Here is a 56231-nt window from a genome sequence, read left to right on the forward strand (position 1 = left end):
GGGCCGGAGCACCCCCCGCCAAGACCCCCTGTACCAGTTCGGGTGGACTGCAAAAGGTGGGAGGACATTCAGCGGCATCCAACACGCCAAGGCGGCCCGAGGTTCCTGCTCCGAGGTAAAACAGCCGTCCGCCTTTGCTTAAGCGCATGGCCACAGCATCGACGGCAGCACTGAGAGCTTCAGACGCGCCTTCAACCGCCAATTGAGGTTTGCGATCTTCGTCGATGAACAGCTTGACCAGCGCATTGGTGGACAACACGTCCAAATCAGTGCTGCGGGGGTTCGACTGCTCTGTTGTGAGATAACCCCGATTTTCAGAAGGATTCACAACAAACCCTCCAGACGACGGCGGACATCATCCAGTCCATCATTCGCGCTGGATGACGGAACGCTGTCGCTGGATGGATCGACAGATGAATCGACAGATGGATCTTCAGATTGCCAATTACTTACGTCTCGATTGGAGCTCGGAGGAGCCAGCATCAAGCGCTCATCGTCCGATGTGGGTACGAAGCCAGTTTCGACCAGTCGCGCCTCATACCCAGCCTCTGTGCAGAAGAGTTCCACCTCGTGTTGATCGAGGGCTTCGACCGTGGGAGTTGGGAAGTCCTGGGCTTCTAGCAGGCCTGCATAGCGTTCGGCATCGTCGCAGTTTTCAAACATCAAAACCACGGTCTGGCCAGACAACTCAAGGGAATGAATGCCCTCACTGTCCTGACCGGCGTCGTAAAGAAGGACGTGAACGAGCATGAGCTGATTGAGGTCGCCTTCAGTCTCTCATCGAAAGTCCTGGATCAGATCCGCCCTTGATCCAAGCTCAGTTCCTGAAGCCTCTGGTAGAGGGCTTGTTCGTCATCGTTCAGATGGGCAGGAATCACGATGACCACCTCCACCAGCTGATCTCCTTGGCGGTCGTTCCAGACGAGGCCACGTTCGCGAAGTCGCAGCAGGCGACCGCTCGATGAACCTGGAGGGACTTGAAGGGTCACGGATCCGGACAGCGTTGGAACATCCACCGCGCATCCAAGGGCTGCATCCGGTGGAAACAGTTCCAAGCGGTACAGCACGCGCAATCCATCAATGCGTAGGCCCTCCTCGGTGACCACTTGCAACTGCAAAAAATGATCCCGTCCACCCGGTGCCACTCCCTCTAAGCGGAGGCGCCAGCCATCCCCCGCAAAGGGAGGTGTATCCACCTCGATCACCGTTCCGTCGGAGAGCTCCAGGTTCACAGCAGTGCCGTGAAGGGCCTGGTCAGGGGTCAGCACAACCGTTGTTTCGAGATTGTCCTGCGAGCGAACAGGTGGGGGAGGTTGGGGAGATGGGGCTGGTCTGTGCTCCGTTTGCTGTTGATCAGCGTTGTGTGCGGATTCGACACGATCAGGCGCTGGAGGATCACCGATGCCCAAAACAACGGCGAGATACTCCTCGAAATCAGGAAACCCTGAAGCAAATGGGTCTTGGCTGGGACTTCGACCGTTGCGTTGACGCTCCCAGGCGACGCGCCTGTCGTGATCACTGAGGACGGCATAGGCCTCATTGACGAGTTTGAAGCGCTCTTCCGCCTGGCGATCGTTCCCGTTGAGATCCGGGTGCCATCGCCTTGCTTCGCGCCTGAAGGCTCTCTTCAGCGAGTCTCCGTCACTGCCTGGATCAAGACCAAGGAGGGCCCAATAATCGGGCTCAGCGATAGAAGTCATCATCCCAGGGGTCGATTCCGCGACGTCCACTTCTCATGCGTTCATCGGAACGGGTGTTGCCCGTGGACCAAGGGTCATCATCCCAATCATCGTCTGCGAAGAGTTCGTCTTTGAGCGTTCCGAGAGTGCTGCGAATGCCCTGCAAAGGCCCCGCCTCGCTGCTTCGTTCTGCAGAGAGACGGCGGTTTAACCCGAAGAGGGCTTCTTGCAGGCCACTCACGCCCATTTCCAACTGTTGCGGATCATCCTGCTCGAGCAGATCCTGAACATCACGCATCGCCATTTCTACGCTCCTCTGCTGCCGTTCGGCGCCATAGGGACCAAGCTCAAGGGCTGCATCACGCAAACGTCGCTCTGCTTGCGCCACCAACGTCAGGGCTGAATTGCGCCGCTCAATCGCAGCACGCTTGCGGCGATCTTCATCGGAGCGAGCTTCCGCCTCGGCGAGGAGTGCTTGCAATTCGTCTTCATTGAGATTCGAGCCCCCTTGAATCGTGACGGATTGCTTTCGACCCGTGGTGCGATCTGTTGCACTCACTTGAAGAATTCCGTTGGCATCGATGTCAAACGCAACTTGGATCTGAGGGACACCACGGGGGGCAGGTGGAATCCCTGATAAGCGGAAACGGCCTAAGGACTTGTTGTCTTGCGCCATTTGACGCTCACCTTGCCAAACATGAATTTCCACAGACGATTGATTGGCACCAGAGGTGCTGAACACGTCGGATTGACGCACTGGAATTGGCGTATTTCGAGGAATCAGGACCTTCATGAGTCCCCCCACGGTTTCCAATCCAAGGGACAGAGGTGTGACGTCGTTGAGAAGCAGATCTCTCAGCTCACCGGTGATGATTCCGGCTTGAACGGCGGCACCCACAGCAACCACCTCATCAGGGTTGACGGACTGACAGGGGTCATGGGGGATCAACGTTCTCACGAGCTGCATCACCATGGGCATCCGTGTGCTGCCACCCACAAGCACCACGTCATCAATGTCTTCTGCGAGCCAGCCTGAGTCTCGAAGCGCTGCCTGAACGGGGGTTAGCAGTCGATCAAGCAGATCAGGACAGAGTCCTTCAAACGTTTTGCGATCGAGAGTGGTCTCGATATGAAGGGGGCCTTCCTGACCGGTGGCAATAAAGGGCAGGGAGATCGGTGTGGTCGAAACGCCTGAGAGTTCCTGCTTGGCTTTTTCGGCCGCTTCAGTGAGACGTTGAAGCGCTTGGCGATCCCTGCGCAGATCAATTTGATGTTGTTGGAGGAAGGCATCAGCAAGCCAATCAACGATGAGTTGATCAAAGTCATTGCCACCCAATTGGGTGTCGCCGTTGGTGGCCTTTACATCGAAAACACCATTGGCGATCCGAAGCAGCGACACATCAAAGGTCCCTCCACCCAGGTCGAAGACAAGAACACGACGAACAGCACTGCGATCAAAGCCATAGGCCAGGGCTGCAGCCGTGGGCTCATTGAGAATCCGTTCCACCGATAAGCCGGCGAGGCGTCCCGCATCCCGCGTCGCCTGACGCTGGGCATCATTGAAATAGGCCGGAACGGTGAGAACGGCGGCGTCAACCGTTTCGCCTAGGTACGTGCTGGCATCGTCAACAAGCTTGCGCAAGATGCTCGAGACAAGCTCTTCCGGTGCATATTCCCGTTCGGTCTGAGGACAGGCCACACGAACGTTGCCCTGGTTGTTGGCACGAACGGTGTAAGGAACGGTGAGTGTGTTGTCGTCGAGTTCATCCCAGGCGCGTCCAACAAAACGCTTGAGATTGGAAAAAGTGTTGCGAGGATTGAGAACGAGTTGACGCCTAGCGGGCTGCCCTACCAGCAGCTCATCCTCTTTTGTGTAGCCAACAACCGATGGCGTGGTCCTCGTGCCTTCCGCGTTGGCAATCACCACCGGTCGACCGGCCTCAAGCACGGCGACGACGGAATTCGTGGTTCCCAGGTCGATTCCGACGATCCGGCCCATAACCGCGTATTTGGTGTCTCCAAGCTAACGGTCCAAACTCCAATCACCAAGCTCTTATGCGGAGGAATTCTGTGGTGTTCTTTCGCTTACCTGCAAAACAGCCGGCGCGCGGGTACGGTTCCGCAATCTGTCTGCCAGCAGAGTGAACCAATTCAAGGCTCAATATCTGCTTCGAAGCAGACCACCGGCTGAAAAGTTGGTGGATGGCAGTTTCAAGAAGCTCGTCGTCGTCATGGCCTCCATGGTTGCGCTGATCCTTATCTCCATCCTTGTGGTGGTGTTCTGGGGATCGTTGGAGTCGATGGGTCGCTACGGACTGTCGTTTTTGGTCACGTCCAACTGGAATCCAGTTGATGACGAATACGGTGCTTTCACGGCAATTTATGGAACGCTCGTTACTTCTCTTTTGGCACTAGTGATTGCTGTTCCTTTGGGTGTAGGTACGGCAATATTCATTACTGAAAATATTATTCCGCTTAAAATCAGAAATATTATTGGCTTGATGGTTGAGCTCCTGGCGGCCATCCCTTCAGTGGTCTTGGGGTTATGGGCAATCTTTATCTTAGAGCCATTTATTCACCCATTTCTCATGTTTCTCTATGAGGATTTCGGTTGGATTCCCTTCTTTAGTACGGAGCCATTGGGACCAGGGATTGCACCGGCAATTTTGATTCTTGTTGTGATGATTTTACCGATTATTACTGCTATTGCCCGCGATTCATTAAATCAAGTACCGATGAGACTGCGCCAAGCTGCCTATGGCGTTGGTGCGACGCGATGGGGAGCCATTTTGAACGTGATACTCCCTGCGGCCGTATCAGGAATCGTTGGTGGAGTGATGCTCGCTCTCGGCAGAGCCATGGGAGAAACCATGGCCGTCACAATGATTATTGGAAACTCCAATGTTTTTAGTTGGTCATTGTTGGCTCCCGGAAATACCATTTCAGCCATGCTTGCGAACCAGTTTGGGGAGGCAGACGTAGGACAGCTCTCTTCCCTTATGTACGCAGCATTCGTCTTGATGGTTATGACTTTAATTGTCAACATCATGGCTCAATGGCTTGTGAAACGTCTGAGTCTTAAGTATTAAAATATGAAATATTCCTCCATCGAAAGGTCTGCTGAAGGCATTCCCGATCTGAGCTACAAAAGCTGGAGAAAGCGCAATATCAGTAGCCGACTGTTGTCGTTCTTGGCGGGAGTTTTTGCTTGTTTGGCTGTCTTACCCCTGATTGCCGTTCTTATTTATATTCTGATCAAGGGAGTGGCAAGTTTAAACATTGATCTTTTTACCCAACTTCCTCCGCCTCCAGGGGGATCAGGTGGCGGTGTTGGCAATGCAATTCTTGGCAGTATTGTTGTGACAGCTATTGCCACATGGCTCGCCATTCCCATTGGCGTTGGAGGTGGGATTTACTTGGCTGAGTACTCCACTGGCAAGGGATTTTCTCAATTTATTCGATTTGGCACCAATGTTCTTGCTGGCGTGCCATCAATCATTGCCGGTGTTTTCATTTATGGAGTGATTGTTTCTACACGAATCCTTTTTGGCCATACCTTCAGCGCAATTGCAGGAGGAGCAGCCCTTTCTGTCCTGATGCTTCCCACCGTGGTCAAAACAACGGATGAAGGCTTGAAACTTGTCTCTAACGACCTCAGGCGTGCTGCTTTTGGCGTCGGGGCATCTCACTTCGTGACCGTGAGCCAAATCACTCTCCCCAAGGCTTTTACCCCCATTGCAACAGGAGTGGTGTTGTCGATTGCTAGAGCGGCTGGTGAAACAGCACCGTTGATTTTTACAGCGCTGTTTTCACCTTTTTGGCCCAATGGGATCTTCGAACCAATTGCAACTCTATCTGTCTTAATTTATAATTTTTCAGCCCAGCCTTACGATGTTCAAAATCAACTCGCTTGGGCTGCTTCCTTTATCCTTGTGGTGTTCATACTTGCATTGAACCTGCTGGCTCGTTGGCTCGGGAGGATAGCCAATCAATGAAACGCACGCTCAACGGCGTTTTAGCAACTCACTTGCAGACTCAACGTTCTTTCCATTCATGACCGCTTCATCTTCTCCAGAGTTACCCAATCCGAATTCTGACGTTTGCATATCAATTCAGAATGCAACCATTAGCTATGGTGATTTTGAAGCTTTAAAGAATGTATTTTGTGATATCCCGAGAGGGAAAGTAACGGCCTTTATTGGACCTTCAGGTTGCGGTAAGTCGACATTATTACGTGCCCTTAATCGTATGAATGATTTGATTGAGGGATGCTCTCTTCATGGAAGAATTCTTTTTGATGGAGCGGATTTGTACGCTCCCGATGTTGACCCTGTTGAAGTGCGGCGACGAATCGGAATGGTTTTTCAGCAACCTAATCCTTTTCCGAAAAGCATTTATGAAAATATAGCCTTTGGAGCACGTATCAACGGATATAACGGCAATATGGATGAATTAGTAGAAAAATCATTACGCCAAGCAGCCATATGGGATGAATGCAAAGACAAGCTCAAAGAGAGTGGAAATTCACTTTCAGGTGGTCAACAGCAGCGTCTTTGTATTGCACGCACCATCGCGATAGAGCCTGAAGTTATTTTGATGGATGAGCCCTGTTCTGCACTTGATCCCATCTCAACCTTGAAGATTGAGGAAACCATCCATGAGCTCAAGAAGAGTTTCACGATTGTGATTGTGACTCACAACATGCAGCAGGCTGTTCGTGTGAGTGATATGACAGCTTTCTTTAATGCTGAGGCTCTTGAAGGGGGCTCAGGAAAAGTAGGCTATCTCGTTGAATTCAATGACACAGACAAAATTTTTAATGCTCCAGCGCAGCAGGCCACCCAAGATTATGTTTCTGGACGCTTTGGTTGATGATGCGTCTGATGATGGTTTGGTGGCCCTTCGGATAATCTCCAGATTTAACTTTTGAAAGACAGCGAAGGGCCCTTGATTAACGACTATTTACCAGTACACTCTTTTGCTGGTTGTTGGCACTTCCCAGAATCTTGTGGTCTTTGATATCGATGAATTCGATCCTTTGAATAGGGAGATATTGCTTCTTTTTAGCAAAATTGGCTGAGTGAGGGCTCTTGTTCCTAAGGCGCTATCACTTGATGCCTCTCGGTTATGCATTTCTAAGGAGGATTTAAAGACAATCGTTCTCATACCAGCTTCTGACTTGAAGGCTCTTTTATGAGGAACAATCGAATCTCCAAAGACTTCTATATATTCTGCGGAATCGACAAAGCTGTCCACGAGTGACTCATAGCCGAAGTCATGCAGATGTTTTGTTTTTGTAGCAACTTCTTCTCTGCAGATCGGTGATCTCCCTAGGAGGTGCTTAAAAAGCAGTTCAATAGATCGCCATGGTGAGACTTGATAAAAATAAACTTGTTTGTAGACTTCTGTTTTGGCTAAGGCCTTCACCATCGTCCTTACAGTGATGCGACCATCCAATAGCTGCGCATCCAGTTCTGGCATCCTTTGTGATTGTGTAAGTCCTAAATTCCCGAATATTTGCTTATAAATAGCAGCAATAGCAATTTCATGTGCTTCAGAATTAGATGGATGGAATTCCTGAAATGTTACTCCAAATGGACAATTTTCGTGGGATCTAGGACCGATGCTGATCTTCATGTTTAGGCAATGTTTTTTTCTATACTCTGCGTTCGTTAATGCTGTCCCATTCTTGGTGCCAGAATTGCTTGCAAAGGAAATTTGAGTTTTCCGATTTGATGCTTCGTTTACAAGTAGCCCAGAGGAGTGATTTGGCATGAGTGATTTAGGCGAGAAAAAGAGTACTTACCCAGTGCACGTTGAACTAGAATGCAAAACTAGAACTTGTCTTTTGCAAGTCTGTAGATGTGCGTGGGTAAGCGATCTTACGGTGTTAAATTGTTGTAATTGATTTGCTTAGGAAAAATAAATACCTTGTGAGTTGACGCCTGTATTTCTATGTTTTTTGCATTTGTGTTTCTTGCGTAAAGTTGTGAGTACTTTTTATACATTTTTCAATAAATATTTTCTCGTTCTTGAAATGTTGGATTTTCGACTGTATTTTGCTTTTATTTTTGCCTGAAAGTAATTCCTAGTCCTTTGATGTGTTGACGACAATGAATGGTTCGATTTTGTTGTTTTAGCTTTCTCGGTCTTAAGCCGGTTTTGGTGGCACGTCCTTCATGGTCATTCCTTGATGGAACGTCCTTCATGACCATTTCTTGGTGGAACGTCCCCCTTTGTAGAAGGGAGTTCCCATAAAAAAACCCTTGCGAAGCAAGGGAGTGAGGAGCTTGAACGGAGAGGGAGGGATTCGAACCCTCGATAGAGTTGCCCCTATACAGCATTTCCAGTGCTGCGCCTTCGACCACTCGGCCACCTCTCCAGTGGCTGAGTTGAGAATGTAGCAGGGCGTTTCCTGAGGGCCTGATATGAGACCAAATCACACAGTCACAATTCACTGGCCCCAGGCTGGACGGACGATTACCCATCAGGTTCCTGAGGGGGAGTACATCCTCCAAAGCTTCGAGCAGCAGGGTGATCCGCTTCCTTTCTCGTGCAGGAATGGCTGCTGTACGTCCTGCGCGGTGAAGGTTCAAAAGGGATCTCTGGATCAAACAGAGGCCATGGGACTCTCAAAAGAGCTCAGGCAACAGGGATATGGCTTGCTTTGCGTGGCAAGAGCCATGGGTCCCCTTGAAGCGATCACGCAAGATGAGGATGAGGTGTATGAGCTTCAGTTTGGACGTCATTTCGGACGTGGTCAGGTTCGCCCTGGCCTTCCTTTGGAGGATGAGTGATGGCTCCCATGCTTGATTGCCGACAGGTTGCCCTCGATGCAGAACTCGATGATTCCACGCAGCAAACGCTTGCTGAGGTAGCCCGAGCTGCATCCAACCTGGGAGCAGCGGTGCTGATGCAGCATTACGGACGCCTCAGCAGCATCGAAAGCAAGGGTCGTGTGGGTGATTTGGTCACCAACGCCGATGTGGCTGCTGAAAAAGTAGTTCTCGACTACTTAAGAGAACACACTCCAACCATTTCGATCCTTGCGGAAGAATCGGGATCCAGTGGCACGCCGGGATCGTTGTGTTGGTGCGTGGATCCTCTCGATGGAACGACAAACTTTGCCCACGGTTATCCATTCTTCGCCACTTCTGTGGGCTTGATCTGGAAGGGGAAGCCCCTGCTGGGTTCCGTGGCCGTTCCATTCCTCAACGAAACCTATTGGTGTTCTCCCAATCAAGGGAGCTTTGTCAACGATGCTCCGATTCAGGTCAGTGACTGCAGCTCTTTGCAAGACAGTCTTCTTGTCACGGGATTCGCTTACGACAGGCATGAGCGAATTGACAACAATTACGCCGAGTTTTGTTGGCTAACCCATCGTTGTCGCGGTGTTCGTCGTGGTGGTGCCGCTGCTGTTGACCTGGCTTTTGTGGCAACTGGACGCCTGGACGGCTATTGGGAGCGGGGTTTGGCTCCCTGGGATCTTGCGGCAGGTGCCGCATTGGTGGCCTGTGCTGGTGGTTGTGTTGGTGATTACAAAGATTCAGCCTTTGCTGTGCAGGAAGGCAGGATTCTTGCGACATCACCAGGGCTCCATCTCCCCCTCAAGCAAGAACTCTCACGGGTGACCGCCTTGGAGCCCAAGCTTTATGGAGTTTGAGGATCGGCAGTCATAGGATCACTGTTCGTGATTTGTTGACTAGCTGGATGGCCCTGCAACCCGCCACGGGCGCTCGAGATCTGAATCCGAAGCAGGTCCAACAGAATCAGCATTTGAGAGAACAGTTGGCGATGGTCTATCGCCATTGGGGATACGACGAGGTGTCGCCCCCGCAGGTGGAACGGCTCGACACACTGATGGCGGGGGGTGCGATTGCCAGTCATGACGTCGTTCGACTTGTGGCCGATGACCCCCTGGGTCTTCGACCAGAGATGACAGCTTCCATTGCTAGAGCTGCCTGCACAAGACTCAAAGATCGACCGAGACCTCTACGACTCTGTGCTTGCGGAACGATTTTCGAGAGTCGAACGGCTGAAGAGGGAGGCCTGTGCATCGAGGAAAAACTGCACAGTGGTGTAGAGCTCTTTGGCGTTAAGGATCTGGCAGCAGAACTCGAACTTCTCACCTTGCTTCTAGAAGCGATGAATGCTCTCTCGCTGCTTGGTGAGCATCAACCCCAACTCTTGATTGGTCACACGTCCTTGATGGAATTGGTGTTGGCTCCTTTTGAACCTCCTATACGGGAAGAGATTCGCACTTGCTTAATTCAATACGACCGACTCGGACTCGAAGCCATGGGGCTGGAGGCGTCGGATCTCAAACGGTTGCTGAACTTACTGGACTGTCGAGGTACACCCCAAACCATTCTTGATCTTTTGGGAGAAAGTTTCGGTTCACAGCCAGTGCTCAATGACTTGAAACGATTGTTTCTGCATCTCAGTCCACTCGCTGAACAACAATCGTTGACCCTTCAATTGGACCCAACCTTTCATCCGCATCATGAGCTGTATGACGGTTTGGTGTTTCAGTTGGTTTGCCAGGGTGTGTCAGCTCCCGTTGTGATTGCCCGCGGCGGGCGCTATGACGGCCTCGTGCAACGTTGCGGCGAAGGTGAGCTGAATGCTGGAGGAGTGGGCTTCAGTTTTTGCCTTGACGATATTCGTGATCTTCCTGGCTCTAGCCCCGAACATGTCAAGAGGCAACCCAGCATTTTAGTTTGCTGGAGCGATGATTCAACACTTGAAAAGGCTCTGTTGAAACAGACGAGCTGGCATGCCCAAGGACAAGTCGCCCAATGTGATCTCAGGCCTTGTCGAAATCGTGAAGAAGCCGATCAGCGTCTGCAACCCTCGGGGTGCAACACCATCGACTGGTTGTCTGATTAGATTGCCCAGGCAAGACAACCAACAGTTATGGCACACACGATCGTCACCGATATCTGCGAGGGCGTTGCTGACTGTGTTGATGCTTGTCCTGTTGCCTGCATCAATCCAGGAGCTGGGAAAAATAAAAAAGGGACAGATTTTTACTGGATTGATTTTGATACGTGTATTGATTGCGGCATTTGCCTGCAGGTTTGCCCTGTAGCCAATGCCATCCTTCCTGAGGAGCGAGCGGATCTTCAAACACCTGGTTGATTTCATCCTCTCATTGGATCAACGTTGAGAAGAACATGCTCCATTCTTGATTGTCTTGTTGAACGTGGGAGTGTTTTTGTAAAAAGCCTTTTTGGAAGAATTTTGCTGGCTTTTTTATGCCATTGAGGATCATCCTGGATTATGAGGTTCGGAGAACCCCCCTCTACTAGCTGTTGTGCCTCGACAGGGTGCATCTCTAAACTTCAGTTTTACAAGTTGTTGGTATGGCGGTGATGGACGAACAGGGTCAAATTCAGATCCACACCGAGAACATTTTCCCAATCATCAAAAAGGCGGTTTACTCCGGCCATGAGGTGTTTTTGCGCGAGCTTGTCAGCAACGGCGTTGATGCGATCAGCAAACGGCGAATGGCAGCAATGGCAGGGGATTGCAGCGAGGGGGATGATGGCGCGATAAAAATTCATGTAGACCGTGAGGCCAAAACCTTGACCATTTCCGATAACGGAATTGGTATGACGGCAGATGAGGTGAAGCGCTATATCAACCAAGTTGCTTTTTCAAGCGCTGAAGATTTTCTAGAGAAATACAAGCAGGAAGATGATGCGATCATTGGTCACTTTGGCTTGGGTTTTTACTCGAGCTTTATGGTGGCAGAGCGGGTTGAACTGCTTACGAGGTCTGCAAAGCCTGACCAAGAAGCCGTGCGTTGGTCTTGCGACGGTTCTCCTAATTTTAATTTGACCGCAGCTGAACGATCCGACGCTGGAACAGATGTCATCCTTCATCTCATGGAGGAGGAAATGGAATATATAGAGCCAGCCAGAATAAAGACGCTGATTAATACGTACTGCGACTTTATGTCAGTACCAGTACAGCTTGAAGGAGAAACAATTAATAAAATGGTGGCACCTTGGCGTAAAAGTGCCCGGGAGCTTTCTGATCAAGATTATATTGACCTTTATAATTATCTTTACCCATTCCAGGGTGACCCCTTGCTGTGGGTTCATCTAAATACCGATTATCCATACAATTTGCAGGGCATTCTATTTTTTCCCAAGCAAACCGGTAGAGCTGATTGGGAGAAGGGAGAAATTAAGCTTTATTGCAACCAAGTGTTTGTTAGCGATTCCATCAAAGAGGTGGTTCCCCGTTACCTTCTTCCGCTAAGGGGAGTCATTGACTCTCCCGACATTCCTTTAAATGTGAGCAGAAGTGCTCTGCAGACTGATCGTCGCGTTCGTTCCATTGGTAATTTTGTTGCTAAGAAGGTTTCTGATCGACTGCGCAGCCTTAAAAAAGACGATCCACAAGCCTATGCAGAAGCTTGGGAGTCCTTAGCACCGTTTGTAAAAATTGGAGCGATGGAAGACGATAAGTTTGCTGATCAGGTAGAAGAACTAGTGATGTTCGCTACCAGTACCTCCGATTCTTCAAGCGAACATTGCGACCCCATTAAAGGGAATGAACGCAACTTCACCACCCTTGAGGGTTATCGCGGAAGGCTGCCTGCCGATGAGAAAATCATTTTATATTGTACTGACGAAGTCTCACAATCAGCAGCATTGAACTTATGGACTTCGCAGGATCGTGAGGTTTTGTTCGCAGATACAATCATTGATAGTCAGTTTATTCCATGGCTTGAATCTCGTCATGATGAATTAAAATTCCAGCGTGTTGATGCTGAGTTGGATTCATCCCTTAAAGAGGATACGCCAGAGTTGAGTGATGGTGATGGAGAAACGAAAAGTGAAAGCTTGAGAATGTTGATCAAAGATGCCCTTGATAACGATAAAGTTACGATCCAGGTCCAAGCTCTTAAATCTGGGTCTGAAGGGCCTGCCGCTTTGATTTTGCTCCCTGAGCAGATGCGCCGCATGAACGACATTGGTGCGCTCATGGATCAGCGGCTACCGGGATTGCCCGACTATCACGTTCTGCTCGTCAATCAAAAACATCCCCTTGTTGAAGGCTTACTTAAACTTCAATCAGGCGGTGTCATTGTTGGCGATGCCGGCCAATCGCCTAGCGAAATGCTTGCCCGTGATCTGGCCCAACACTTGTACGAAACAGCCAAGTTGTCTGTAGGAGGACTTGATCCGAAAGAGCTTGCAACTTTCCAAACCAAAAATTTGCAGCTGATGTCCCGTCTGATGGAGCGAGGACTCTAAGCAGACACTTTGCTAAAGTATTGGTTCGGCCATTGGCCATCGCTTTCTCAAGGACGCCGTTATGTCACGGGTGTGTCAGCTCACAGGTACTCGCGCCAACAACGGCATGGCTGTGAGCCACTCGCATATACGCACCAAAAAGCTGCAACAGGCAAACCTGCAGCAGCGTCGTCTCTGGTGGGCAGAGGGCAAACGTTGGATCAACCTGCGTATCACCACCAGAGCTCTGAAGACCATCCAGAAAAAGGGTTTGGGTGCCTACGCCCGCTCCCTGGGAATCAACCTCGCAAAACTCTGAATCTCTCTAGAATCCGTTCACTTAAAACGGTTTCATGAATAGACGATCCCTCCTCCAGACTGCAGTTCTGGGGGCAGGGTTTGTTTTATTGGCTCCCGGCCGAGTCAGTGCATTGGGCGGTCAAGCTCCTGAGATCGGAATCAAAGCTCCCGATTTTGATCTTCCAGGTTTCAGCAGTGTTCATCCAGAACAAACGCGTTGGAGTTTGAACAACCTCCAAGGACGTTGGTTGGTGGTTTACTTCTACCCGAGGGATTTCACTTCTGGTTGCACCATCGAAGCTCATGGCTTTCAGGATGCGTTGCCTGCCTTTCAAAAGAAAGGGGCAGAGGTAGTTGCGATCAGTGCTGACTCCGTCAGCGATCACGAGTCGTTCTGTAACTCTGAGGAGTTGAAATTTCCGTTGCTCTCCGATCCAGATGGCCTCGTGAGCAAAGCCTACGGGTCGTGGATGGCTCCATACTCGATGAGGCATACGTTTCTCATCGATCCCGAGTCTGTTCTTCGAGCTGTATGGACAGGAGTCCGTCCCGTCGGTCATGCCAAGGAGGTGCTAACGCGTCTCAATGAGTTACAGACTGGTTGAGTTATCTGTGCGTGTTAGAGATGGAGGGTTGACCATGGCTCTATAGAGCCAAAAACTAGAGGTGAAGCATGGCGGTCACAAAGGGACAAAGTCCTTTCATTCTTCTGTACCATCGCACGCCATTTGATGAAGGAAGAGATGAAAATGGCAAGAGAATTTGGTGCGATCAGAAAAGTCCCAATGGGATTATTCCTACATTAAGGAATTTATTCCGCACAAGAGAAAATGGCACTTGGATCGCCTGGCGGAAGGTTGACAATGTTGAAGATTCGAATGATGAAAGCATTTCGATGTCGGATCCCAGCCCCTTTACGTTGTGCAGAATTCCCCTAGAAGAGAATCAGATATCAAGCTTTTATCACGTCACATCGAAAGAATCCTTTTGGCCAATTCTGCATACATTCCCAACCCATTTTAATGTCAACAATGCAGATTGGGGTATTTTTGAAGAAGTTAATCTGAGATTTGCTAAAGCTGCCTGTCGGCAGGCAGCTGAATCAGCCACTGTATGGGTTCATGACTACAATTTATGGCTTGTTCCTGGCTATATCAGAGAATTAAGGCCTGATTTAAAGATTGCTTTCTTCCATCATACGCCGTTCCCTGGTAATGATGTTTTTGCCATTTTGCCATGGCGTGAGCAAATTCTTGAAAGCCTACTAAGTTGTGATGTTGTCGGATTCCATATTCCCCGTTATACCGAAAACTTTGCCCGTGCGGCCAACTGCTTACTCGGTGCCAAGAAGGGAGCGAAGCAACCTGTCAATCCTCGTTTCGTCTCAACTGGCTCCGCCTTAACCGAACCCTCGGAGACCCCTTGCTTGCATTACAAGGGCCGTAAGATTCAACTCTTGTCTTCTCCTGTTGGAACATCTCCGGATGTTATTCAGGAACTTGCAGGTCGGGATGATGTTCAAGAATTGGCCGATAAAATTGATGACGACACCAAAAAAGGTAGAAAGCTCATTCTGTCTGCTAGCCGAGTTGACTACACCAAAGGCAATGAAGAGCTTTTGCTTGCTTTCGAACGTCTACTGGAACGTCGACCTGATTGGCATGGGAAGGTTGTGCTCATGCTCGCTTGTGTTGCCGCTGCAAGCGGCATGAAAATCTACGAAGATACCCAACGTACGATCGAAGAAACGGCAGGTCGCATCAATGGTCGATTTAGTTTGATTGATTGGGTTCCTATTCGGTTCTCCACGAGGCGCATACCCTATGAGGAAATGGTTGCATGGTTTACGCGTTCAGATATCTGTTGGATTACACCCCTACGTGATGGTTTAAATCTCGTCGCAAAGGAATATGCGGCAGCACGTAAGGATCGGGGCGGTGTTTTAGTTCTGTCAGAATTTACGGGTGCTTCTGTTGTTCTTGATGGAGCAATCTTGACTAATCCCTATTCCCATCGACAGATGGACGAGACGATTGAACGCGCCCTAGAAATGCCAAACGATGAACAGATTAAACGTATGAGCAGGATGAGCAGTGCTGTCGAGAGTTTTACAGTGAGTGACTGGGTTAGTGAGCAAATGAATGCTCTCGAAGGTCAGAATAGTATTTGAAGATGAATTTGCATATGTTCTTGCGCAGGGTTCTTGTTTCTCTCTCTGTTGTATTGGTTTGTACTGCCTGCATTGGGCTAGTCCAAGCAAGATCGATTGAATCAGTTTCTTTTTTGATGGCTGCTCCCTTCGCCGATGCGACACAAGATTTGGTCAAGCAATTCAATAGGGAGCATCGCGGAGAAATTCATCTAAAAGTTATTCGGGGCCCCTTAGAAACAGAAGCTATTTCTGATTTAGCCATTAGTAGCTTGCTTTTAGGCAAAGCACCTTTTGATGGCTTGCTCATGGATGTGACATGGCTACCTAAGTATGCTGCAGCTGGCTGGATGGAACCTCTTGAGGGGTTTTTCAATCAAGATGATTTGGATTCATTAGCGATGGGTGCTCGCGAGGGAAACTCCTATGACGGTCATCTTTATCGCTGGCCTATGACCTCAGATATGGGATTGCTTTATTACAGAACGGATCTGATGGATAAACCACCAGAAACACCGGATGAATTGGTTTTAATCTCTCAAACTCTTCAGAAAGATAAAAAAATTGATTGGGGTTATGTCTGGCAAGGCAGACAATATGAGGGGCTTAGTTGTGTCTATTTGGAAATGATTGATGGCTTTGGTGGTGATTGGTTGCAACCTACTGATAATCAAATTGGTTTAGATTTGGATCCAGGTGTAGAAGCTGCAGCTTGGTTGCAAGGGCTTATTGATCGTGGTGTTAGCCCAAAGGCCGTTACCAATTATGCAGAACCTGAGGCTCTACAGAGTTTCAAAGTTGGTGATGCAGCTTTTATGCGAAATTGGCCCTACGCCTGGGCTGAACTGCAAAAATCCGACAGCGCTGTGAAGGGGAACGTTGGTATCACAACGATGGTGGCCAAGCCTGGCTATGCCACTTCAACCCTTGGGAGCTGGGGGCTGACGGTTTTGAAAGGTTCTAAGCATGTGGATGCTTCGATTGAAGCGATCCGTTTCCTAACGACTGACGTTGCTCAAAAGCAGCTGTATCTCCAATATGGATATACACCAACACAACAAGCTGTTTTTGATGATTCACAATTGCTAACCGAATCTCCAATACTCGAAGATTTTCAGAAGGCCTTGAACGTTGTTAAGCCAAGACCAGAAACTCCTCTGTATGCTCAACTTAGTGATGTTTTGCAACGCCAACTCAGCAGTGTTCTCACGCATGAACAGACACCCAAGGCAGGGATGGATGTGGCAACAGATAACACCAGGCAAATCCTGATCTCAGCAGGAGATCAGCCATGATCGCTTTTCTGTTACTTCCAGCACTTCTGCTGCTTGTTGTTGTCTTTGTTGGTCCCTTGCTGCGTTATGCATGGCTTAGTTTTCATGCCGACTCTGTTATTACCGGGCTAATCGCGATCCCCAATGGTGGTGCGAATTGGCTGCGATTGCTTCAGGATCAACGCTATTGGCAGGATCTTGGGCAAACCCTGCGTTTTTCCGGAGTGTCTGTTGGTCTTGAGCTCGTTCTTGCCCTCATGATTGCTCTCCTCCTGGATCAGCGCTGGCGAGGACGAGATGTTGTAAGAACCGTTGCCCTGATTCCTTGGGCACTCCCTACCACTGTGATGGCACTTGGGTGGCGCTGGATTTTTAATACTCCTTATGGACCGGTTGATCACTTCACCAGAATCGTTGGGTTGGGATCACTGAATATTCTCGGTGACCCAAGACTCACATGGATGGCAACCGTATGGGCTGATGTTTGGAAGACGACGCCCTTTGCTGCATTGATTTTGTTGGCTGGATTGCAGACGATTCCAGTGGACCTTTATGAAGCCGTGCGTCTCGAGGGCGGCAATGCGTTTATTTGCTTGCGACGTATCACGCTTCCCTTGCTTCGTCCGTACATCCTACTTGCCTTACTTTTTAGACTTGCACAAGCCTTTGGTGTGTTTGATCTAATCCAAGTTCTTACAGGTGGTGGACCTGCGAGTAGTACTGAAAGTGTTGCCTTATATGCTTATTGGAATGCCCTAAGGTTTTTAGACTTTGGCTATAGTGCAACGATTATAATGGCTAGTTTTATACTTATCAGCCTTCTTTGTATTCTTGCTTGGATTGTTTTGCAAATTCTTATTCCTACGCATTCAAAGTCACAGGAGGTCGTTAAGTCATGAACCGTCGTTTTCTTGTTGGACTGCTCTTGTTTTGGTCGTTAGGCCCCTTGCTCTGGCAGGTTTACACATCCCTCTGTAGTGATCAAGCTCTTACACAACCCTTTGCTTCCATCGACCACCGCTGGACTCTTGTTCATTATCAGAATGTTTTATCGGCTGATCCACCGTTTTGGCGATATCTCGTTAATAGTTTGATTGTGGGCGTATCTAGTACATTTCTTTGTTTACTGCTCGCTCTCCCTGCTGCCTATGCATTAAATCGGATTCCCAGAAAGGTATCCATGTTGAGTCGATTGGCTCTTGTCGGTGCTGCTCTGTTTCCTTACGTGCTGTTGTTCTTGGCCTTGCTTGAATTAGCGCGTGTTTTGAATCTGGGCAACCAGCTCTTAGCGTTAAGCCTCCCCTACGCAGCACTTTCTCAACCTCTTGCCATTCTTCTATTGAATAGTGCGTTCAGTGATTTGCCACCGGAATTAGAGGATGCGGCAAAGCTCGAAGGCCTTTCATTGTTTCAAAGATTCCGTTGGATCTTGATCCCTTTGATTTCCCCTGCGACTGCGAGTACGGCCATTCTGGTGTTTCTTTTCTCTTGGAATGAGTATCCTATCGCTTTAACTTGGATTAGTGATTCTAATAAATTAACGTTGCCCGTTGCCATGGCCAGAATTGCTGGTTCTTCCATTTATTCTGTTCCTTATGGTGCTTATGCAGCAGCAACCGTGCTCGGCTCCATCCCCTTGGTCTTACTCGTTTTGATCTTTCAAAAACCGATTGTTTCTGGTCTTACTAGCGGAGCTGTAAAAGGATGACTCTTCAAATCCAAAATTTAGGTCGTCGTGTTGGACAACAATGGATCGTTCGTCATCTCAATCTTCATGTTGATAACGGTGAATGTGTTGCCTTAGTTGGTCCATCTGGATGTGGTAAAAGTACAACCCTGCGCCTCATTGCTGGCCTTGATCCTGTTTCTGAAGGCGAGATCATTCTTGATCAAGCCAACGTTACGCATGCCACAGCTGCTCAGAGAGCTGTGGGAATGGTTTTTCAAAGTTATGCCTTGCTTCCACATTTGAGTGTGATGGCAAACTTGGAACTAGGTCTTCGCGTACGAGGCGTCGATCCTGCTGAACGGCTGCAACGGATTCAAGACATGCTTGATCTTGTTCAACTGCAACAGCATGCAGATGTGTTGCCTGCTCAGTTGTCTGGAGGTCAAAGGCAACGGGTGGCGTTAGCCAGGGCTTTGTTACGCGATCCAGATGTGTATCTGCTCGATGAGCCTATGAGCAATTTGGATGCTCAACTGCGCGAAGAGTTACGGCCAGAACTTCGTCGCCTCGTACTTAATCGTCAAAAACCAGTGATCCATGTCACGCATGATCAGCATGAAGCGATGGCGATTGCTGATCGTATTGCTGTTCTCCACTCTGGGCGCATTCAACAGGTTGCCACTCCTGCAGATCTTTATCATCGTCCTGAAACTTTGTTCATTGCCAAATTTATTGGTCGTCCTCAAATCAATTGTCTTTCGCCAAAAAATGGGGTTGTGTGTGCTGTGAGACCTGAGGCTCTTTTCTTTGCCAAGGAGGGTCTGCCTTGCAAATTAATTTCCCGTGAATGGCTCGGTAGTTCTCAGCTTCTCTACCTTGACTCTCCTCAAGGTCAGTTGAGATTATCCTGTTCAACGAGTGTTGAAATTCCTGAGACACCTTTCGTTTCCTGGAACTCTTCAGATGAGTATCATTTTGATGAAGAGAGTGGCTGTCGTCTTTCTAAATATTGATGTTCTTTTCTAGTCTGCTCAAGGATAACCTGAGTACCTTTTCGTGTTCGTAGGATTGTGTTCTGATGCTATGAAGATGGCTCTTGGACGGAGGATTTTTCATGCATGTTTGCCATTGTTGCAGCAATATTTCTAGGCTTGGTAGGTGTGACAGATCAAACCAAGGCACATCAGCCGTACGTGCTGCTGCTTCTACTTTTGGATCATAGCTGAGTCCTGCTGTTGGACATTGATTGACAATCGCTAAAATTAAGGCATGTAATCGCATGGCTATTACGAGACTTGCCTCACTAAATATCTGTTCTGCATGCTCGATATTTTCTGCAACAACAGTCTCTGAATTTGCCGCCAAGGTATTCGGTACCAAGCCTTTCTCTGTCAGTGTTTGCAGCAAGTTGACATCTTGATTGGCATGAAAGGCCAACCATGTGACCGATCGATTGCTGCTTTTGCTCAAATAATCGACGCCTTGCAGTAGGACTGACCATCCAGCGTCTGTTAACAATTGGCTTGGTCGCCAACACAGCACAATATTTCCTCCCCCTTTGTGTTCATTCATCTGATGGGTCCAGACCGGATCGGGAGCCACTGACATCGTCGTTTTGATTCCCAGTTGCTTGGCCAGTTGTATGGATGCTGTGTCTCTCCAGGTAATGGAAGTTGCACCGTTGAGAACAAGGCCCACGAGAAAGCGGCTGCATGGATGCTTGAGCGGTCCGAGACCTTGCCCCCATAGCAAGACGGGCTTGCGTTTTGCTCGTGCCACCACAATCAAAACGATGTAATAAAGAAGGCTTCGAAAACTTGTGCTGTCTTGGAGCAGGCTTCCGCCTCCCAGCACCACCCCCTGGACGTGTTGAATGCTCTTCAAGACGTGTTTTAGTGACCTCCTGTTCACGACAGTTGCATTCGGAACAAGCGTTTGAACCGCCGATGCATCGTGGGCTGTAATCAAGGGTTGCCAGCCCTCGGGCAACTGCTTGTTCAACACCTCAAGCAGGGCGTCATCGCCAAGGTTGTGTTCTCCGTAATAGCCACAGAGGAGAATGCGCCTAGGCGAGAAAGACGGAGCCAGCCCAGACATTCACAACACCATGCTTACCCTCATTATCAGCGCTTAGGGCGCTTACGTTGGTGAATCGCTCGGTTGTACTGCATGCATGCCCTTTCGCTTGGCACATGGTGGATTCATGTGGCTTCTGTCTTTGAGTGGCTGTTGGCGATGGTGTTGATCGCTCAGCGTGGATCACGCGGCTCTCAGATGAGCATGATCTGGCTCTCTGCAGCCATGATTCCGGCGCTGATCAGCGCCATGGCTGCATGCACTTGGCACCTCTATGACAATGCTGAGAGTCTTCGCTGGCTCGTTACGTTGCAGGCCAGTACAACCCTCCTTGGAAACGTCACCCTGGCGATTGCTGCCTGGAATCTGCAACGCGACGCACCGGTGGATATGAAGGTGAAGGGATGACATCGAACTTTGATCCAGCCCCCCTGTTTGCCCTGTCCCTGCTTCCTTATTTGGTGTTTCTGTTTCACCTTGGGCGCAGCCAGCAACTCCCAAAATTGACCGTTCTTGGTTTTCAGCTCACCCTGTTGTTCGTTGCTGTCACGATTGCGGCGGCGGTGTTTGCTCTTGTTCGTTACGACTCTGAATTGGTCGCTGTGGATTGGCTTCATGGAGGTGCGGAAGCCTTCCTCACGTTGAGTAATGCCTGCATTGTTGCCGGTTTGCTTCGCACAAAATCCAAAGAGCCAGTGAATAACTCTTACGAGGAGGAGATCTTGGGGCGATGACCTCGGAAGATGAGGTGTCGCTTGTTGCGCTGCATGTTCACTCCTCTTCTGGCTATTGCTCCCGCCACTGTTTCCTGGTCACCCAAGGTTGCCCTTGTGATGGTGGTCTGCAATGTCATCGCCATCGGGATTGGCAAAGCCACGATTAAGCATCAAAACGTGGGTCTCAAACTGCCCGGCGCCAATTTCTTTGGGGGTATGAGTCACGGCAGCATGCTTGCCACCACAAGCCTGGGGCACATCATTGGCATCGGCGCCATCCAAGGACTCGCCGCTCGAGGCGTTCTTTAAATTTCCCTTGATCATCCGCTGAACAAAGGCAGAAGCGCTGCCTTTGTTCACCACACTTCAGCCAGCTGACGTCATTTCAGCTGGCTTTTTTTCTTCGAGCTTGAGCGAGCCCGTTGTTTGCAGCTGGAAATGCTGCTTGATCCGGACGGCCATTTGATCCGGTGTCAAACCCAAGGCTTCGAAACTCTGCTGGGGAGTTGCATGATCCACCAGTTGGTCAGGAATGCCAATGCGGAGCATGGGAATGGCTAACCCCTTCTCCTGGAGAGATTCAAGAACGGCTGAGCCAAAGCCGCCCGGCAATGCAGCCTCTTCCATCGTGATGATCTTGCCAATCTTCTCGGCCATGGGATGAATGAGGGCTTCATCCAGCGGGCGTAGATAACGCGCGTTGATGACCGCAGCCTCAACACCTACAGCGGACAAGCATTTCGCGGTGGCTACTGCCTTCGGAACCATGGCTCCATAGGCCACCACCAAAACATCATGGCCTTCACGTACGACCTCACCACAACCAATGGGAAGGGCTTCCCAGCCTTCTTCCATGAGGGGTACCCCTTCACCGGGACCGCGAGGAATTCTCAGAGCCGTGGGGCCGTCATGGTTGAGACACGTCACCAACATCCTCTGAAGCTCAGCTTCATCCTTGGGTGCCATCACGGTGAAATTAGGAATTGCACGCATGTAGCTGATGTCGTACTGCCCTTGGTGGGTCGGACCATCGGCCCCAACAATGCCTGCCCTATCCAAAACAAAGGTCACCGGCAGTTTTTGAATCCCCACATCGTGAATGAGCTGGTCAAAGGCTCTCTGTAAAAACGTGCTGTAAATCGCCACAACAGGCCTGAGTCCGTCGCAAGCCATGCCAGCCGACAGGGTCACGGCATGCTGCTCAGCAATGCCGACGTCGATGTATTGCTCGGGTAACGCTTTTTGAAGGATGTCTAAACCCGTTCCCGTTGCCATGGCAGCTGTGATCCCAACCACCCTTGGGTTCTGTTCGCAGAGTTTGACAAGCGTTTGTCCAAACACCTTGCTGTAACTCGGTGGTTTGGGGGTTTTGCTCGGCCTTGCTTTGCCTGTACTGAGGTTGAAGGCTGACTGGGCGTGGTACCCAACTTGATCGGCTTCTGCGTAGGGGTAGCCCTTGCCTTTTTTTGTAACAACATGAACCATCACCGGACCCCCGACGCGATGAGCGGCCTGGAAGGTTCGCGTCATTTCGCCAATGTCGTGACCATCGATCGGACCCATGTAGGTGAAACCAAGTTCCTCAAACACAGCACCAACTTTGGGAACCGCCAGCCGGCGCATGCTCTCTTTGAGACGATTGAGTTCCGGTGGAATTTCTCCGCCCATGAAGGGGAGATGGCGCACGCTCTCTTCGACGCTTCCAGACAAGAATTGAAGAGGCGGGCTTAAGCGCATCCGGTTGAGATAGGTCGATAGCGCACCAACAGGTGGAGAGATCGACATGTCGTTGTCATTCAGAACAACGAGCAGTGGAGTGGATGGCAGATGACCGGCATGGTTAATCGCCTCCAGGGCCATGCCACCGGTGAGGGCCCCATCACCAATCACCGCAACGCATTTGTAATCAAGACCTTGCCGATCACGGGCCATGGCCATTCCGAGGGCTGCCGAAATGGATGTGCTCGCGTGCCCAGCACCGAAATGATCAAAACGACTTTCCGTTCTCTTCAGATAACCGGCCACTCCTCCCTGTTGACGCAGGGAGTCGAAGTTTCCATATCGACCTGTAATCAATTTGTGCGGATAAGCCTGATGCCCTACATCCCACACCACCTTGTCTTGGTCAAGGTCAAGCGTTTGGTACAGCGCCAGGGTTAATTCAACAACGCCTAATCCAGGCCCAAGATGCCCACCACTGTTGGACACCACCTCTAAATGGCGTTCACGAATCTGTTTGGCCACATCCTCAAGCTGCGCTTCAGACAGCCCGTGCAGCTTATTGGGATGGGTCAATTCGCTCAGTTGCATACCCATCCCCAGACCTATCCATTCAATCTACGGGCCGTACCGACCCTTCGCGATGTTGAGCAGTTGTCAGACTGCAGGGATGGATCATTACTTGCCGAGGATCCTGCGCGCCCGTGTCTATGACGTGGCCCGGGAAACCCCTTTAGAACTCGCCAACAACCTGAGCCGAAGGCTGAGCAACAGCATTTGGTTGAAACGGGAAGACCTGCAACCCGTTTTTTCCTTCAAGTTGCGTGGTGCCTACAACCGCATGGCTCAGCTCTCTGAGGCTGAGCTGAAACTCGGAGTTATTGCCTCTAGTGCTGGAAATCACGCACAAGGGGTGGCTCTCAGCGCATCCCACCTCGGCTGTAGAGCCGTGATCGTGATGCCCGTGACAACTCCTGGCGTCAAGGTCGATGCTGTACGCCAGCTGGGAGCCGAGGTGGTTCTCCATGGCGAGACCTACGACGAGGCCTATGCCGAAGCCAGGTCCCGCAGCGAAGCGGAACATCTCTGTTTTATCCATCCCTTTGACGATCCAGAGGTGATTGCTGGCCAGGGAACCGTGGGCATGGAAATCCTGCGTCAGTGCCACCAACCACCCGATGCGATCTATGTGGCTGTGGGGGGGGGTGGTTTGATCGGCGGGATCGCCGTGTATGTGAAAAGTCTCTGGCCTGACGTTCAAATCATCGGCGTTGAACCCCATGATGCCGCCGCCATGACCCTGTCATTAGAGGCTGGTGAACGCATCCGACTGCCCCAGGTGGGACTGTTTGCAGATGGTGTGGCTGTTCGCGAGGTGGGGGAGCACACCTTTGCTTTGGCCCAAAAGTATGTGGATGACATCGTCACCGTGAGCACCGACGAAATCTGTGCGGCCATCAAAGATGTTTTCGAAGACACCCGCTCCATTCTTGAACCCGCAGGTGCCCTTGCTGTTGCCGGTCTCAAGGCTGATGTGAGCCGAAGGTCGCTGCAAAACCAAAATCTGGTGGCTGTTGCCTGTGGAGCGAACATCAATTTTGCGCGCCTGCGCTTTGTGGCTGAACGGGCCGAACTGGGTGAAGAACGCGAAGCGATGCTCGCCGTAGAAATCCCAGAACGGCCAGGGAGTCTTCGCTGTCTCTGTGAATTGCTTGCAGATCGCAGCCTCACTGAATTTTCTTATCGCATGGGAGCTGGTGAACAGGCCCACATTTTTATGGGCGTTCAGGTGAGCGGACCCGATGACCGATCGTCTTTGATCGGTCATCTCCAGACCCATGGCTATGCCTGCCTCGATCTCAGTGACGATGAACTGTCCAAGGTGCATCTCCGGCACATGGTCGGAGGCCGATTGCCGGCAACGTCTACAGCCAGCAATGTGCAGGAGCTGCTTTATCGCTTTGAGTTCCCAGAGCGGCCAGGGGCCTTAATGCGTTTCGTCACGGCCTTGCATCGCGACTGGAGCATCAGCATTTTTCACTACCGAAACCATGGAGCTGATGTGGGTCGGATCGTGGTGGGTGTTCTTGTCAATACAGATGATCGGGAGGCCTGGCAAGCCTTCCTGCGCGACCTTGGTTACATCAGTTGGGAAGAAACGAGTAACCCGGCTTATCAACTCTTTCTGGGTGGATGAGGAGGGATGCATGGCCAAACCATGCACCAGCGTTACTTTGAATGCCCGTGCCTAGGGGGAGTTCATGGCACAAGAATTAGAGCGAAGCAACATGCAGGAATTCAATCTCTCCCTTCCAGCTCGCTTGGAGGCGATTCTTTATCTGAAAGGCAAAGCCCTTTCCACTGCGGAGCTGGCCGAGTTGGCCGACGCCAGTGAACAAGAAACGGAACAGGGTCTGCTCGCGTTGGTTGCTGGTTATGCCCAACGGGATACGGCCTTAGAAATCCATGAAAACAGCGGTCGTTACAGCCTTCAGCTGCGTGCTGGTCTTGGGGAACTGGTGCGCAATCTCTTACCGGTGAACCTCTCCACGGCAACGCTGAGAACGCTGGCAACGATTGCTTTGAAACGACGGATCCTTCAGTCGGAACTGGTTGAGTTAAGGGGATCAGGCGCCTACGACCACATCAAGGAGCTGCTCAGTCAGAACTTCATTGAACGCAAACGCCAAAGCGAAGGGCGTTCCTATTGGCTCAGCCTTTCTGAAAAGTTTCACCGCACATTTTCTGTGCTTCCTGATAGAGGGATCTCAGAACCTGATCAGGCTGCATAAAGTTCATTCAGTATTCACGCTTGAAAGGCACCGATGGATTTGAGTTTTGTTTCCACCTTTCTGCAGATCATTGCCCAGACCCTGCAGATTTATTCCTTCGTCTTGATCGTTCGCGTCCTTCTCACCTGGTTTCCGAATGTGGATATGGGGAATCCAGTGCTCAGCACTGTGAGCTCGATCACTGATCCTTACCTCAATGCCTTTCGTGGCCTGATCCCCCCGCTGGGAGGTTTGGACCTCTCCGCGATTCTGGCGTTCGTGGCCCTGAGCTTGATGCAGCAGCTCTTGGTTTCAGCCAGCTATGCGTTCGCCGGTGGATTTGGCAACTACGGCTAAGGGTGACGGCCAGCGATCAGCTCAGCGGTGATCGCCACTGCCTTGCAATTGCCCTCGCGCAGAGCGGTCACGCAATTTGCTGAGATTTTTGTTGGCCACATCCTCCAGGTCGTAGCCCATTTCGCTGGCCAGTTGAGCCACGTACCAGAGCACATCGCCCAGCTCCAAAGCGATCTCGGCTCTGACTTCATCATCAAAGTGCCCATGGCGATCGCGCAGCACCTTTTTGACTTTGTCCGCGACTTCCCCCGCTTCACCACTCAAGCCCAGGGTTGGGTAGATGGGATTGCTTCCAGCATCTGGATAGAGAGCTGTCTCCCGAGCAGCAGCCTGATAGGTGTTCAGGTCCATACGAATCATGTGGAAGAGAGTCATCATCCAACAAGTTTTCGAGTCCAAAAGGGCAAGACGGTAGATTCCGCAAGCTTCAAGACCTGTGGATGGCCCAGATCGATCTAACCCGTAGAACCAAGATCGTGGCCACCATCGGGCCCGCAACGGAGAGTCCTGAGGGCATCCGTCAATTAATTCAAGCTGGAGCGACCACGTTCCGACTGAACTTCTCCCATGGGGACCACAGCGAGCACGCTGAGAGGATTGCCACGATTCGTCAGGTGGCCCATGAATTGGGAGCCCACATCGGCATTCTTCAAGATCTTCAGGGTCCGAAAATACGCTTAGGCCGCTTCGAAGACGGTCCGATCACGCTCGCGAAAGGTGATCAATTTGCGCTGACGGCGAAGCAAGTGCGTTGCAATCAGACGGTGGCCACCGTCACCTACGACAAGCTGGCCGAAGAAGTCACCGCTGGAAGTCGCATCCTTCTCGATGATGGTCGCGTCGAGATGAAAGTTGAGAGGGTGGATTCTGTTGACCAGACCCTCCACTGCTCGGTCACCGTTCCTGGTGTGCTCTCCAACAACAAGGGGGTGAACTTCCCGGATGTGCAGCTCTCGGTCCGAGCGCTCACCACAAAAGACCGTCAAGATCTCGCCTTTGGTCTTCAGCAGGGTGTGGATTGGGTCGCGCTCAGCTTCGTGCGCAACCCCTCTGACATGCAGGAGATCAGAGAACTGATTCGTAAGCATGGTTACACCACTCCAGTGGTCGCAAAAATCGAGAAGTTCGAGGCGATTGATCAGATTGACGCGATCTTGCCTCTTTGCGATGGCGTGATGGTGGCCCGCGGTGACCTGGGGGTTGAGATGCCTGCTGAGGAAGTTCCGCTTCTTCAAAAGGATCTGATCCACAAAGCCAACAGCCTTGGGATTCCGATCATCACGGCGACCCAGATGCTCGATTCGATGGCCTCCAGCCCTAGGCCTACGCGCGCCGAGGTCAGCGACGTCGCCAACGCCATTTTGGATGGCACGGATGCAGTGATGCTCTCGAATGAGACTGCGGTAGGAGACTTTCCCGTGGAGGCTGTTGAGACGATGGCGACGATCGCCAGAAGGATCGAGCGCGATTACCCCCAACGGCCCATTGATACCCATCTGCCGAGCACGATCCCAAACGCGATTAGTGGGGCCGTGAGCAGCATTGCTCGCCAGCTCAACGCCGCGGCGATTTTGCCTCTCACCAAAAGCGGGGCCACCGCCCATAACGTGAGCAAATTCAGGCCTTCAACGCCGATCCTTGCGATCACCAGCGAAGTCAATGTGGCGCGCAAACTTCAACTGGTTTGGGGCGTGACGCCTCTGCTGATCGAAACCCAGAAGAGCACCACGGCGACCTTCACCTTGGCGATGGCTTATGCCCAAGAGCTCGGCGTGGTGAAAGACGGTGATCTTTGCGTGCAAACAGCAGGAACCCTTGCTGGAATTAGTGGCTCCACCGATCTGATCAAGGTGGGAATCGTGAGTGCTGTGCTTGGTCGTGGCACGGGCTTCGGCAGTGGCTCTGTGAGTGGGAAAGTTCGGATTGCGATGTCTGCCAGTGATTGCGCCCGGCTCGAACCTGGTGACATCCTTGTGGCTCACGACACCTCCGCCGACTACCTCGACGGCATCCGTGACGCTGCAGCAGTGATCACAGAAAAACCGGGCGAAGACTCCCACGCAGCGGTTATCGCCAAACGCTTAGGCGTTCCTGTGATTACGGGGGTGGCCAATGCCACGCGAGATCTCAGAGAAGGCGAAGTCGTGACCTTGCACGTGAAAGATGGAGTGGTCCATCGCGGTACCGGCAGCAACATGGCGATGAAATTAGACACCATGCTCTGAATTTGGTCTTAAACGTTCATGGCCAGCAAGCTGCCTCTTGCCGACACCGTCGGCATGGCTCTCACCACCCTTAAGGCAAATCGGTTACGCAGTTTGCTCACGATGCTGGGCATCGTGATTGGTAATGCCTCAGTGATCACCCTGGTTGGTGTGGGTCGAGGTGCCCAGAACTTGGCGGAGGACCAGCTCAGCAGCCTTGGGGCCAACGTGTTGTTTGTGGTTCCTGGGAGCAATGACACACGACGGCAAGGGGTGGCCTTTCCCCGCACCTTGGTGCTGGACGACGCCACGGCCATTGCCGCACAAGTGCCAAGCGTGAAACGCGTTGCCCCACAAATCTCAGCCAATGAAGTGGTTCAGGCGGGAGCGAGGAGTACGAGCGCCTCGATCTCAGGAGTCACACCGGCCTTTTTACCGGTGCGGAGTTTTGAGGTTGCCCGGGGTCGATTCATCAGTGCTGAGGATGAGCAGAGCGCCAAGACCGTTGTGGTGATTGGTCCAGATTTGCGGGACAAACTCTTCCCCTCCGGTGCAGCGGTTGGACAAACCATCCGGATCAGAGATCAGAGTTTCAGTGTGATCGGCGTGATGGAGCCCAAGGGAGCGGTCTTCGGTTCAAACCAGGACGAAAACGCCTACATCCCCCTTACAACGATGGTGAGTCGCTTGACAGGCCGTGATCCGACCTATGGAGTCAGCCTCAGCTTCATCAGTGTTGAAGCGAAGGACGAGCAAAGCACTGGGCCAGCCAAGTTTCAAATCACCAATTTGCTGAGGCAGCGGCATCGCATTTTACGCAAAGACGACTTTGCGGTTCGATCTCAAAAAGATGCCCTCACCATCGTTGGCACGATTACAGGCGGTCTCACGCTGATGCTCGGTGCGATCGGAGGCGTTTCGCTGCTCGTTGGAGGCATCGGAATCATGAACATCATGTTGGTATCGGTGAGTGAACGCACAGAAGAAATTGGTTTACGCAAAGCTTTGGGTGCGCGAAGTTCCGATGTACTTCGACAGTTTTTGGTTGAGAGTCTTGTGTTGGCGAGCCTCGGTGGCGTGATTGGAACCGCAGTAGGACTTGGCACCGTGACCGCGGTTGCCTTGTTCTCTCCTCTGCCGGCAGCCATTGGTGCTTCGACCATTTTGGTCACCGTGGGACTGTCTGGATCGATTGGACTCTTTTTTGGCGTCGTGCCTGCCAAGCGTGCGGCGATGCTCGATCCGATCGTTGCGTTAAGAAGCCTTTAAATCACCTTGCCCTAAAACAGCGGTTTAGGTAATGAAACTCTTACAGTCGTGAAACTCACGATGAATCCATGAATCAACGCTGGCGTCAGATAGCCCTCTGGATTCTTCCCATAGGCGTCGCGTTGCTGCTTGTTTGGCAGCTGGTTGGTAGCGGAGCTCTGAATAACCTGCGCAGTAGTAGTCCTGCCACCAGCGAAGGCACCACTGTTGCTCCCCGCAATGCTGCTGTAGCTCGGATGAGTTACGGCCGTTTCTTGGATTACGTCGAAGCTGGTCGTGTCACGGCAGTTGATATCTATGACGGTGGCCGCAACGCGGTTGTCGAAGCGGTGGATCCCGATCTTGATAACCGGGTCCAAAGGCTTCGCGTTGACCTCCCTGGACTGGCTCCCGAACTGATTAATACCCTCAAGGAAGAAGGGATCAGCTTCGATATTCATCCACCGAAGACAGCTCCTCCTGCCCTTGGCATCCTCGGCAATCTCCTCTTCCCCCTGTTGCTGATCGGATCTTTGATCTTTTTGGCTCGTCGTGGCAACTCCATGCCTGGTGGTCCCGGACAAGCCATGCAGTTCGGCAAAACAAAAGCTCGTTTTGCCATGGAGGCCGATACGGGCGTCAAATTTGACGATGTTGCTGGTGTGAGTGAGGCCAAGCAAGACCTGCAAGAAGTGGTCACCTTCTTGAAACAGCCAGAGCGCTTCACTTCCGTTGGTGCTCAAATCCCTAAGGGTGTGTTGTTGGTAGGCCCTCCCGGCACAGGCAAAACCCTGCTTGCAAAGGCCATTGCTGGAGAGGCTGGTGTTCCTTTCTTCTCGCTTTCAGGTTCTGAATTCGTAGAAATGTTTGTGGGTGTTGGCGCGAGCCGTGTCCGCGATCTGTTCAAACGGGCGAAAGAAAACAGCCCATGTCTGATCTTTATTGATGAAATTGATGCGGTTGGTCGTCAGCGAGGTGCTGGCATTGGTGGTGGCAACGATGAGCGAGAGCAAACGCTGAATCAGTTACTCACCGAGATGGATGGTTTTGAAGGAAATAGCGGAATCATCATTCTTGCGGCTACAAACAGGCCTGATGTTCTTGACTCTGCCTTGATGCGTCCAGGTCGTTTTGACCGACAAGTCACTGTGGATGCGCCCGATATCAAAGGACGTCTTTCCATCCTTGAAGTTCATTCAAGAAACAAAAAACTTGACGATCAGCTCACGCTCGACAGCATTGCCAGAAGAACTCCTGGATTTACAGGAGCAGATCTCGCGAACTTGTTGAATGAAGCGGCGATCCTGACAGCGAGACGTCGCAAAGACAGTATTGGAATTTCAGAAATTGATGATGCTGTCGATCGCATCATTGCTGGAATGGAAGGTCACCCCCTAACTGATGGCCGTAGCAAGAGATTGATCGCTTATCACGAAGTTGGACATGCCTTGGTTGGCACCCTTGTGAAGGATCACGATCCGGTTCAGAAAGTCACTTTGATTCCAAGGGGACAGGCTCAAGGCTTGACCTGGTTCTCACCAGATGAAGAGCAGATGCTCGTCTCGCGTGCCCAACTCAAAGCGCGCATCATGGGAGCGCTCGGCGGTCGTGCTGCGGAAGACGTGGTGTTTGGCCATTCCGAAGTCACCACCGGTGCCGGTGGCGATATCCAAATGGTGGCCTCGATGGCCCGTCAGATGGTGACGCAATTTGGAATGAGCCAGTTGGGTCCAATGGCCCTAGAGGGTGGTAGTCAGGAAGTGTTCCTCGGCCGTGATCTGATGACGCGGAGCGATGTGTCCGATGCCATTTCCAAGCAGATTGATGAGCAGGTGCGTTTGATCGTGATGAAGTGCTACGAAGAAACCGTTGCACTGGTTGGTCAGCATCGGCAAGCCATGGACAAATTGGTTGAGCAATTGATCGAGCAGGAAACCATGGATGGTGATGAATTCCGTGTCGTTGTCGCTGAATTCGCCGAGATTCCTGAAAAAGAACGTTTCTCCCCTTTGCTTGCCTAAACAAAAAGACCAGGCTTTAAAAGGCCTGGTCTTCAAATAATTGATTGAAACGTTTAAAGACCCTCATCATGAGGGTCTTTTTTTATACGGAGCGGACAGGGCTCTTATCAATCACGTTATCAATCAAGCCATATTCCATCGCCTGTTGTGGAGACATAAAGAAATCACGGTCCGTATCGGCTTGGATTTTGTCTAGGGGTTGGCCAGTGCGGTCCGAGAGTTCGTGATTCAGGCGATCTTTCAGAAACAAAATCTCATCGGCTTGGATTCGAATATCACTGGCCTGACCACTTGCACCACCTAAGGGCTGGTGAATCATGATCCGTGAGTGCTGCAAGCTGCTGCGCTTTCCTTTTGCACCGGCGCAAAGCAGGAAGGCCCCCATGCTCGCAGCAAGGCCAACACAGACGGTGTGCACATCTGGCTTGATGTGCTGCATCGTGTCAAAAATCCCAAGGCCGTCGTAAACCGAGCCACCTGGAGAATTGACATATAGGAAGATCTCTTTTTCCGGGTCTTCCGCTTCAAGAAATAGCAGCTGTGCAACGATTCGATTGGCGGAATCACTGGTGACAGGCTCACCCAAGAAAATGATTCTCTCTCTTAAGAGACGGGAATAAATATCAAAAGCTCTTTCTCCTCGTCCAGACTCCTCGATCACGATCGGGATCATGTTGCATAGCACCAGTTGGAACAATCCTAACGGCGGCATCAGCGGCGCTATGGTCTTAATTCAAAGTGGGGTGGAAGGACCTTGACGGATCAACGGACGATCGCTGACAGCAAGCGTGCCTTTCACACAGCCTTTCCTTACGTGATTCCGTCCCTGTACAGGAGAACGGCTGATGAGCTCCTGGTTGAGCTGCATCTTCTTAGTCACCAGCAGCATTTCAAGAGCGATGCCCTGTTTGCTGTTGGCTTGCGTCAGGTGTTCCAGGCGTTCACACAGGGCTACAAACCGGAAGCACACCTCGATGAGCTGTATGCGGCCATTTGCTCCAGCAATGGCTTTGATCCGGAGGCTTTGAAACAGCTGGCAGAGGGTTCAACCTCGGCTGTTTCTGGTCACACCATCAGCGAAGTGCGTGAATGGCTCTCCAATCGCGGAGCTGGGGCTCCAGAGCCCTTAGCGTCCGGTATCTCGAGTGTGGGCGGTGATTCATTTCACTACTCGCGTCTGATGGCTGTGGGCTTGTTGAGTCTGCTCTCATCCGCTCAAGGTGGTGAGCCCTCAAATCCCGACGAACTCAAAACCCTTGCCCATGAAATTGGAGAGCAACTAGGTCTTTCCAAGCCACGCTTGGACAAGGACCTCAGCTTGTACACGTCCAATCTTGAAAAGATGGCTCAAGCGGTGGAACTCATTGAAGAAACCTTGGCTGCAGAACGTCGCAAACGCGACCGTCAGGCGGCTGATTCTCAGGCGATTGACTCAAAGGCAGAGGCGGCTCAATCTGATTCCTCTGATGGGTCAGCTGCGGACGAGAGCACTAACTGACCACTGATCTCCCACCATGCTTGCTGGCCTGATGTTTTCAGGTTGGCTGAGACAATCGCCGGTTTGATTTGAAGGTGGAGTGAATCGGCCTGCTTCAGAAGCGCAGGCCACGCTCCATTCATCAGTCCTAATGCAACGAGATTGCGTGGTCGGGCATGGAGCTTCAGGGCTGAATCCTTGGCAGCTGGAAGTGTTTGATAGAACGGTTTTGTGTCTGGAAGACTTGCGAGTCCGGCACTCAAAAGGGGCAGCGTGCCGGGCTTTTGCAACCAACGCCAACCCCCCACGATTTTGTTTTGTCCTTCGCGCTGATCTTTCCAAATCACAGCATCCGTTTTTTTGTCTTTGTCTTTGTCTTGCTTTGAGGTTGGCGTTTGAGATGGAGATGGCGTGGAGCGTTGAAAGCCGCGTTCTTCTAAACGGGTACTCACGCGATCAAAGACTGTTGTCCAGGCGGCAGCACCTCCAGGCAAGGGTGCCTGAAATTGGAGTCCCGCTCGATAGGCCCCTTTTGTTTGCTGCTGTAATCGCAGTGAAAATGGCGAAAGCGCAAGTCTCGATCGGATTGCTTGATTCACTCCGTACTGAGATTCCAAGGGCTCTTGGATGATTTGGCGACTCAACAGTGTGCCCAGGATCAAATCAACACGGGCTCCATGCACTTCAAGAAGGCTGGCCTTATCAAAGTCAGGTGGCTTTTGACGATCAGACACTGAAAAATTCCAACCCTGTTTGGGTTGGGTTGCTGCAAGTGCGATCGAGCGATCGCCAACGACGCCACCCCAATGAAGTGTGTTGCCATGAAGGCGAAGGGCAAGGCAGCCGTGACTTCCTTGCTGGAGCAAGGGAGCTGTTGTTCCGCTGATCGCAGCTAGAGCATCACTGGTCCAAAACACGGCTGGAGTCTGTGCAAGCTGCTGCATACAGCGTTTTTGAAGCGATTTCGGTTGAGCAGGCAGCTCGGATTGGCGTTCAAGTCTTTGGATGAGTTGTTGTCGATGCAGCTCATCGGAGCCAAGCAACGTCAATCCCGACACTTGGTGTTTGCGTAGATTTTTCGTATCAGTGCCGAGCAGTTGATCCGGAAGAATCAAATAGGCATCGCCGTCTTCTGACCAACCCTGCCACCAGATCGACCGCCCTTGCCGCTTCCATAAGTTGCCAGCACGGAGGAGACCCAGTCTTTGGTTCCAAAGCTTGGGGACAGGTCGTTTTGAATCCCCATGAAACGACTGCATCAAACTGAACGCCCCTGAGATGCGGCCCAGTGATGCAGGGGGTCCATCGTCTTGACGTGATGGCTGATTCAGAATCACGCCCATCAAACCTGCCAATAAAACAGTCCCTAAACCCGATGCAGTGACGGGTAGGGACTGAACGATGGATCGGTATGTGGAGATTTTCAGGAGTGCGTCAGTTGCGGTCACGAGAACGCCTGCGACGACGATCTTTCCACTCGATGGTGGAGAGGTAAGCGACTATCACGCTGACAAAGACCAACAGAACCGCAGCGGTCATCGCCAATCCCTGACTGACGATGGGAGCTTGCAGTGCTTCGTTCACTTCAGAAATTCAGGGTGCCATCACCGTTGCGGCCCCAGACCACCATCGCGATCGAGAAACTGAAGACAGCAGCCAGTGATGCCCAGGCAATCGTGAACAGCATTGAAATAACGCTTGAATGCCATGAGTTTACCTAGGTTCCCCCTCGGAACTGACTGGTTGATTCATTACTTCTTATGACTATGGCAACCCCTGGAACGGCAAGCGTCCTTCAACCGGAACGCACAACCCTGCGCTACCCCAATGCCAGAGTCATCGTTCTCAACGATGACGTCAATACGTTTGAACACGTGGTTGAGTGTTTATGCAAAATCATCCCTGGGATGAATAGCGATAAGGCTTGGACACTTGCCCATCAAATCGATGGTGAAGGGTCTGCTGAAGTGTGGGCAGGCCCCCTTGAACCCGCAGAGCTTTACCACCAACAACTCAGCAGCGAGGGTCTCACGATGGCTCCGTTGGAACGCAATTAGTGCCCATGGCCGCTTCCACTGAATTCAACGACTTTCAAGGTCTCCGTTGGCCAACCCTGTTGCGATTAAGTCTCTTTCAGGCTTGTCTTGGAACCCTTGCGGTGTTGTTCACTGGGACCTTCAATCGGATTCTGATCACAGAGTTGGCTTTTCCTGCCTTGCTGGCGGGTGGAGGGTTGGGATTTGAGCAACTGGTGTCTCCAGCACGGGTGCTGTTCGGACATCTCAGTGATTCCCATCCCTTAATGGGAAAACATCGGACGCCCTATGTCCTGCTTGGAACCATTGCCATCTGTCTGTTGGCGATTCTGAGTGTGCCCGTCAGTTTCATGGTGAGGGAAGCCCTCGATAGTGGATCCCCGTTGGTGGCCGCTGCAGGAATAGCAGCATTTTGTGGCTTATTTGCTCTCTACGGATTAGGGACGTCTATGGCAAGTACTTCCTATTTAGCCCTTGTGATTGACCGCACAACGGAAGAACAAAGGCCGCGCTGCATCGGTGTGATTTGGGCGATGCTCACGGTGGGAATCATTGTGGGAGCGATAGCTATCAGTCTTGCTGTCCGCTCGATCGACGGCATTTCAGATCCCGTGATTCTTCAGAGCTGGCTGCAGAAGTTCATGATTGCGATTACGTCGATCGTGATGCTGCTGGCCATTGTTTCGACCTGGGGAGTAGAGAAACCAATAACGTCTGGCACTGTTCGTCCAGTTCAGGATTTGATCACACTTCAGGATGCCTGGAAGGTGGTGACTTCAAGTCGACAAATCGTGATCTTCTTTGGATTCTTAGTTTTATTCACGATGGGACTCTTTCTTCAGGATCCAATTCTGGAAAGTTTTGGTGCTGAAGTGTTCGGGATGCCTGTGTCTAAGACCACTTTGCTGAATGCTTGGTGGGGATCAGGAACCCTTGTTGGTTTACTGGTTGCTGGCTGGTTTATCACCCCAAAACTCGGAAAGTTGGCCACTGCCCGTCTGGGTTGCTGGATGGTGATGGGCTCCTTATTTCTGTTGTTAATCAGCGGCTGGCAGCAAGCATCCGGACTTCTTCCTGTGGTGATGGTGCTGTTTGGTTTAGCTGCAGGCGTTGGCACCAACAGCGCACTCACCCTGATGCTGGATCTCACCTTGCCCGCCATGGCAGGAACCTTCGTGGGCATTTGGGGTTTAGCGCAAGCCCTCTCTCGGGGCTTTGGCAAGGTTGTCGGCGGTGGGTTGCTCGATCTTGGTCGACAGCTTCTTCCCAATGCTGGACCAATGGCTGGTTATGGCTTGGTGTTTTCGATTGAAATTCTGGTGATGGCGAGCGCTTTGATTGTGCTGAATCAGCTCAGCGTCGGTCAATTCCGAGAATCCACCACACAACGCCTCGACATGGTGTTGATGGCCGAAATCGACGGTTAAATCAAGCGGCAGGTTTGCGAGTGGAGCGGGTTAGGGATAACAGGGCTTTTGTGCGCAGACGTTGGGTTTGAGCGGCAAACACATACCGAATCACTTTTCCAGGGCAAAGAGCCAGGCCGCGCACTTCGTCTCCATGGACCTCTGCTGTAAGGATCTTGGTTTTAGGGCCCATTCGAGATGTCAAAGGACCTGAGATCTCAGTTCTGAGGGAATCGACAGATCGGAGCATGGCTCGCAAGGAACGCTTACCTGATCTTTAGCCAGAGTGGCTAACTTAAACAAGCTTTACTTTTGAACCTGGAGTGGGCCGTCTTGTTGTCACCCATAGCACCTACGTGAAGGGTTTGATCCCTTGGCTCAAGGTGTTGGCGAATGACCCACAGATCCAGACCATTACCCCAGGCGTGATTGCAAGGGTGAAGGGGCGGTGCCAAGACTTAACGCTGAGACCATCTGTTCCGATCCGAGGTGGTTTCAAGCTGATGGCACGCCGTGGCCGGACTGCTCAAGAGGTCTTTGTGATTACAAGCTTGGACAAATCAGACTTAATCGATCGATTGGCCAGTTCTAGGTCTTCGATTCTCTAGCCGAGTCCTTTAAAGACTGCTCTTTGTAAGAGATGCTGAATGATATTGCAAGCGACTAGTTGGTGGTTGTTCTGTTTCCAGGCTCTCTAAAAGAATGGCCGTTCCAAGGATGACAAGAGCAGCTGGAAGAATGGTTGCCAGCCTGTTGACTTTAGATTTACGCTTGAAGATGTATCGTGTCATCGTATTTTATGTATATTTTCGAATCTAGAAGGATCAATACTTTGGGGTATGAGTTTTCGGTTGGCATTGTCTTAGAGAGATCTGAGATCTAGGGAGAAGACCATTTCAAGTGCAATATACGAGTGCAAAATAAATTGCTGGTTGTTGATTCCTGAGTTGAATACAATCCGCCTGCAAGCTTTTTGCTGATTGTGTTCAAGCTAAATACAAAGCCATTCAAGTGATGTGAAGGCGACTCTCTTTGCTGATTTGATATCGCTTTCAACCAGTCCGATCACGACTCAAAGATCCTGATCGTGACATGGGTCTAATTTTGGTGAACCGCTGTGCCGTGCGAGCCCCAGTGTTCGACCTGGAGTTACCAGAAGAGGCGAAAGATTTCGAGAGGATTCGTTTCCGGTTACAAGACCGGTTTACGGCACCAACACGACAGTCACCCCATGTCGAAAGAGAGTCAGATCAGAGCACTAGAGAAAGGCTGTCACCAACACAGCAGTTCATGACCAATTTAGAGGAAGAGGCCAGATTTCACGAATGCGTTGCAGCATTTGCTGTCCTCTCTCTGCTCGTTCATCAGCGGTACGGCCATTGAGCAGGGTGGTGACATGTCCCACTTTGCGTCCAGGGATTTCATTTTTTCCGTACCAATGCAGATGCAAGCCTTCGATGGAGCGTAGTTTTGAAAGGCGTTCCTCAAGCGGCACAGCCTGGTCTGCGCCGAGTCCAAGCAGATTGACCATCAAGGAACCATCGGCAATGAATTCTGGATTGGGAACATCCAGCCCTGCTGCAATGCACAGTTGTTGATCAAATTGACTGCTGGAACAAGCCTCAATTGAAAAATGACCAGAATTATGCGTCCGAGGCGCTATTTCATTGACAAATAATCCTTCTGATCCATAGAAAAACTCCAAGGTCATCACACCCACGTAGCTGAGCTTTGTGAGTAGCGAGGCCGCAATGTTGTAGGCCGTAGCCTCAACGATTTGACTCACGGATGCGGGGGCAATCACCCAGTCGCATACTTGATTTTTTTGATGCGTTTCGGCCAAAGGAAGACTGCGAATACGCCCCTTTGCATCTCGGCTGACGACGAGGGCAAGCTCCTGCTCATAGGAAACCCAGGCTTCGATTAACCACTCATTGGCATCGACGTTTCGAAGCAACTGAGCCAAGCCGTTGAGATCTTCCACAACCCGTGTGCCCTTGCCGTCGTAACCGCCGTAGGCAGCCTTGGCCATCACAGGAAAAGTCCATCCGTTCGGCAACGATGGCGATCCAGGATTGAGTTCTGCCAATGAAATCCAATCTGGACTTGGAATTAAAAGATCATCGAGAAGGCGTCGCTGGGACAACTTATTAACGAGCGGCACCAAACTCGCCAATGAGGGAGTGAATTGCACGCCCTGTCGCTCGAGAGGCATCAGAGCGTCGACAGCGATCCATTCGTTTTCGAAAGTGATACCTAGGCAGTGCGTGGAGAGCTCCCTCGTTGCACGGGCATCGGTGGATCCAGCGATCACTAAATCCTTCGCCAAGGAGGCAGCAGGGTCTTCAGCTTTTGACGCCTGTACGGCCAGCGTCAAACCCCGTGTTTGGGCAGCTTCACCAAGCATGAGGGCCAGTTGCCCGCCACCGATTACCCCAATTGTGTTGTCAGCGCTGGGCATCCGTTGCAGCTCGGTCTGAGTGAAGCTTTGCATTCTCTCCTTTTAGCAACGATGGCAGACCTAAATAAGGCTTCGTTCTCCTCCGAACGCAAGTCGAATAGCTGTTAACAACAAAACCAGTAAGAACAGAGCTAGGCCAACCGTGCAGGCATAACTGATTTCTAGTTCTGCAAAGGCCTGGTCATAGACGTAATAAACCAGGGTCCTTGTGGAGTCTGCAGGACCTCCCTGGGTCATGAGGAACACCTCTTCAAACACCTTGGTTGCAGCAATGGCGGAGATCACGGCCACCAGGGTGACGTACGGCCGTAGCAATGGAAGGGTGATGTCGACGTGCTTGCGCCAGCCTTCACTTCCATCCAGCTCAGCGGCCTCATACAGCTCCTTTGGGATGCCTTGAAGTCCCCCCAGGAAAATCACCATGTAGTAGCCCAACCCCTTCCAGAGGGTGACGAGCATCACGGAAGGAAGGGCCAACAAGGGATTGGTTAAAAAATCAATGGGTATGAATCCTTGACCAAACAAGGCGTCAAGCCAACCGTTGATGAGACCGTTTTCGGCATAGAGCCATCGAAAAGCAATGGCAGCCACCACGATCGACACCAACACCGGCGTATAAAAAGCAGCGCGGAGGATGTGCACACCTGGGAGGATTCGATTCACAAGAACCGCCAGCGTTAAGGAGCCGATCACAATGGGAGGAACGACTCCGAATAAATAAATCAACGTGGTGCCGAGCACCTGATAAAACATTGGATCGCCAAGAAGTCGCTGAAAATTGGTTAAGCCGATGAATTTCAGGGGCTCGGTGACATCTAGACCTGTTTGCGTGAAACTGATCACCAGCGCCATCACTGCCGGAATCAAAACGGACAGGCTTAGGAGAATCAGTGCAGGAGCTAAGAACCCCCAAGCAATAAGCGTGGAACGCTGTTTGGACGTTGAGGGCAGGGCCATCACCAGCGCAAGATGGTTTGAAGGAGAATAGGTCCGTCACAGCGGGCGGCATGACCCAATCCCAACCGACCAGTACCTCAGCGGCAGGTGTGAGACGTCTCAGCGTTGCGCTCGAACAGAATCCTTACGACGTCGTGATTCGCTGCGGCGGTGTGGATCAGCTCGGCGCTGAATTGCTTCGAATCGGGATTCGGCCCAACACCAAAATTCTGGTGGTTAGCAATCCAGATGTTGCTACGCCCTATGGAGCTCGTTGTCTTTCCAGTCTTGAAAAGGCGGGATTTCAAGCCAGCTTGCTAACGATTCCCGCTGGTGAAGAGCAAAAAACCTTGGACACCTTCAGGACGATCCTTGATGCTGCCAAAGAGAAAGGATTAGAGCGTCAGTCGCTGATGCTCGCTTTGGGTGGTGGGGTTGTTGGTGACATGACTGGGTTTGCGGCCGCTTGCTGGCTGCGTGGAATCGGTGTGGTGCAAGTTCCCACAACGCTTTTGGCGATGGTGGATGCCGCCATTGGCGGAAAAACTGGTGTGAATCATCCAGGCGGAAAGAACTTGATTGGCGCCTTTCATCAGCCCCGACTGGTGGCGATTGATCCAGACACGCTGCAAACGCTTCCCGTGCGGGAATTTAGGGCCGGTCTCGCGGAGGTGATCAAATACGGCGTGATCGGAGATTCAGACCTGTTTGCCTTGCTCGAGCGCTCCTCCGGCTTTGACAATCCTCAGTCGATTACGACCGAGCTGCTGGAAACGCTGCTCGAACGTTCTGCGCAAGCCAAAGCCCTCGTTGTTGCTGCCGATGAAAAAGAGGGTGGTCAGAGAGCCATCCTTAATTACGGCCACACGTTTGGACATGTGGTTGAAACACTCACTGGGTATGGCACCTGGCTCCATGGCGAAGCTGTGGCGATTGGCATGGTGGCAGTGGCGTCCCTCGCCGTGCAGCGCGGGTTTTTCCCCCAATCCGATGCTGACCGGCAGAAGCGTTTAATTGAACGTGCTGGATTGCCCATTGACTGGCCTGACCTTGATCCAGATTCGGTTTTAAACACGTTGCAGGGCGATAAGAAGGTCCGCAACGGTCGTCTTCGCTTTGTGTTGCCCTCCCGCATTGGCGCTGTGTCGATCGTGGATGACGTCAGCAGTGATGAAATCAGAGCTTGCCTGGCTTCGATGCGTTGAGGCCTAAGGGCTCTTGAAGGAATTGGCTCCGCTCACCCATTCTTTTATTGGGAAGCAATGGGTTGATACGCAGGAATGACAGCCAGCGAAATTCTCCAAGGCAAGCAGGATCAACAAGGCGCAGCAGCGCTTCTCGACGTTGCAGACCCTCAGCGAGTTGATTTCCAGGAAGCTGTTGAAGACTGCTGAAGCGCTCAGCCAGACCTAAGGCGAGCAAGGCCTCACCCTGTCGGCATTGACCCTCCAGGGACCAACCATTGTTGGTGGCTTGATGGACGAGGGTCTCAAGACAGAGATGGGCCGTGATGTCGTTCTTTCCTGCATCCGCCAAGACGTTTTCACTGGCTCTTTGGTTTCGATAGGCGATGAGGGTCCCCTGGCTGCGCTGAGAGGAGTAGTAGCGATGCGCTTCTAAGGCGTAGTCGACGACGAGGAGATGGCCAGCGATCAACGCCTCAGACGCCTCAGCAAACCAACGGGCGCATTGGTCATGCCATTCCGTTGTCCACCCGTCCTCAGCATTGTCTGGAGGCAAAGCAATCTGCGCTGCTGCCAACGTTGCATTTAAGCGTTCTTGAAGGGGCTGAGGAATGGGCTCATGGCTCCAGTGCAAACCAAGATCACCATCGTCGTCTTGTTGCAGTTGAACGGTTTGCCGACGAAGCTGACCGTCAATCACTTCCAGGCGCTCCACTGGAAGGGCATCGAGCAGCTCGTGAGCAATTAAGACCCCTATCACCGGCTTGGTCTTGAGATCGGACATGGACGCCCAGCGTTGTGAAAGCCGTTGCTGGGGTTTGCAAGAACGCTGGTGCTGCTCCAGGCGGTTGCGTTGACGCTGTTCCATTCCTGGATTGGCTTCCACCAAAACCAGCTCCAGTCGATGCCTCAGCTCTGGAAGCTGTTCGGCTAGATGGGTGATCAGTTCACAGCTCATCTCCGCCTCGCCAGGGCCAACTTCAACGATCGAGAGGGTTTCTGTTGGGTGGTCTTGAGCGAGCGTTCGAATCCACTGGACCAGTTGGCCACCCATCAAAGCTGCAAAATCAGGGCCCAGAGTGGCTGAAGTTACAAAATCCCCTGCTTTTCCAATCTTCAGTTGGCCACTGCCGTAGGCGCCATGCTCAGGGTCATGCAAGGCCCAATCCATGAATTGGGAGAAGGGAACGGAACCTCCTACCTGTTCAAAACGCTGTTGAAGCCATAAGGGGCAGGGCGCAGCAGGGCCTGTCATTGAGGAGAATGCCTGTAATGCGACAGAGCTATGGGAACACATCCGCGCTTCAAACGATTTCTGTTCCCTTTGTTCAGCCTATGTCTGATGCTCCTGGTCGCAAGCCCGGCCCAGGCAATCGATAACCCAGAGCTATTACCCGACCATCCAACACCGGTGATTGATCTGGCTCGGGCCTTTAGTGACAATCAACTCAAAGAACTGGAAACATCGCTGGATGCTTTTGAAGAACGAAGTGGTTGGAAGCTGCGTGTTCTCACCCAATATGAAAAAACACCTGGACTCGCTGTTAAAGAATTTTGGGGGCTTGATGAACGAAGTTTGTTGATTGTCGGAGATCCCCGTGGTGGAAATCTGCTCAATTTCAACGTGGGCGATGCGTTTTTTGCCTTGATGCCCCGCACCTGGTGGGTGGAACTCCAAACGCGCTACGGAAATCAGTATTACGTCCGAGACAATGGTGAGGACGGTTCGCTCTTGGCGACGATCGGAGCGGTAGAACTTTGCCTGGATCGAGGTGGTTGTCAGTTTGTTCCAGGCTTGCCACAGGAACAATGGCTCCTAACCCTGGCTACATCCGTTCTCGGTGGATTAATCGCAGGTTTTGCTGCCTATCCAAGGAAGGAAGGTGAACGGGTCGCCTGGGCTTGGGTGCTTCTGTTATCTCCTCTTTGGGTGATGTTATTTGGTGTGTTTGGAATAGCACCGGTGGTCACACGCACCAGCGATCTACTGCCGCTTGTGCGAAACGGCATGGGATTCGTTGGTGGCATGGTGGGCGCTTATCTGATCGCCCAAGCAACGGTTGGTCGGAAATTAGCCGAAGAGTCTGAGGATTAATTCAGACCGATCAATCAAGACCCGGTTCAGGGCATGCCACAAAGAATCTTTGGACCGGTGCACACGGGGGCTTGGAGTCCCTTGCTACCCGACTTTCCGCTAAGAGCTTGCTGACGCTGATCCCTGATCTGACGAAGCTGACTCAGATTGACCTTGTAAAACGATTGAAGATTGGCGAAACGCTTCACAGGCTGGCCGTAGTAGCTGCTGCCACGAAGGGTTGGGAACGAAGCCCACTCAGGGGCCAACTTGGCCGCCAGCAAGGGAGTCATCACACCAACATCAGTGAGGCGTAAGGCCTTTCGTCTTTGGACGAGAAACAGAGCGCCCTGGTCTTGGACTTCGGGTCCAAACCCCCTAACCCCCAAGCTGCGCTTGACCAGGTCCCATGTGAAGGGCATGAACTGATAGGCACCGGCCGCAGCACTCGCGTATCGAGAGGAATAAATGACGCGATCGGGATGGCGATCCATCGAGCCCATCAAACTGCCGCCAAACATGACGCGATAGCCCACGTCGTGTCCGTTTTTCCAAGTTCCTTCAGCGAACCTGATCGTATTCAGAAGGGCGCGACGCTCTGGAGTAATGATGTAGGGCAGAGCACTCGTTTGAGACTCTTCAGTGGAAGTAATCAGTCCCGAACGTGAGCTTTGGAGCGTGGGCAGTGCAGCAACAGCAGATTGAGCTGACTGAGACGACACCAACAATGGGACCACACTTGCGAGAGCCGCTGGAAGGAGACGACAGACGTTTTTCGCAAGGAAAGTCATAAGTGGCAAAAAAGATTGACCGGGGGAGGAGATCAACAAACCGCAGAGGAGGCGGCGCTCTAGATATCAGACAGCAACGAGATTGAACACATAGGGCTCAATCGATAGAACTTTGACGAACGGTTCCAGGCGACCCAAGAGCAGGTGTGCCAGATGGGTAAATGTCCTCAGGCCATGGCAAGACTCAGATGGGACCCAAATTGCGCCAAAGCCAGAAGGGGTGGAGCGTCTCGGTTGAGATAACAAAAAGTAATTGCAGTGATCAGCCGTCCTAAACAGTGCTCGTTGCCACCATCGCCAAAGCGTTGGCCGCCTCTTCAGCACCTTGTTTGGAAGCGACCGGACGGACTGCATCGACAAGTTTTTGATCAAGCTCCCATTCCCCTTTGTTCAAGGCATGACGACTGAGAACTCTGTGGTGTCCGTACAGGCGAAGGCCATCCATGAGTACGGAAGCTTCGGCGAAGCCATCGCGCTCCACAACGTGCATCCCTAAGTTTTGGCTGAGGGCCTCACAAAAAGTGCTGTAACCAGGCTTGCCCAAAAGCCGATCACAAAAAGGCATCACATCAAAAGGACGCACGTTCTCAGGCAAAAGAGTGACATTGGCCAACGCCTCAAAATCAGCAAAAAGGTGAGGAGCCACAGGGGCTGACATCAGAAAATGATGATTGGGCCAGAGACGAAACAAGGCAGGGTCGATGGCAACACCTAAGCCCCCAAAGCCAACAAGGATCAGAGGCTCTTGAATCTGTTCCAAGTGAAGACGCCATGGCTCAGGAAGATCGCGCAGGGGTGACACGGTGACCCCTAGCTGCTGTTCGCTTAAACCCCACTCCATTGGGAGTGAAAAAGGACAACGCAAAAGCAGATCACCCTGCTGATAGTTCGCTTTTGCAGCAGCTGCATACTCGCTAAACATCCCACCGAGGGGTTCATAAATGTCATCCCAACCGAAATTACCCATCCAAACCAACGGCGCGTTGAGTCGCTTAGCGAGAACGGCTGCCGCCGGTGGGATGTCAGCAACAACCAGGACTGGAGTGTTCTGCTCGGTAAGCCAGGCCATCTCCTGATCAAGATGATGAGGGAGCTGCGTCTCCAGAGCCTTGAGAGCCTCCAAGGTTCTCTCCTCATCAACTCCGAGTGCATCGGCCTGGATCATTCCCACATCCCAGCCGACAAAGCGGTGCTCAATGGGGATTGACCCGCAGACAAGCTTGAGAAACTCTGCTGAGACCCGAGAGCTAACGACGAGCCTCCAGGACGGCTGAAGCCGGTGTAAGGCACTTAAAACAGTTGCCTGGCGCGCAGCATGACCAAACCCATGGCTGCTTAAGCACAAATAGATCAGCATGACGATGCGCTTTCACTGGGTTGCCGCAACAACGTTTGCTCGTAGGCAAGCGTTCCATTGGGATGGAACCAGCGATGACTCACAAGGCTGAGATGACGCCCCTCAAATTCAACCCAGGTGAAATGAATCAAGGTCTGTCCTGCTTCGTCTGATCCAGAACGTGGGACGCAAGCGGCATTGACATAGGCGGTGCCATAGCGATCGCGATGGAACGTCAAACGTTCTCCCTTCCCACCACGAAGGCTGTGGTGCATGTGCCCGAACACCACAAGATCAGCACCACGACGACGGCGCATGGTTTCAACAGCGATCGCAAGATCGCGATCACCCCAGTCAATGTGGGGATGCTTCCAATCCCGACCACAGATGCTGGACGCATCGGATCCAAGACCGGTTGGACCGCTATGGGCTAAGAGCACCAAGGGCCAAGTGTCGGGTGCGTCAGTCGCCGCTTGGACGATGCGATCGACCGACTCTTGTTCCGAAACAGGGCCGAAAACGCTCTGAACAGCTTCCGAAAGGTGAAAACCACCTCCTGAACTACATGGACGGGCGCCCACAATGGCGACGGCTGGAGACGACCAATTGCGCATCTTCCAGGAGCAATCAAGATCTCCCAACATGGAAATCTGCTGACGCAGCCGTTCACCGCTGCGGTCTCTGCCGCGATCGTGATTGCCAAGAATCACAGCGCAGGGGAGCTTCAAGCGGGTGATTGCTTTCACTAAGCGCAAATCACCATCACTCAAATCGCCAACGAACAACAAGGCATCAGGACGCAGCTGATCGAGCAGCTGCTCGTCATGACAGGTCCAATCACCGTGAAGGTCACCGGCTATGGCGAGGCGCAATCTGGTCAGGAGTGGTGCCTAGGCTTTGAACATCCTGCCCGATGTGGCCAGAATGTCCGAAATCAACACCGAGACAGGTCTAGGGGTCAGGATCATGAGCGACACACCCGATGACTTCGTCAGCGCGATCCAGCAACTACGCAAGGATCGCAACGCCATCATTTTGGCGCACTATTACCAAGAGCCTGAAATACAAGATATTGCTGATTTCATTGGTGATTCATTAGAGCTTTCACGCAAAGCAGCAAGCACGGATGCAGATGTAATTGTTTTCTGCGGAGTGCATTTCATGGCAGAGACTGCAAAAATATTGAGTCCAGAAAAGATTGTGATATTGCCTGATATTGAAGCTGGATGCTCACTTGCTGATGATTGCCCTGCCGAGGAATTTAAAGCATTTAGAGCTGATCATCCTGAGCATTTTGTTGTCAGTTATATAAACTGTACGGCAGCTGTAAAAGCCCAAAGTGACTTAATTTGCACCAGCAGCAATGCTGTTGATCTTGTTAATCAACTTCCAACAGACATCCCAATTTTGTTTGCTCCTGATCAAAATCTTGGTCGATGGGTCCAGCGACAGAGTGGACGCGAACTCACTTTATGGCAGGGTCGCTGCATTGTTCATGAGACATTTAGCGAAGAGGCTTTATTGAAACTGAAGCTTAAATATCCAGATGGTGAGGTGATCGCACACCCAGAGTGCATGGAAAATCTCCTAGATCTTGCCGATTACATCGGTTCAACAAGCAAACTTCTGTCCCATGCACAGACCAGCAGTGCATCAACATTCATTGTGTTAACAGAGCCCGGAATCATGCATCAAATGCAGAAAATGGTACCAAATAAACAATTCATTGATGTTCCTGGTCTTGATGGATGTAGCTGCAATACATGTCCCTACATGCGCATGAACACGCTCGAAAAACTATGGAAGTGCTTGGATACACTCGAACCAAAAATTGAGATGGATGAAGACATAAGAATCAAGGCCTTAGCTCCTATTCAGCGCATGCTGGAAATGAGCAAGTGAATCCTTCGGACAAACAGAAGTTTCTCGTAAATGGACAATTGAATGGCAATTGATTAGCGATGTGAACGTTGCCATGTAGTGCACAAATTTCAGACGAGCCATCAGCCGGGTTAGGTCAAAGCACGGATACCAAAGGGTTGGCTGGTCCTTTTCCAAAGACAGACGTTTTGCAAGGAAGTGCAAAGCTCACATCTTGAGCTCTGCTACGACAAAATATTTGGATGCCGGTGCTTCAACGACACAAACAGGGTTTGTATTGCCCAGCAGCTGATGCATGGATTGATCCAAGCTGGCCAGTAGAAAGAGCATTGATCACCCATGCTCATGCAGATCATGCCCGAGCAGGCAGTCGAGAATATTGGGCGATTGGTCAATCAGCAGGTGTGCTGCGACAACGTCTTGGACAAGACATCAAACTCCACTCAGTCACCTATGGAGAAGAATTCACACTTGGTCAAGCAACACTTTCGTTTCATAGTGCGGGTCATGTCCTAGGAAGTGCTCAGATTCGCATTGAGGTGGAGGGAGAGGTTTGGCTTGTAACGGGTGACTACAAACGTTGTCATGATCCAAGTTGCGAACCCTTTGAAAGCGTTAAATGCGACGTGATGATCACTGAATCCACGTTCGGATTGCCGATCTATCGGTGGGAGTCAGGTCAAGACGTCGCAAAAAACATCCATGCATGGTGGACTGCGTCTAACGAACGTCCATCGTTGTTGTTTTGCTATGCCTTTGGTAAGGCTCAGAGGGTGCTAGCAGAACTCAAAGGTATCGGTGTAGAGGATGAAGTGCTCCTGCATGGGGCCGTTCAAACAATTACGAAGCACTACCAAGAAGCGGGGGTCGACATGGTTCAAACGAGACCAGTGAGTGAACTTGACCGTAAAGATCCTCTGAAGGGAAGACTGATCATCGCTCCACCCTCGGCCTATCGCTCGGCATGGATGCGACGATTTAAGGAGCCGCAAACAGCATTCGCCTCCGGATGGATGACTGTGAGGGGAGCTCGCCGAAGAAAGGGATATGAACGGGGATTTGTTTTAAGTGATCATGCTGATTGGAACGGTTTATTGAAAACAATTAAAGAGAGTGAAGCGAAACAAGTGTATGTCACCCATGGACAAGATGATGTTGTCGCAAAATACTTGCGAGAAATAGAAGGAATCAAGGCCGATCCTCTTGAAAGATTGAGCCAAGAGATCTGTCGTGAAACCAACTAGCTTAAAACAATTTGGCGACCTTATTGCACAATTAGATCAATGCAATGGAACCAATAAAAAAATTCAAACTATTGCAGATTTCATTAAAGATATTGATCCAAGGGATGGCAGCTGGACGATTAGCTTATTAATAGGAAATCGGCAAAGAAGACTGATTACTGGCAGGAAACTCAGAGACATCCTCCAAACAAGAACAAAGATGCCATCATGGTTATTCGATGATTGCTTTGCACAAGTAGGCGATTCTGCAGAAACAATAAGCTTACTTTGGCCTCAAATAAGGGATGAAATTGCAAATACGTCTGCAGAACCCTGTAACAATAGCGATTTTGTGCAACTACTACATGTAGACCACAACAAACCACTTCATTGGTGGATGGAAAAAGTTTTACCAGTAATAAAAGATTTACCTGATAGGCAGCAAAATGATGTGATGATTATGCTGTGGCAAAAAACCCCAGAGAAGGGTCATTATTTAATCAATAACCTAATTACAGGTGGATTTAGGATTGGAGTATCAAAGGGAATTGTCGTCAAAAGCATTGCACAAGCGTATGAACTGAACGAAAGCATTATTATTGAACGACTCATGCAAACAATTGAAGTTACAAAAGAATGGTTCGAGCAACTCACAAAACCACAGGAATTAAATCAAGGTGATCGTGGAGCCATTCCCTATCCATTTTACCTGGCAAGTCCAGTTCAACTCATTAAAATAAAGGAGACTGCGGTTGATGATTGGAGGTTGGAATGTAAATGGGATGGAATACGTGGTCAATTGATCCGTAGAGAATCAGGATCATATCTATGGAGTAGAGGTGAAGAATTAATCAACTCTGCATTTCCTGAAATAATCAAAATGGCCGACAAATTACCATTAGGCACGGTGTTGGATGGAGAAATCATTTGTTGGAGAGAGGGTGAAGGTAAACCAATGACTTTTGGCTCATTACAGAAACGTCTTGGCAGGAAGACGGTGAGCAAATCACTTCTTAGTGAATACCCCGCTAAATTTCTTGCTTATGATCTTCTAGAATTCAACACGATTGATTTACGAAGTAATGAACTAACCAACAGGGTAAGTATGCTAGATATGTTAAGCAAGCAACTCAACAATGATGCATTAATGATTAGCGAAAGCAAAGACATTCATAGCTGGAATCAATTGGATGAACTCAGACAGCAAGCTGGACAGGAAGGGGCAGAGGGGCTAATGATTAAGAAACTTAATTCGCCCTATTTATCTGGCCGTAAGAAAGGAAGTTGGTGGAAATATAAACATGAACCGATGACACTGGATGCTGTATTAATCTATGCCCAGGCTGGGACAGGAAAACGTGCTAATTTATTCACAGACTATACCTTTGCATTGTGGGATAAATCTGAAATGAGCGGAGAAGCGCGAAAATTAGTTACCTTTGCTAAGGCACATTCTGGTCTTGATAATAACGAAATATTGGCATTGGATCGATGGATTCGAACTCATACGAAAGACCGGTTTGGACCTACACGAGTAGTGGAAGAAAAACAAGTCTTTGAAATTGCATTTGAAGGGGTATTGGAATCGAAGCGACATAAATGTGGACTAGCTGTACGATTTCCTCGAATCCATCGATGGCGAACTGATAAATCAATTGACGATGCTGACTGCATTGAGAGAGCTCAAGCTTTTTGTAGAAAAGATTAATTAAGTTGAATAATTGTCACGCTTAAAGATTCATTCTTGTGCATTCCTATTCATATTATTGTCTAGTTTACACGTATTTGAATCGCAACCACACCTTATGCTTGATTGAAACTAGAATGAATGATAGATACTTCTATAGACAAGACTAATCGTCATAGCCATTAAACAGATGGAGTCCCTTAAACCAATCGAAGCTTGGTTTGCACAGCAAGGTTGGACACCGGCATTGTTTCAAAGACAAACATGGAAAGCATCTCTTGAGGGAGCCAGTGGCCTGATACAAGTCCCTACTGGATCAGGAAAAACCTACGCAGCAGTGCTCGGCCCCATAGCAAAGATTCTTGCAGAGAAAAGCTCTAAAAGGGGGGTTCGGCTGTTGTACATCACTCCATTAAGGGCTTTAAGTCGCGATTTGGCTGTGTCTATTCATTTGCCAATTTCAGAAATGAACTGGCCTATACGTGTAGGAACTAGAAATGGAGATACCAAAAGCGCAGAAAGAACTAAGCAATTAAAAAATCCTCCCGAAATTCTGATAACAACCCCTGAATCACTAAGTGTATTGATCGGAAACCAAAAAGTTTTGGATCTATTCAAAAATCTTGAAACAGTGGTTCTGGACGAATGGCATGAACTCATGGGTAGTAAACGAGGGAGTCAAACTGAATTGTGCCTGAGCTGGCTAAGAACACTGAATCCGTCATTACAAACGTGGGCTTTAAGCGCAACAGTTGGGAATCCTGATGAAGCAGCTAAACATGCATTAGGTTTACATGAAAGATGCATTCATATTAATAGTGCCAAGCCTCGTTCAACCACAATTCGAAGCATTATCCCGGACACAATTGATGGGTTTCCATGGGCAGGCCATCTTGGACTCCGTATGTATGAAGAATTAGTTGCCAAACTAGATCCAGGAAGAAGCACCCTATTATTTACGAATACACGCAATCAATCTGAACGCTGGCATCAATGCCTGCGCTTTGCTTGTCCTGAAATGGAGGGTTTATTGGCTCTTCATCACAGTGCAATCGATCGATCAGAGAGAGAAGCCATTGAAGATAATATGAAAGATGGACGATTAAAATGGGTTGTCTGTACAAGTTCATTGGATTTAGGTATTGATTTTCAACCAGTAGAGCAAGTTGTTCAAATTGGAAGTCCTAAAAATATTGCTCGTTTACTACAACGTGCTGGTCGTTCTGCTCATACTCCTGGTGGTACCTCAGATGTACTATTCATGCCTACAAATGCCCTAGAACTCCTTGAACTAAGTGCATTAAGACGTGGATTACAAAACAACATTATTGAACATAGAAAATCTCCAGAAAAACCACTCGATGTATTACTTCAACACCTTACAACCTTGGCTTGTGGACCAGGGTTAAAGACTACAGAAACCTTAGAGGCCATTCGTAAGACAGCAACATTTGCAAGCCTTACCGATGATGAATGGAAATGGTGCCTATTGTTTCTCGAAAAAGGAGGCGTCTGTTTAAATGCATATCCTCGCTATCGAAAAATCGAATGGGATGCTGAACAAAATCATTATATTGTTAACAATCAGTCCATTGCACGACTACATAAACTGAATATTGGAACAATCACCTCTGCCCCATCAGTACGTGTCAAATTCAGTAGGGGTGCATATTTAGGACATGTTGAAGAGTATTTTATCAGCCAATTGAAGCCCAAGGATGTGTTCTTTTTTGCAGGGCGTCAATTAGAACTCATAAGGTTCAAAGATATGACAGCCTATGTAAAAGCTACTAAACGCAAGAGCAACACAGTGCCTGCTTGGGTGGGAGGACAGATGGCTTTATCAGATTTATTGACAACCCAACTGAGAGAGGAACTAGGGCAAGCTTCTAAATTTATTTTAGATACTCCAGAATTACAAGCTCTAAAACCTCTGATTGAACGGCAAATGGAATTATCAGTTGTTCCGAACAAAAATGAACTTCTAATAGAAACATGCCTTACGAGAGAGGGTCAACATTTATTCGTCTATCCATTTGAGGGACGCTTTGTACATGAAGGTCTCGGATTTTTATGGGCATCAAGGCTCGCAACTAAAAAGAGATCAACAATCACCGTTTCAATTAATGACTATGGATTTGAGCTGTTGGCACCACGCTATTATCCGTTGGAGTTTTTACTAGAGGAGAATCTAGAATATCTACTTGAAGATAGTGAGTTAGAAAGAGATTTAGAAAATGCGTTAAACCTATCAGAATTATGTAAAAGGAGGTTTCGGAGTATTGCTCAAATTTCTGGACTAATGGTACAAGGGTATCCAGGAAAAAATAAAACGAGTGGTCAATTACAAATTAGTAGTTCTCTACTGTGGGATGTATTTAATAGGCATGAACCAGATAACTTGTTGCTATTGCAAGCTAGACGTGAAGTCCTTCAAGATCAACTTGAAATGCCGAGGTTAGTAAAGGCGTTATCGCGAATGCGCACCGGGAGCATTGTTCATAGCCGCATACCAAGACCGGGTCCATTAGCATTTCCACTCTTGGTTGAGCGCCTAAGATCTAGGTTAAGCAATGAAAGTATTGTCGATAGAGTTTCGAGGATGCAACAAGATGCATTAAAGCATGAATACTAATCCCTAGCGGAATATTTATGCTGATACAATTTCAAGCCATAAGCAATAGTAGAGTGTTCGTACTTGAAGCAAGTGACAGAATAAACTGTCTCCACAATCATTGTTCTTGGCTAAATACCATGCCATTAGTCTACCCAACCTCTTAAACCATTAGAATAACGTGAGCTTAAAGGCATTAAAGATTTTATGCATTCAAAAGAAATAGTCTCAAACTATCCAAGGCCCCCTAAGATTGAAATGATCAATGGTGCGGTTTCAGTCATTGTTGGAAATGAAACGATAGCCGAGGACGCACGCTACATTCGAATTTGTGAAACGTTCCATCCACCTACCATTTATCTTCATCAGAGTGCATTTACAAGCGGCACTCTTCATCAGACCTCAGGACCAGCATCCTATTGTGAATGGAAAGGAGTAGCAAACTATTGGTCCCTAAGCAAAACAGATGGGAGTGCTCGAAGAGTGCGAGCTGCCTGGAGTTATCCAACCCCAACGGACCGTTATGCAATGCTGGCGGATTGGATTAGTCTTTACCCTCAAAGAGTTGATGAATGCTTTCTAGAAGGTGAGGCGGTAAAACCCCAACCAGGTTCCTTTTATGGTGGGTGGATTACAAGCTGGACCATAGGTCCATTTAAAGGGGACCCTAATCATCCAGAGTTAATCTAATGAATTGCCAAGAAGAGCTCCTTGAACGCCTTGCATTAAATCCTAAGGATCCAACCATACCATTATTGATTAAGGACATTGAGGCATTAGCGAAAGTTGATCTATCAAACGACATAGCCTTATTGAGAGGTGTATGGGAATTGAGATGGAGTAGTTCAACGCAACCATGGCTTAAGCAGGCGCGATGGCTAGAAAATCTACAGATCCTTGACCCAGTCCAACAGAAAGGTTTGAATGTGCTCCGTTTGACTGGCCCCCTTGGACTCCTGGCAGGTATTGCAGTGGAAGCCGAACTATCCGTTAATGGATTAAATCAGGTTGGTGTAAAATTCAAAAAAGGGGGATGGTTAGGCCCCTCTTTTGGTAATGGATGGAGACCAACATTACTAACCGCCATAAACCAAACATTTCCTGCCTGGCTTGACATTACGGCACTTAACGACTCAATGCGAATATGTCGTGGAAATGCTGGAACATGCTTTGTTTTACTGAAAAGAACAGACAGGTCTGTTGAAGATTGGATTCGTTAGTTTAAAGAAAAGTAGAAATAAGATTCTTGTATAATGTTTTAGTACTATATATTATTCTCGATAGATATATCTTCTCTAAGATTAACCGTAGGGACCAGCAGTGGTTTTCTTCTGAATGTCTATGTAGAATTAGGAAATCCGATTGAAGCCAATGAAATTGTGTTCTGCCTTTCTAACGATTGTAATCAGTTTGATGATTTTACTTACATCTCCCTTTGCCGCTAATGCTGATTCAAACCTAGACCTTGGATTAGAAAAACTTCGGATTGGAGATTACACAGGTGCGATCAATGCATTTACTGATGAAATAAAGTCTAACCCTTATGATGCCACTGCCTATGATTATCGTGGGGTTTCAAAAGCAAAGAGAGGAGATTTTAGTGGGTCCATCATTGACTACACAAGATCACTGGAACTAGATCCACAAAACAACTCTACTCTTTCTAATCGAGGGATTGCCAAAGCAAGAGTTGGCGATCTTGAGGGAGCGATCAATGACTTAGAAATGGTCATTTCACTTGATCCAGAGAATGGACAAGCCTTTTTCAATCATGGCGTTGCAATGGATATGTCTGGTGATTTAAATACTGCATGTACAGATTGGGACAAAGCAGTTGAGCTTGGTAATTAATCCGCAGTAGTATTTGCAAGGAAAAACTGCATCTAATCAACAATAGTTTATTCTTATTTTAGTTCAAGAATAACAAAAGAGATGAATTGGTAATGCAGGGATGGCAATTTTATCCAAGCACAATTGAACTAAACTGAAATTATTCATCTCCCAAGATCATTCTCTTTGGTATCGTTGAAATTCATCATTAAGATTGGATATCGAGCTTTCGGAAGTGTCTATCTGAGACAAACGAAAAAGTCATCAATATCGATTGAAGCGTCAGTTAGTGCTTGCAGAGACACATTCAACCACGAGTGACCAGGAGAAAAAAACCGTCATGAAGTCAATAAAAAACTTTTGTTCACAGAGGTGCCGACCTTCTTGTAGAATCTTTACATTCCGCAACATTACTTGCGAGTTCTTTGATTCACAACCTATCGGTCGTGGCAACAGTGCTCCAATGACTTCGTTTCCTACCTTCGCTTTATTTGAGTCAGCAGCTATGACCATTGACAAACTCTGCAAAAAGCAGCAAGCGTTTGCTGACAAGCTTTTTATGGATTTTAAATATACCAAACCGGGATCTGTTGAGCAGGATCGAGCTCTCGAGACATTCCATACATTAATCAGTGCATGGTCCTTCTATTTCACTGCATACGAAACATTAGATGTATCATCTGATCTGGTAGCGTCTCCTGTTTATAGCTGAATTTTTGCTATTATTATTTCAAGACAGCATTCGTTGGACTAATTGTTTTAGTATATTTACATTCAATACTATGTTGTGATCATCATTAAGCTTTGTCTGCTTGATGTTTATTTTCTGAAGCTTGAAAGTTTAATACCAAGAACAATGACTGCCGGTATTAAAGTGATCAGGTTGGCGATGAGTACAGGTCCATCTTTCACCATCCAACCATAAAGTGACCAGAAAGCCACTCCTGCTGTAAACAGCAGGTACATGCGTAATGAGATGGCGCGAGTATCCCTACTTTTAAGGGTCTTGAGTGCTTGAGGGAAGAAGCTAACTGTTGTAAGCGTTGCCGCTATATATCCAAATACGTCAGGTTCCATTTATGCATTTATGATTGGCTTCAATCTTTGCAGTATATTGTCCGAAATTGTCTCCTTGAATTATATCTTATGATTGATAAGACTTAATAGCTGTATATAGTTAAAGTATCTTTTTTGAATTAGTCAGTTTCTACCATCATTGGAAGGTGGCGACGCCAATAGCAAATCAGCTCTTAATTCACCCAATTGGACAATTAGCATCTTACGTGGGTTTTTATTGTAACCATCCTGGGCAATGTCAATTGCTTTGATGACATCATTTACGGTACAAAATTTCTCAGAATGGGAACGATTATTAAACTTTTGCAGCTCATCAAAAAAAGTATGTACTTCAATAGCGCTTAGCTGCTTGATTTCAGTCTGTGCCGCTTCTTCTCCTCGCGTAATGACAAGTTCCAAATAACTGAACAACAATTGCTTAGACAACATTAATGGAATGTCTATATGATTGGTCAGTCCCCAAAGTGTAGTTTCATACAAATCACCATCTTTATTGATGGCGACACATGGAATATTCAAATCAAATGATGACTGATCACGAAGTTTGATCCAGTGCTGTTCAATATCTTTCCATGAACCTGACATGACAGTAGCTGCAAAAATGATTGAGAGAAAAATGTCTGAAAATGATTGGACTAAACTAAAGAGGTAAATCTTCTCGTATTCATGGATGCTGACTTAAAGTCAAAATCTACGACAGGGAACGATTTGATTAATACAAAAATGTTTCTAACACCAATCATAAGGCATATCATCTAATCATGTTCAAATGTTAGACTATTCACA

At 49.8% G+C, this 56231-nt stretch carries 58 protein-coding genes, 1 tRNA gene and 1 other RNA gene (1 of these 60 only partly in view); 37 read left to right on the forward strand and 23 right to left on the reverse strand.

From position 1 onward, the window contains the following. The 4 genes in view from murQ to dnaK are tightly spaced (at most 44 nt apart) and all read right to left on the reverse strand, a layout consistent with a single transcriptional unit that may run on beyond the window. Positions 1-328, reverse strand: the 5' portion of a protein-coding gene (murQ, locus tag DXY38_RS12630) for an N-acetylmuramic acid 6-phosphate etherase (RefSeq protein ID WP_115071916.1). Its footprint begins 608 nt before the window's first position; the window shows 328 of its 936 coding nt (coding positions 1-328); its start codon is at positions 326-328; its stop codon lies off the left edge, out of view. After that, a complete protein-coding gene (locus DXY38_RS12635; RefSeq protein ID WP_006852600.1) occupies positions 325-750 on the reverse strand; it encodes a DUF3110 domain-containing protein in 426 nt (141 codons plus the stop codon). The genes murQ and DXY38_RS12635 overlap by 4 nt, the downstream gene beginning before the upstream one ends. Before the next feature lie 44 nt (positions 751-794). Beyond that, a complete protein-coding gene (locus DXY38_RS12640; protein WP_115071917.1) occupies positions 795-1700 on the reverse strand; it encodes a DnaJ C-terminal domain-containing protein in 906 nt (301 codons plus the stop codon). Next, on the reverse strand, positions 1684-3678 hold the full coding sequence (dnaK, locus tag DXY38_RS12645) for a molecular chaperone DnaK (RefSeq protein WP_115071918.1): 1995 nt from the start codon (positions 3676-3678) through the stop codon (positions 1684-1686). The genes DXY38_RS12640 and dnaK overlap by 17 nt, the downstream gene beginning before the upstream one ends. A 142-nt stretch (positions 3679-3820) precedes the next feature. Here dnaK and pstC point away from each other — a divergent pair, with 142 nt between their 5' ends. The 3 genes from pstC to pstB are packed head-to-tail and all read left to right on the forward strand — an operon-like array spanning position 3821 to position 6551. After that, positions 3821-4768, forward strand: coding sequence for a phosphate ABC transporter permease subunit PstC (gene pstC, locus DXY38_RS12650; RefSeq protein WP_038013151.1), 948 nt, complete (start codon positions 3821-3823; stop codon positions 4766-4768). A gap of 3 nt (positions 4769-4771) precedes the next feature. Beyond that, positions 4772-5674 (forward strand): phosphate ABC transporter permease PstA, encoded by a 903-nt coding sequence (gene pstA, locus DXY38_RS12655; RefSeq protein WP_115071919.1) that lies wholly within the window; start codon positions 4772-4774, stop codon positions 5672-5674. Positions 5675-5732: 58 nt separating this feature from the next. Next, positions 5733-6551: a phosphate ABC transporter ATP-binding protein PstB gene (gene pstB, locus DXY38_RS12660; RefSeq protein ID WP_115071920.1), complete on the forward strand. Its 819-nt coding sequence runs from the start codon at positions 5733-5735 to the stop codon at positions 6549-6551. A gap of 90 nt (positions 6552-6641) precedes the next feature. On the opposite strand, the gene DXY38_RS12665 is transcribed toward pstB, so the two are convergent. Both DXY38_RS12665 and DXY38_RS12670 read right to left on the reverse strand, forming a co-directional pair. Then, positions 6642-7454 (reverse strand): phycobilisome rod-core linker polypeptide, encoded by an 813-nt coding sequence (locus DXY38_RS12665; protein ID WP_115071921.1) that lies wholly within the window; start codon positions 7452-7454, stop codon positions 6642-6644. A gap of 520 nt (positions 7455-7974) precedes the next feature. Continuing rightward, positions 7975-8061 (reverse strand) — tRNA-Ser (locus tag DXY38_RS12670). A gap of 46 nt (positions 8062-8107) precedes the next feature. Between DXY38_RS12670 and DXY38_RS12675 the strand changes: the two genes are divergently transcribed. From DXY38_RS12675 to DXY38_RS12730, 12 genes are all read left to right on the forward strand, one after another. Continuing rightward, positions 8108-8476, forward strand: a complete 369-nt coding sequence (locus tag DXY38_RS12675) for a 2Fe-2S iron-sulfur cluster-binding protein (protein ID WP_006852608.1) — start codon at positions 8108-8110, stop codon at positions 8474-8476. Next, positions 8476-9342, forward strand: a complete 867-nt coding sequence (locus DXY38_RS12680) for an inositol monophosphatase family protein (RefSeq protein WP_115071922.1) — start codon at positions 8476-8478, stop codon at positions 9340-9342. Before DXY38_RS12675 ends, DXY38_RS12680 begins: the two co-directional genes overlap by 1 nt. A gap of 47 nt (positions 9343-9389) precedes the next feature. After that, on the forward strand, positions 9390-10568 hold the full coding sequence (locus tag DXY38_RS12685; protein ID WP_115071923.1) for an ATP phosphoribosyltransferase regulatory subunit: 1179 nt from the start codon (positions 9390-9392) through the stop codon (positions 10566-10568). Between the two features lie 27 nt (positions 10569-10595). Further along, complete coding sequence (locus DXY38_RS12690) at positions 10596-10820, forward strand: ferredoxin family protein (RefSeq protein WP_006852611.1); 225 nt, start codon at positions 10596-10598, stop codon at positions 10818-10820. Positions 10821-11044: 224 nt separating this feature from the next. Next, positions 11045-12949: a molecular chaperone HtpG gene (gene htpG, locus DXY38_RS12695; protein ID WP_115071924.1), complete on the forward strand. Its 1905-nt coding sequence runs from the start codon at positions 11045-11047 to the stop codon at positions 12947-12949. Between the two features lie 61 nt (positions 12950-13010). Next, positions 13011-13247 (forward strand): 50S ribosomal protein L28, encoded by a 237-nt coding sequence (gene rpmB / locus DXY38_RS12700; RefSeq protein WP_006852613.1) that lies wholly within the window; start codon positions 13011-13013, stop codon positions 13245-13247. Positions 13248-13281: 34 nt separating this feature from the next. Then, positions 13282-13833, forward strand: coding sequence for a peroxiredoxin (locus DXY38_RS12705; RefSeq protein ID WP_115071925.1), 552 nt, complete (start codon positions 13282-13284; stop codon positions 13831-13833). A 68-nt stretch (positions 13834-13901) separates the two neighbouring features. Further along, a complete protein-coding gene (gene ggpS / locus DXY38_RS12710) occupies positions 13902-15398 on the forward strand; it encodes a glucosylglycerol-phosphate synthase (RefSeq protein WP_115071926.1) in 1497 nt (498 codons plus the stop codon). Between the two features lie 14 nt (positions 15399-15412). Further along, positions 15413-16672 carry an ABC transporter substrate-binding protein gene (locus DXY38_RS12715; protein WP_371411015.1) on the forward strand — a complete coding sequence of 420 codons (1260 nt, stop codon included), beginning with the start codon at positions 15413-15415 and terminating at the stop codon, positions 16670-16672. Next, positions 16669-17550, forward strand: coding sequence for a carbohydrate ABC transporter permease (locus tag DXY38_RS12720; protein WP_115071928.1), 882 nt, complete (start codon positions 16669-16671; stop codon positions 17548-17550). The genes DXY38_RS12715 and DXY38_RS12720 overlap by 4 nt, the downstream gene beginning before the upstream one ends. Continuing rightward, positions 17547-18359, forward strand: a complete 813-nt coding sequence (locus tag DXY38_RS12725) for a carbohydrate ABC transporter permease (protein ID WP_115071929.1) — start codon at positions 17547-17549, stop codon at positions 18357-18359. Before DXY38_RS12720 ends, DXY38_RS12725 begins: the two co-directional genes overlap by 4 nt. Further along, positions 18356-19333: an ABC transporter ATP-binding protein gene (locus DXY38_RS12730; protein ID WP_115071930.1), complete on the forward strand. Its 978-nt coding sequence runs from the start codon at positions 18356-18358 to the stop codon at positions 19331-19333. Before DXY38_RS12725 ends, DXY38_RS12730 begins: the two co-directional genes overlap by 4 nt. Here DXY38_RS12730 and csaB read toward each other — a convergent pair. Next, on the reverse strand, positions 19323-20417 hold the full coding sequence (csaB, locus tag DXY38_RS12735) for a polysaccharide pyruvyl transferase CsaB (protein ID WP_115071931.1): 1095 nt from the start codon (positions 20415-20417) through the stop codon (positions 19323-19325). The two genes, DXY38_RS12730 and csaB, sit on opposite strands and share 11 nt — an antisense overlap. A 72-nt stretch (positions 20418-20489) precedes the next feature. On the opposite strand from csaB, the gene DXY38_RS12740 reads away from it, so the two are divergent. Genes DXY38_RS12740 through psaK form a run of 3 tightly spaced genes read left to right on the forward strand, consistent with a single transcriptional unit; the run spans position 20490 to position 21421 of the window. Continuing rightward, positions 20490-20804, forward strand: a complete 315-nt coding sequence (locus DXY38_RS12740; RefSeq protein WP_115071932.1) for a DUF2499 domain-containing protein — start codon at positions 20490-20492, stop codon at positions 20802-20804. After that, positions 20801-21130 carry a DUF3593 domain-containing protein gene (locus DXY38_RS12745; RefSeq protein ID WP_115071933.1) on the forward strand — a complete coding sequence of 110 codons (330 nt, stop codon included), beginning with the start codon at positions 20801-20803 and terminating at the stop codon, positions 21128-21130. The genes DXY38_RS12740 and DXY38_RS12745 overlap by 4 nt, the downstream gene beginning before the upstream one ends. 33 nt (positions 21131-21163) lie before the next feature. Then, entirely contained in the window at positions 21164-21421 is a 258-nt protein-coding gene (psaK, locus tag DXY38_RS12750) for a photosystem I reaction center subunit PsaK (protein ID WP_006852623.1), read from the forward strand. Between the two features lie 57 nt (positions 21422-21478). Here psaK and dxs read toward each other — a convergent pair whose 3' ends face one another. Then, positions 21479-23422 (reverse strand): 1-deoxy-D-xylulose-5-phosphate synthase, encoded by a 1944-nt coding sequence (gene dxs, locus DXY38_RS12755; RefSeq protein ID WP_115071934.1) that lies wholly within the window; start codon positions 23420-23422, stop codon positions 21479-21481. A 79-nt stretch (positions 23423-23501) separates the two neighbouring features. Between dxs and ilvA the strand changes: the two genes are divergently transcribed. The 3 genes from ilvA to DXY38_RS12770 all read left to right on the forward strand — a co-directional run bounded on the left by ilvA (position 23502) and on the right by DXY38_RS12770 (position 25959). Beyond that, positions 23502-25028 carry a threonine ammonia-lyase, biosynthetic gene (ilvA, locus tag DXY38_RS12760; RefSeq protein ID WP_115071935.1) on the forward strand — a complete coding sequence of 509 codons (1527 nt, stop codon included), beginning with the start codon at positions 23502-23504 and terminating at the stop codon, positions 25026-25028. Between the two features lie 64 nt (positions 25029-25092). Then, positions 25093-25623 (forward strand): SMC-Scp complex subunit ScpB, encoded by a 531-nt coding sequence (gene scpB / locus DXY38_RS12765; RefSeq protein ID WP_115071936.1) that lies wholly within the window; start codon positions 25093-25095, stop codon positions 25621-25623. A 33-nt stretch (positions 25624-25656) separates the two neighbouring features. Next, positions 25657-25959: a YggT family protein gene (locus tag DXY38_RS12770; protein ID WP_006852627.1), complete on the forward strand. Its 303-nt coding sequence runs from the start codon at positions 25657-25659 to the stop codon at positions 25957-25959. Between the two features lie 21 nt (positions 25960-25980). Here the strand turns inward: DXY38_RS12770 and DXY38_RS12775 are convergent, their stop codons facing one another. Continuing rightward, complete coding sequence (locus tag DXY38_RS12775) at positions 25981-26310, reverse strand: nucleoside triphosphate pyrophosphohydrolase family protein (RefSeq protein ID WP_115071937.1); 330 nt, start codon at positions 26308-26310, stop codon at positions 25981-25983. Between the two features lie 89 nt (positions 26311-26399). Here DXY38_RS12775 and pyk point away from each other — a divergent pair, with 89 nt between their 5' ends. The 3 genes from pyk to ftsH all read left to right on the forward strand — a co-directional run bounded on the left by pyk (position 26400) and on the right by ftsH (position 31432). Then, complete coding sequence (gene pyk / locus DXY38_RS12780) at positions 26400-28184, forward strand: pyruvate kinase (RefSeq protein WP_115071938.1); 1785 nt, start codon at positions 26400-26402, stop codon at positions 28182-28184. A gap of 18 nt (positions 28185-28202) precedes the next feature. Beyond that, the gene (locus tag DXY38_RS12785; protein ID WP_115071939.1) at positions 28203-29432 is read left to right on the forward strand and encodes an ABC transporter permease; all 1230 of its coding nucleotides are present in this window, start codon (positions 28203-28205) and stop codon (positions 29430-29432) included. Positions 29433-29500: 68 nt separating this feature from the next. After that, on the forward strand, positions 29501-31432 hold the full coding sequence (ftsH, locus tag DXY38_RS12790) for an ATP-dependent zinc metalloprotease FtsH (protein WP_006852631.1): 1932 nt from the start codon (positions 29501-29503) through the stop codon (positions 31430-31432). A gap of 82 nt (positions 31433-31514) precedes the next feature. Here the strand turns inward: ftsH and clpP are convergent, their stop codons facing one another. Continuing rightward, positions 31515-32105: an ATP-dependent Clp endopeptidase proteolytic subunit ClpP gene (gene clpP / locus DXY38_RS12795; protein WP_038013657.1), complete on the reverse strand. Its 591-nt coding sequence runs from the start codon at positions 32103-32105 to the stop codon at positions 31515-31517. A gap of 81 nt (positions 32106-32186) precedes the next feature. On the opposite strand from clpP, the gene psb29 reads away from it, so the two are divergent. Next, positions 32187-32930, forward strand: a complete 744-nt coding sequence (psb29, locus tag DXY38_RS12800) for a photosystem II biogenesis protein Psp29 (protein ID WP_115071940.1) — start codon at positions 32187-32189, stop codon at positions 32928-32930. Here psb29 and DXY38_RS12805 read toward each other — a convergent pair. The 3 genes from DXY38_RS12805 to petN are packed head-to-tail and all read right to left on the reverse strand — an operon-like array spanning position 32882 to position 34596. Then, a complete protein-coding gene (locus tag DXY38_RS12805) occupies positions 32882-34357 on the reverse strand; it encodes a hypothetical protein (RefSeq protein ID WP_244279131.1) in 1476 nt (491 codons plus the stop codon). The two genes, psb29 and DXY38_RS12805, sit on opposite strands and share 49 nt — an antisense overlap. Beyond that, on the reverse strand, positions 34344-34493 hold the full coding sequence (locus tag DXY38_RS13805; protein ID WP_159098288.1) for a hypothetical protein: 150 nt from the start codon (positions 34491-34493) through the stop codon (positions 34344-34346). The genes DXY38_RS12805 and DXY38_RS13805 overlap by 14 nt, the downstream gene beginning before the upstream one ends. A gap of 1 nt (position 34494) precedes the next feature. Next, complete coding sequence (gene petN, locus DXY38_RS12810) at positions 34495-34596, reverse strand: cytochrome b6-f complex subunit PetN (protein WP_011619345.1); 102 nt, start codon at positions 34594-34596, stop codon at positions 34495-34497. 73 nt (positions 34597-34669) lie between these two features. Here petN and clpS point away from each other — a divergent pair, with 73 nt between their 5' ends. Both clpS and DXY38_RS12820 read left to right on the forward strand, forming a co-directional pair. Continuing rightward, the gene (clpS, locus tag DXY38_RS12815; RefSeq protein WP_038013168.1) at positions 34670-34966 is read left to right on the forward strand and encodes an ATP-dependent Clp protease adapter ClpS; all 297 of its coding nucleotides are present in this window, start codon (positions 34670-34672) and stop codon (positions 34964-34966) included. 5 nt (positions 34967-34971) lie between these two features. Continuing rightward, positions 34972-36372, forward strand: a complete 1401-nt coding sequence (locus DXY38_RS12820) for a BCD family MFS transporter (protein ID WP_115071941.1) — start codon at positions 34972-34974, stop codon at positions 36370-36372. A 1-nt stretch (position 36373) separates the two neighbouring features. Here the strand turns inward: DXY38_RS12820 and DXY38_RS12825 are convergent, their stop codons facing one another. Continuing rightward, the gene (locus tag DXY38_RS12825; RefSeq protein ID WP_006852637.1) at positions 36374-36601 is read right to left on the reverse strand and encodes a hypothetical protein; all 228 of its coding nucleotides are present in this window, start codon (positions 36599-36601) and stop codon (positions 36374-36376) included. A gap of 73 nt (positions 36602-36674) precedes the next feature. On the opposite strand from DXY38_RS12825, the gene DXY38_RS12830 reads away from it, so the two are divergent. After that, a complete protein-coding gene (locus DXY38_RS12830) occupies positions 36675-36959 on the forward strand; it encodes a DUF2103 domain-containing protein (RefSeq protein WP_006852638.1) in 285 nt (94 codons plus the stop codon). A 497-nt stretch (positions 36960-37456) separates the two neighbouring features. Here DXY38_RS12830 and ssrS read toward each other — a convergent pair. The 3 genes from ssrS to DXY38_RS12845 form a co-directional block, all read right to left on the reverse strand. Further along, a non-coding RNA gene (gene ssrS / locus DXY38_RS12835) (6S RNA) lies at positions 37457-37644 on the reverse strand. Continuing rightward, complete coding sequence (locus tag DXY38_RS12840; RefSeq protein WP_115072066.1) at positions 37640-38812, reverse strand: 5-(carboxyamino)imidazole ribonucleotide synthase; 1173 nt, start codon at positions 38810-38812, stop codon at positions 37640-37642. Before DXY38_RS12840 ends, ssrS begins: the two co-directional genes overlap by 5 nt. Before the next feature lie 60 nt (positions 38813-38872). Further along, positions 38873-39769: a carbohydrate ABC transporter permease gene (locus DXY38_RS12845; RefSeq protein WP_115071942.1), complete on the reverse strand. Its 897-nt coding sequence runs from the start codon at positions 39767-39769 to the stop codon at positions 38873-38875. 50 nt (positions 39770-39819) lie between these two features. On the opposite strand from DXY38_RS12845, the gene aroB reads away from it, so the two are divergent. Beyond that, complete coding sequence (gene aroB, locus DXY38_RS12850) at positions 39820-40953, forward strand: 3-dehydroquinate synthase (RefSeq protein WP_115071943.1); 1134 nt, start codon at positions 39820-39822, stop codon at positions 40951-40953. Here the strand turns inward: aroB and DXY38_RS12855 are convergent. Further along, complete coding sequence (locus DXY38_RS12855) at positions 40925-42187, reverse strand: class I SAM-dependent methyltransferase (protein WP_115071944.1); 1263 nt, start codon at positions 42185-42187, stop codon at positions 40925-40927. The two genes, aroB and DXY38_RS12855, sit on opposite strands and share 29 nt — an antisense overlap. Positions 42188-42274: 87 nt before the next feature. On the opposite strand from DXY38_RS12855, the gene DXY38_RS12860 reads away from it, so the two are divergent. Next, on the forward strand, positions 42275-43027 hold the full coding sequence (locus tag DXY38_RS12860) for a TPM domain-containing protein (RefSeq protein WP_371411010.1): 753 nt from the start codon (positions 42275-42277) through the stop codon (positions 43025-43027). A gap of 26 nt (positions 43028-43053) precedes the next feature. On the opposite strand, the gene DXY38_RS12865 is transcribed toward DXY38_RS12860, so the two are convergent. From DXY38_RS12865 to DXY38_RS12875, 3 genes are all read right to left on the reverse strand, one after another. Next, positions 43054-43797, reverse strand: coding sequence for a glycoside hydrolase family 104 protein (locus DXY38_RS12865; RefSeq protein ID WP_115071946.1), 744 nt, complete (start codon positions 43795-43797; stop codon positions 43054-43056). Between the two features lie 271 nt (positions 43798-44068). Then, positions 44069-45154, reverse strand: a complete 1086-nt coding sequence (locus DXY38_RS12870) for a hypothetical protein (RefSeq protein WP_115071947.1) — start codon at positions 45152-45154, stop codon at positions 44069-44071. Next, a complete protein-coding gene (locus tag DXY38_RS12875) occupies positions 45148-46005 on the reverse strand; it encodes a TIGR04168 family protein (RefSeq protein ID WP_006852649.1) in 858 nt (285 codons plus the stop codon). The genes DXY38_RS12870 and DXY38_RS12875 overlap by 7 nt, the downstream gene beginning before the upstream one ends. 94 nt (positions 46006-46099) lie before the next feature. Here DXY38_RS12875 and nadA point away from each other — a divergent pair, with 94 nt between their 5' ends. The 7 genes from nadA to DXY38_RS12910 all read left to right on the forward strand — a co-directional run bounded on the left by nadA (position 46100) and on the right by DXY38_RS12910 (position 54389). After that, complete coding sequence (gene nadA, locus DXY38_RS12880; protein ID WP_115072067.1) at positions 46100-47035, forward strand: quinolinate synthase NadA; 936 nt, start codon at positions 46100-46102, stop codon at positions 47033-47035. 221 nt (positions 47036-47256) lie between these two features. Then, positions 47257-48258 (forward strand): ligase-associated DNA damage response exonuclease, encoded by a 1002-nt coding sequence (locus DXY38_RS12885; protein ID WP_170952948.1) that lies wholly within the window; start codon positions 47257-47259, stop codon positions 48256-48258. After that, complete coding sequence (locus DXY38_RS12890) at positions 48245-49945, forward strand: ATP-dependent DNA ligase (RefSeq protein ID WP_115071948.1); 1701 nt, start codon at positions 48245-48247, stop codon at positions 49943-49945. The genes DXY38_RS12885 and DXY38_RS12890 overlap by 14 nt, the downstream gene beginning before the upstream one ends. A gap of 169 nt (positions 49946-50114) precedes the next feature. After that, positions 50115-52559 carry a ligase-associated DNA damage response DEXH box helicase gene (locus DXY38_RS12895; RefSeq protein ID WP_115071949.1) on the forward strand — a complete coding sequence of 815 codons (2445 nt, stop codon included), beginning with the start codon at positions 50115-50117 and terminating at the stop codon, positions 52557-52559. Between the two features lie 237 nt (positions 52560-52796). After that, positions 52797-53228 (forward strand): DUF427 domain-containing protein, encoded by a 432-nt coding sequence (locus DXY38_RS12900; protein ID WP_371411016.1) that lies wholly within the window; start codon positions 52797-52799, stop codon positions 53226-53228. Further along, positions 53228-53758 (forward strand): PAP/fibrillin family protein, encoded by a 531-nt coding sequence (locus DXY38_RS12905; protein ID WP_115071951.1) that lies wholly within the window; start codon positions 53228-53230, stop codon positions 53756-53758. Before DXY38_RS12900 ends, DXY38_RS12905 begins: the two co-directional genes overlap by 1 nt. A 193-nt stretch (positions 53759-53951) precedes the next feature. Continuing rightward, positions 53952-54389 (forward strand): tetratricopeptide repeat protein, encoded by a 438-nt coding sequence (locus tag DXY38_RS12910; RefSeq protein ID WP_170952949.1) that lies wholly within the window; start codon positions 53952-53954, stop codon positions 54387-54389. A gap of 798 nt (positions 54390-55187) precedes the next feature. Here DXY38_RS12910 and DXY38_RS12920 read toward each other — a convergent pair. Next, positions 55188-55445, reverse strand: coding sequence for a SemiSWEET family sugar transporter (locus DXY38_RS12920; protein ID WP_115071953.1), 258 nt, complete (start codon positions 55443-55445; stop codon positions 55188-55190). Positions 55446-55568: 123 nt separating this feature from the next. Continuing rightward, the gene (locus DXY38_RS12925; RefSeq protein WP_115071954.1) at positions 55569-56030 is read right to left on the reverse strand and encodes a hypothetical protein; all 462 of its coding nucleotides are present in this window, start codon (positions 56028-56030) and stop codon (positions 55569-55571) included. Between the last annotated feature and the right edge of the window lie 201 nt (positions 56031-56231).

It is taken from the genome of Synechococcus sp. UW179B (assembly GCF_900474245.1).
Classification (GTDB): domain Bacteria; phylum Cyanobacteriota; class Cyanobacteriia; order PCC-6307; family Cyanobiaceae; genus Synechococcus_C.

Excerpts from the sequence above, each read along its gene's own strand:
- DXY38_RS12635 (WP_006852600.1), bottom strand. The coding sequence starts at position 750 with ATGCTCGTTCACGTCCTTCTTTACGACGCCGGTCAGGACAGTGAGGGC.
- DXY38_RS12640 (WP_115071917.1), bottom strand. The coding sequence starts at position 1,700 with ATGACTTCTATCGCTGAGCCCGATTATTGGGCCCTCCTTGGTCTTGAT.
- dnaK (WP_115071918.1), bottom strand. The coding sequence starts at position 3,678 with ATGGGCCGGATCGTCGGAATCGACCTGGGAACCACGAATTCCGTCGTC.
- pstA (WP_115071919.1), top strand. The coding sequence starts at position 4,772 with ATGAAATATTCCTCCATCGAAAGGTCTGCTGAAGGCATTCCCGATCTG.
- pstB (WP_115071920.1), top strand. The coding sequence starts at position 5,733 with ATGACCGCTTCATCTTCTCCAGAGTTACCCAATCCGAATTCTGACGTT.
- DXY38_RS12665 (WP_115071921.1), bottom strand. The coding sequence starts at position 7,454 with ATGCCAAATCACTCCTCTGGGCTACTTGTAAACGAAGCATCAAATCGG.
- DXY38_RS12675 (WP_006852608.1), top strand. The coding sequence starts at position 8,108 with ATGAGACCAAATCACACAGTCACAATTCACTGGCCCCAGGCTGGACGG.
- DXY38_RS12680 (WP_115071922.1), top strand. The coding sequence starts at position 8,476 with ATGGCTCCCATGCTTGATTGCCGACAGGTTGCCCTCGATGCAGAACTC.
- DXY38_RS12685 (WP_115071923.1), top strand. The coding sequence starts at position 9,390 with ATGGCCCTGCAACCCGCCACGGGCGCTCGAGATCTGAATCCGAAGCAG.
- DXY38_RS12690 (WP_006852611.1), top strand. The coding sequence starts at position 10,596 with ATGGCACACACGATCGTCACCGATATCTGCGAGGGCGTTGCTGACTGT.
- htpG (WP_115071924.1), top strand. The coding sequence starts at position 11,045 with ATGGCGGTGATGGACGAACAGGGTCAAATTCAGATCCACACCGAGAAC.
- rpmB (WP_006852613.1), top strand. The coding sequence starts at position 13,011 with ATGTCACGGGTGTGTCAGCTCACAGGTACTCGCGCCAACAACGGCATG.
- DXY38_RS12705 (WP_115071925.1), top strand. The coding sequence starts at position 13,282 with ATGAATAGACGATCCCTCCTCCAGACTGCAGTTCTGGGGGCAGGGTTT.
- ggpS (WP_115071926.1), top strand. The coding sequence starts at position 13,902 with ATGGCGGTCACAAAGGGACAAAGTCCTTTCATTCTTCTGTACCATCGC.
- DXY38_RS12715 (WP_371411015.1), top strand. The coding sequence starts at position 15,413 with ATGTTCTTGCGCAGGGTTCTTGTTTCTCTCTCTGTTGTATTGGTTTGT.
- DXY38_RS12720 (WP_115071928.1), top strand. The coding sequence starts at position 16,669 with ATGATCGCTTTTCTGTTACTTCCAGCACTTCTGCTGCTTGTTGTTGTC.
- DXY38_RS12725 (WP_115071929.1), top strand. The coding sequence starts at position 17,547 with ATGAACCGTCGTTTTCTTGTTGGACTGCTCTTGTTTTGGTCGTTAGGC.
- DXY38_RS12730 (WP_115071930.1), top strand. The coding sequence starts at position 18,356 with ATGACTCTTCAAATCCAAAATTTAGGTCGTCGTGTTGGACAACAATGG.
- csaB (WP_115071931.1), bottom strand. The coding sequence starts at position 20,417 with ATGTCTGGGCTGGCTCCGTCTTTCTCGCCTAGGCGCATTCTCCTCTGT.
- DXY38_RS12740 (WP_115071932.1), top strand. The coding sequence starts at position 20,490 with ATGCATGCCCTTTCGCTTGGCACATGGTGGATTCATGTGGCTTCTGTC.
- DXY38_RS12745 (WP_115071933.1), top strand. The coding sequence starts at position 20,801 with ATGACATCGAACTTTGATCCAGCCCCCCTGTTTGCCCTGTCCCTGCTT.
- psaK (WP_006852623.1), top strand. The coding sequence starts at position 21,164 with ATGTTCACTCCTCTTCTGGCTATTGCTCCCGCCACTGTTTCCTGGTCA.
- dxs (WP_115071934.1), bottom strand. The coding sequence starts at position 23,422 with ATGCAACTGAGCGAATTGACCCATCCCAATAAGCTGCACGGGCTGTCT.
- ilvA (WP_115071935.1), top strand. The coding sequence starts at position 23,502 with ATGGATCATTACTTGCCGAGGATCCTGCGCGCCCGTGTCTATGACGTG.
- scpB (WP_115071936.1), top strand. The coding sequence starts at position 25,093 with ATGGCACAAGAATTAGAGCGAAGCAACATGCAGGAATTCAATCTCTCC.
- DXY38_RS12770 (WP_006852627.1), top strand. The coding sequence starts at position 25,657 with ATGGATTTGAGTTTTGTTTCCACCTTTCTGCAGATCATTGCCCAGACC.
- DXY38_RS12775 (WP_115071937.1), bottom strand. The coding sequence starts at position 26,310 with ATGGACCTGAACACCTATCAGGCTGCTGCTCGGGAGACAGCTCTCTAT.
- pyk (WP_115071938.1), top strand. The coding sequence starts at position 26,400 with ATGGCCCAGATCGATCTAACCCGTAGAACCAAGATCGTGGCCACCATC.
- DXY38_RS12785 (WP_115071939.1), top strand. The coding sequence starts at position 28,203 with ATGGCCAGCAAGCTGCCTCTTGCCGACACCGTCGGCATGGCTCTCACC.
- ftsH (WP_006852631.1), top strand. The coding sequence starts at position 29,501 with ATGAATCAACGCTGGCGTCAGATAGCCCTCTGGATTCTTCCCATAGGC.
- clpP (WP_038013657.1), bottom strand. The coding sequence starts at position 32,105 with ATGATCCCGATCGTGATCGAGGAGTCTGGACGAGGAGAAAGAGCTTTT.
- petN (WP_011619345.1), bottom strand. The coding sequence starts at position 34,596 with ATGCTGTTCACGATTGCCTGGGCATCACTGGCTGCTGTCTTCAGTTTC.
- clpS (WP_038013168.1), top strand. The coding sequence starts at position 34,670 with ATGACTATGGCAACCCCTGGAACGGCAAGCGTCCTTCAACCGGAACGC.
- DXY38_RS12820 (WP_115071941.1), top strand. The coding sequence starts at position 34,972 with ATGGCCGCTTCCACTGAATTCAACGACTTTCAAGGTCTCCGTTGGCCA.
- DXY38_RS12825 (WP_006852637.1), bottom strand. The coding sequence starts at position 36,601 with ATGCTCCGATCTGTCGATTCCCTCAGAACTGAGATCTCAGGTCCTTTG.
- DXY38_RS12840 (WP_115072066.1), bottom strand. The coding sequence starts at position 38,812 with ATGCCCAGCGCTGACAACACAATTGGGGTAATCGGTGGCGGGCAACTG.
- DXY38_RS12845 (WP_115071942.1), bottom strand. The coding sequence starts at position 39,769 with ATGGCCCTGCCCTCAACGTCCAAACAGCGTTCCACGCTTATTGCTTGG.
- aroB (WP_115071943.1), top strand. The coding sequence starts at position 39,820 with ATGACCCAATCCCAACCGACCAGTACCTCAGCGGCAGGTGTGAGACGT.
- DXY38_RS12855 (WP_115071944.1), bottom strand. The coding sequence starts at position 42,187 with ATGACAGGCCCTGCTGCGCCCTGCCCCTTATGGCTTCAACAGCGTTTT.
- DXY38_RS12860 (WP_371411010.1), top strand. The coding sequence starts at position 42,275 with ATGCTCCTGGTCGCAAGCCCGGCCCAGGCAATCGATAACCCAGAGCTA.
- DXY38_RS12865 (WP_115071946.1), bottom strand. The coding sequence starts at position 43,797 with ATGACTTTCCTTGCGAAAAACGTCTGTCGTCTCCTTCCAGCGGCTCTC.
- DXY38_RS12870 (WP_115071947.1), bottom strand. The coding sequence starts at position 45,154 with ATGCTGATCTATTTGTGCTTAAGCAGCCATGGGTTTGGTCATGCTGCG.
- nadA (WP_115072067.1), top strand. The coding sequence starts at position 46,100 with ATGAGCGACACACCCGATGACTTCGTCAGCGCGATCCAGCAACTACGC.
- DXY38_RS12885 (WP_170952948.1), top strand. The coding sequence starts at position 47,257 with ATGCCGGTGCTTCAACGACACAAACAGGGTTTGTATTGCCCAGCAGCT.
- DXY38_RS12895 (WP_115071949.1), top strand. The coding sequence starts at position 50,115 with ATGGAGTCCCTTAAACCAATCGAAGCTTGGTTTGCACAGCAAGGTTGG.
- DXY38_RS12900 (WP_371411016.1), top strand. The coding sequence starts at position 52,797 with ATGATCAATGGTGCGGTTTCAGTCATTGTTGGAAATGAAACGATAGCC.
- DXY38_RS12905 (WP_115071951.1), top strand. The coding sequence starts at position 53,228 with ATGAATTGCCAAGAAGAGCTCCTTGAACGCCTTGCATTAAATCCTAAG.
- DXY38_RS12910 (WP_170952949.1), top strand. The coding sequence starts at position 53,952 with ATGATTTTACTTACATCTCCCTTTGCCGCTAATGCTGATTCAAACCTA.
- DXY38_RS12920 (WP_115071953.1), bottom strand. The coding sequence starts at position 55,445 with ATGGAACCTGACGTATTTGGATATATAGCGGCAACGCTTACAACAGTT.
- DXY38_RS12925 (WP_115071954.1), bottom strand. The coding sequence starts at position 56,030 with ATGTCAGGTTCATGGAAAGATATTGAACAGCACTGGATCAAACTTCGT.